This is a genomic window from Ruegeria sp. CDSC052 (assembly GCF_059610685.1).
The window spans coordinates 336,278-392,529 of sequence record NZ_JBXWOB010000002.1; the positions used below are offsets into that span (position 1 = coordinate 336,278).

At 55.7% G+C, this 56,252-nt stretch carries 57 protein-coding genes, 2 tRNA genes and 1 pseudogene (2 of these 60 running past the window's edge); 30 read left to right on the forward strand and 30 right to left on the reverse strand.

Going from position 1 to position 56,252, the window contains the following annotated elements; all coding sequences use genetic code 11:
* From AC2FIM_RS07010 to AC2FIM_RS07020, 3 genes are all read left to right on the forward strand, one after another.
* A protein-coding gene (locus tag AC2FIM_RS07010) for a MarR family winged helix-turn-helix transcriptional regulator (protein ID WP_496676356.1) crosses the window boundary here: on the forward strand, positions 1–341 show its 3' portion. 142 nt of this gene lie to the left of the window's left edge; only the last 341 of its 483 coding nucleotides appear in the window; the start codon falls outside the window, past its left edge; it ends in the stop codon at positions 339–341.
* A 162-nt stretch (positions 342–503) separates the two neighbouring features.
* Positions 504–1,643 carry an LPS export ABC transporter permease LptF gene (lptF, locus tag AC2FIM_RS07015; protein WP_142635808.1) on the forward strand — a complete coding sequence of 380 codons (1,140 nt, stop codon included), beginning with the start codon at positions 504–506 and terminating at the stop codon, positions 1,641–1,643.
* Positions 1,644–1,751: 108 nt separating this feature from the next.
* Positions 1,752–2,342 (forward strand): HD domain-containing protein, encoded by a 591-nt coding sequence (locus AC2FIM_RS07020; RefSeq protein WP_271948658.1) that lies wholly within the window; start codon positions 1,752–1,754, stop codon positions 2,340–2,342.
* Here the strand turns inward: AC2FIM_RS07020 and speB are convergent.
* The 10 genes from speB to AC2FIM_RS07070 form a co-directional block, all read right to left on the reverse strand.
* The gene (gene speB / locus AC2FIM_RS07025) at positions 2,339–3,181 is read right to left on the reverse strand and encodes an agmatinase (RefSeq protein WP_496707964.1); all 843 of its coding nucleotides are present in this window, start codon (positions 3,179–3,181) and stop codon (positions 2,339–2,341) included. The two genes, AC2FIM_RS07020 and speB, sit on opposite strands and share 4 nt — an antisense overlap.
* A complete protein-coding gene (nspC, locus tag AC2FIM_RS07030) occupies positions 3,178–4,347 on the reverse strand; it encodes a carboxynorspermidine decarboxylase (protein WP_496707963.1) in 1,170 nt (389 codons plus the stop codon). Before nspC ends, speB begins: the two co-directional genes overlap by 4 nt.
* 308 nt (positions 4,348–4,655) lie before the next feature.
* Complete coding sequence (locus AC2FIM_RS07035) at positions 4,656–5,879, reverse strand: saccharopine dehydrogenase family protein (RefSeq protein WP_496707962.1); 1,224 nt, start codon at positions 5,877–5,879, stop codon at positions 4,656–4,658.
* Positions 5,880–5,900: 21 nt separating this feature from the next.
* A complete protein-coding gene (gene speA / locus AC2FIM_RS07040) occupies positions 5,901–7,790 on the reverse strand; it encodes a biosynthetic arginine decarboxylase (protein ID WP_496696199.1) in 1,890 nt (629 codons plus the stop codon).
* Positions 7,791–7,889: 99 nt separating this feature from the next.
* The gene (locus AC2FIM_RS07045; RefSeq protein WP_496676347.1) at positions 7,890–8,972 is read right to left on the reverse strand and encodes a DUF1513 domain-containing protein; all 1,083 of its coding nucleotides are present in this window, start codon (positions 8,970–8,972) and stop codon (positions 7,890–7,892) included.
* A 3-nt stretch (positions 8,973–8,975) separates the two neighbouring features.
* Complete coding sequence (locus AC2FIM_RS07050; RefSeq protein ID WP_496707961.1) at positions 8,976–9,986, reverse strand: imelysin family protein; 1,011 nt, start codon at positions 9,984–9,986, stop codon at positions 8,976–8,978.
* Positions 9,986–11,527 carry a di-heme oxidoreductase family protein gene (locus AC2FIM_RS07055; protein WP_496707960.1) on the reverse strand — a complete coding sequence of 514 codons (1,542 nt, stop codon included), beginning with the start codon at positions 11,525–11,527 and terminating at the stop codon, positions 9,986–9,988. The genes AC2FIM_RS07050 and AC2FIM_RS07055 overlap by 1 nt, the downstream gene beginning before the upstream one ends.
* Positions 11,487–11,972 carry a bacterioferritin gene (gene bfr / locus AC2FIM_RS07060; RefSeq protein ID WP_142635826.1) on the reverse strand — a complete coding sequence of 162 codons (486 nt, stop codon included), beginning with the start codon at positions 11,970–11,972 and terminating at the stop codon, positions 11,487–11,489. The genes AC2FIM_RS07055 and bfr overlap by 41 nt, the downstream gene beginning before the upstream one ends.
* A complete protein-coding gene (locus AC2FIM_RS07065; protein ID WP_496707959.1) occupies positions 11,920–12,213 on the reverse strand; it encodes a (2Fe-2S)-binding protein in 294 nt (97 codons plus the stop codon). The genes bfr and AC2FIM_RS07065 overlap by 53 nt, the downstream gene beginning before the upstream one ends.
* Before the next feature lie 128 nt (positions 12,214–12,341).
* Positions 12,342–13,613, reverse strand: coding sequence for an imelysin family protein (locus tag AC2FIM_RS07070; protein ID WP_496676335.1), 1,272 nt, complete (start codon positions 13,611–13,613; stop codon positions 12,342–12,344).
* 237 nt (positions 13,614–13,850) lie between these two features.
* Here AC2FIM_RS07070 and AC2FIM_RS07075 point away from each other — a divergent pair, with 237 nt between their 5' ends.
* Positions 13,851–14,384, forward strand: coding sequence for a ZrgA family zinc uptake protein (locus tag AC2FIM_RS07075; protein WP_496731845.1), 534 nt, complete (start codon positions 13,851–13,853; stop codon positions 14,382–14,384).
* Positions 14,385–14,441: 57 nt separating this feature from the next.
* Here AC2FIM_RS07075 and AC2FIM_RS07080 read toward each other — a convergent pair whose 3' ends face one another.
* The 4 genes from AC2FIM_RS07080 to AC2FIM_RS07095 form a co-directional block, all read right to left on the reverse strand.
* Positions 14,442–15,014: a bacteriocin fulvocin C-related protein gene (locus AC2FIM_RS07080; protein WP_142635834.1), complete on the reverse strand. Its 573-nt coding sequence runs from the start codon at positions 15,012–15,014 to the stop codon at positions 14,442–14,444.
* Between the two features lie 249 nt (positions 15,015–15,263).
* Positions 15,264–16,325: a YeeE/YedE family protein gene (locus AC2FIM_RS07085; protein WP_496676328.1), complete on the reverse strand. Its 1,062-nt coding sequence runs from the start codon at positions 16,323–16,325 to the stop codon at positions 15,264–15,266.
* Positions 16,326–16,366: 41 nt separating this feature from the next.
* Positions 16,367–16,675, reverse strand: a complete 309-nt coding sequence (locus AC2FIM_RS07090) for an ArsR/SmtB family transcription factor (RefSeq protein ID WP_142635976.1) — start codon at positions 16,673–16,675, stop codon at positions 16,367–16,369.
* Positions 16,676–16,775: 100 nt separating this feature from the next.
* Positions 16,776–17,150 carry a hypothetical protein gene (locus tag AC2FIM_RS07095; protein WP_496676325.1) on the reverse strand — a complete coding sequence of 125 codons (375 nt, stop codon included), beginning with the start codon at positions 17,148–17,150 and terminating at the stop codon, positions 16,776–16,778.
* A gap of 80 nt (positions 17,151–17,230) precedes the next feature.
* Between AC2FIM_RS07095 and AC2FIM_RS07100 the strand changes: the two genes are divergently transcribed.
* From AC2FIM_RS07100 to AC2FIM_RS07165, 14 genes are all read left to right on the forward strand, one after another.
* The gene (locus AC2FIM_RS07100) at positions 17,231–17,971 is read left to right on the forward strand and encodes a cytochrome c biogenesis CcdA family protein (protein ID WP_496707958.1); all 741 of its coding nucleotides are present in this window, start codon (positions 17,231–17,233) and stop codon (positions 17,969–17,971) included.
* Positions 17,972–17,985: 14 nt separating this feature from the next.
* Positions 17,986–18,564 (forward strand): thioredoxin family protein, encoded by a 579-nt coding sequence (locus AC2FIM_RS07105; protein ID WP_271948175.1) that lies wholly within the window; start codon positions 17,986–17,988, stop codon positions 18,562–18,564.
* Between the two features lie 131 nt (positions 18,565–18,695).
* Positions 18,696–19,172: a sulfur oxidation c-type cytochrome SoxX gene (gene soxX / locus AC2FIM_RS07110; protein ID WP_142635844.1), complete on the forward strand. Its 477-nt coding sequence runs from the start codon at positions 18,696–18,698 to the stop codon at positions 19,170–19,172.
* 46 nt (positions 19,173–19,218) lie between these two features.
* Positions 19,219–19,635 (forward strand): thiosulfate oxidation carrier protein SoxY, encoded by a 417-nt coding sequence (gene soxY / locus AC2FIM_RS07115; protein WP_142635846.1) that lies wholly within the window; start codon positions 19,219–19,221, stop codon positions 19,633–19,635.
* Positions 19,636–19,669: 34 nt separating this feature from the next.
* Positions 19,670–19,999, forward strand: a complete 330-nt coding sequence (gene soxZ / locus AC2FIM_RS07120) for a thiosulfate oxidation carrier complex protein SoxZ (RefSeq protein WP_142635848.1) — start codon at positions 19,670–19,672, stop codon at positions 19,997–19,999.
* A gap of 70 nt (positions 20,000–20,069) precedes the next feature.
* On the forward strand, positions 20,070–20,915 hold the full coding sequence (gene soxA, locus AC2FIM_RS07125) for a sulfur oxidation c-type cytochrome SoxA (RefSeq protein ID WP_496676316.1): 846 nt from the start codon (positions 20,070–20,072) through the stop codon (positions 20,913–20,915).
* Positions 20,916–21,002: 87 nt separating this feature from the next.
* Entirely contained in the window at positions 21,003–22,700 is a 1,698-nt protein-coding gene (soxB, locus tag AC2FIM_RS07130) for a thiosulfohydrolase SoxB (protein ID WP_496676314.1), read from the forward strand.
* A 24-nt stretch (positions 22,701–22,724) separates the two neighbouring features.
* Entirely contained in the window at positions 22,725–23,987 is a 1,263-nt protein-coding gene (gene soxC / locus AC2FIM_RS07135) for a sulfite dehydrogenase (protein WP_496676312.1), read from the forward strand.
* Complete coding sequence (locus tag AC2FIM_RS07140) at positions 23,971–25,296, forward strand: c-type cytochrome (protein WP_496707957.1); 1,326 nt, start codon at positions 23,971–23,973, stop codon at positions 25,294–25,296. The genes soxC and AC2FIM_RS07140 overlap by 17 nt, the downstream gene beginning before the upstream one ends.
* Positions 25,297–25,298: 2 nt before the next feature.
* Positions 25,299–26,003, forward strand: coding sequence for a c-type cytochrome (locus AC2FIM_RS07145; protein WP_142635858.1), 705 nt, complete (start codon positions 25,299–25,301; stop codon positions 26,001–26,003).
* 27 nt (positions 26,004–26,030) lie between these two features.
* On the forward strand, positions 26,031–27,293 hold the full coding sequence (locus AC2FIM_RS07150) for an NAD(P)/FAD-dependent oxidoreductase (protein WP_271948165.1): 1,263 nt from the start codon (positions 26,031–26,033) through the stop codon (positions 27,291–27,293).
* A gap of 80 nt (positions 27,294–27,373) precedes the next feature.
* On the forward strand, positions 27,374–27,808 hold the full coding sequence (locus AC2FIM_RS07155) for a DUF302 domain-containing protein (RefSeq protein WP_496676299.1): 435 nt from the start codon (positions 27,374–27,376) through the stop codon (positions 27,806–27,808).
* 1 nt (position 27,809) lies between these two features.
* A complete protein-coding gene (gene hemA / locus AC2FIM_RS07160) occupies positions 27,810–29,033 on the forward strand; it encodes a 5-aminolevulinate synthase (protein ID WP_496676296.1) in 1,224 nt (407 codons plus the stop codon).
* 52 nt (positions 29,034–29,085) lie between these two features.
* Positions 29,086–30,144, forward strand: a complete 1,059-nt coding sequence (locus AC2FIM_RS07165; protein WP_496707956.1) for a YeeE/YedE family protein — start codon at positions 29,086–29,088, stop codon at positions 30,142–30,144.
* 1 nt (position 30,145) lies between these two features.
* Here AC2FIM_RS07165 and AC2FIM_RS07170 read toward each other — a convergent pair whose 3' ends face one another.
* Together AC2FIM_RS07170 and AC2FIM_RS07175 are read right to left on the reverse strand one after the other, a co-directional pair.
* Positions 30,146–31,090 carry an MBL fold metallo-hydrolase gene (locus tag AC2FIM_RS07170; protein ID WP_281995313.1) on the reverse strand — a complete coding sequence of 315 codons (945 nt, stop codon included), beginning with the start codon at positions 31,088–31,090 and terminating at the stop codon, positions 30,146–30,148.
* Complete coding sequence (locus AC2FIM_RS07175) at positions 31,087–31,839, reverse strand: MBL fold metallo-hydrolase (RefSeq protein ID WP_496676289.1); 753 nt, start codon at positions 31,837–31,839, stop codon at positions 31,087–31,089. Before AC2FIM_RS07175 ends, AC2FIM_RS07170 begins: the two co-directional genes overlap by 4 nt.
* Positions 31,840–32,132: 293 nt before the next feature.
* Here AC2FIM_RS07175 and AC2FIM_RS07180 point away from each other — a divergent pair.
* Positions 32,133–32,261, forward strand: a pseudogene (locus AC2FIM_RS07180) (IS5/IS1182 family transposase); the annotation flags it as partial.
* A 246-nt stretch (positions 32,262–32,507) separates the two neighbouring features.
* Here the strand turns inward: AC2FIM_RS07180 and AC2FIM_RS07185 are convergent.
* From AC2FIM_RS07185 to AC2FIM_RS07210, 6 genes are all read right to left on the reverse strand, one after another.
* Positions 32,508–32,584, reverse strand: a tRNA-Met gene (locus tag AC2FIM_RS07185).
* An 82-nt stretch (positions 32,585–32,666) separates the two neighbouring features.
* The gene (locus AC2FIM_RS07190; protein ID WP_142635870.1) at positions 32,667–33,641 is read right to left on the reverse strand and encodes an alpha/beta fold hydrolase; all 975 of its coding nucleotides are present in this window, start codon (positions 33,639–33,641) and stop codon (positions 32,667–32,669) included.
* Between the two features lie 102 nt (positions 33,642–33,743).
* On the reverse strand, positions 33,744–36,164 hold the full coding sequence (locus AC2FIM_RS07195; RefSeq protein WP_496707954.1) for a GcvT family protein: 2,421 nt from the start codon (positions 36,162–36,164) through the stop codon (positions 33,744–33,746).
* A gap of 125 nt (positions 36,165–36,289) precedes the next feature.
* Positions 36,290–36,514, reverse strand: coding sequence for a hypothetical protein (locus AC2FIM_RS07200; protein ID WP_142635874.1), 225 nt, complete (start codon positions 36,512–36,514; stop codon positions 36,290–36,292).
* Between the two features lie 47 nt (positions 36,515–36,561).
* Positions 36,562–37,716 (reverse strand): aromatic ring-hydroxylating oxygenase subunit alpha, encoded by a 1,155-nt coding sequence (locus AC2FIM_RS07205; RefSeq protein WP_142635876.1) that lies wholly within the window; start codon positions 37,714–37,716, stop codon positions 36,562–36,564.
* Between the two features lie 91 nt (positions 37,717–37,807).
* Complete coding sequence (locus AC2FIM_RS07210; RefSeq protein ID WP_271948147.1) at positions 37,808–38,713, reverse strand: LysR substrate-binding domain-containing protein; 906 nt, start codon at positions 38,711–38,713, stop codon at positions 37,808–37,810.
* Between the two features lie 149 nt (positions 38,714–38,862).
* Here AC2FIM_RS07210 and AC2FIM_RS07215 point away from each other — a divergent pair, with 149 nt between their 5' ends.
* The 4 genes from AC2FIM_RS07215 (at position 38,863) to AC2FIM_RS07230 (ending at position 42,200) form a co-directional block, all read left to right on the forward strand.
* Positions 38,863–39,009, forward strand: coding sequence for a hypothetical protein (locus AC2FIM_RS07215; RefSeq protein WP_416383911.1), 147 nt, complete (start codon positions 38,863–38,865; stop codon positions 39,007–39,009).
* 119 nt (positions 39,010–39,128) lie between these two features.
* Positions 39,129–40,670, forward strand: coding sequence for a trimethylamine methyltransferase family protein (locus tag AC2FIM_RS07220; RefSeq protein WP_496676774.1), 1,542 nt, complete (start codon positions 39,129–39,131; stop codon positions 40,668–40,670).
* A 67-nt stretch (positions 40,671–40,737) separates the two neighbouring features.
* Positions 40,738–41,469: an SDR family NAD(P)-dependent oxidoreductase gene (locus tag AC2FIM_RS07225; RefSeq protein WP_271948145.1), complete on the forward strand. Its 732-nt coding sequence runs from the start codon at positions 40,738–40,740 to the stop codon at positions 41,467–41,469.
* The gene (locus AC2FIM_RS07230) at positions 41,466–42,200 is read left to right on the forward strand and encodes an SDR family NAD(P)-dependent oxidoreductase (protein WP_271948143.1); all 735 of its coding nucleotides are present in this window, start codon (positions 41,466–41,468) and stop codon (positions 42,198–42,200) included. Before AC2FIM_RS07225 ends, AC2FIM_RS07230 begins: the two co-directional genes overlap by 4 nt.
* On the opposite strand, the gene AC2FIM_RS07235 is transcribed toward AC2FIM_RS07230, so the two are convergent.
* Genes AC2FIM_RS07235 through AC2FIM_RS07250 form a run of 4 tightly spaced genes read right to left on the reverse strand, consistent with a single transcriptional unit; the run spans position 42,201 to position 46,673 of the window.
* Positions 42,201–43,541, reverse strand: a complete 1,341-nt coding sequence (locus AC2FIM_RS07235) for an NAD(P)/FAD-dependent oxidoreductase (protein WP_282021560.1) — start codon at positions 43,539–43,541, stop codon at positions 42,201–42,203.
* Positions 43,538–45,034 (reverse strand): aldehyde dehydrogenase, encoded by a 1,497-nt coding sequence (locus tag AC2FIM_RS07240; protein WP_496676277.1) that lies wholly within the window; start codon positions 45,032–45,034, stop codon positions 43,538–43,540. Before AC2FIM_RS07240 ends, AC2FIM_RS07235 begins: the two co-directional genes overlap by 4 nt.
* 3 nt (positions 45,035–45,037) lie before the next feature.
* Positions 45,038–45,955, reverse strand: a complete 918-nt coding sequence (locus tag AC2FIM_RS07245) for a dihydrodipicolinate synthase family protein (protein WP_496676274.1) — start codon at positions 45,953–45,955, stop codon at positions 45,038–45,040.
* Between the two features lie 7 nt (positions 45,956–45,962).
* The gene (locus AC2FIM_RS07250; protein WP_142635889.1) at positions 45,963–46,673 is read right to left on the reverse strand and encodes a GntR family transcriptional regulator; all 711 of its coding nucleotides are present in this window, start codon (positions 46,671–46,673) and stop codon (positions 45,963–45,965) included.
* Between the two features lie 154 nt (positions 46,674–46,827).
* On the opposite strand from AC2FIM_RS07250, the gene AC2FIM_RS07255 reads away from it, so the two are divergent.
* From AC2FIM_RS07255 to AC2FIM_RS07265, 3 genes are all read left to right on the forward strand, one after another.
* Positions 46,828–47,778, forward strand: coding sequence for a GlxA family transcriptional regulator (locus AC2FIM_RS07255; protein WP_142635891.1), 951 nt, complete (start codon positions 46,828–46,830; stop codon positions 47,776–47,778).
* Positions 47,779–48,187: 409 nt separating this feature from the next.
* The gene (locus AC2FIM_RS07260) at positions 48,188–48,694 is read left to right on the forward strand and encodes a hypothetical protein (RefSeq protein ID WP_271948132.1); all 507 of its coding nucleotides are present in this window, start codon (positions 48,188–48,190) and stop codon (positions 48,692–48,694) included.
* Positions 48,695–48,877: 183 nt separating this feature from the next.
* Positions 48,878–49,876, forward strand: coding sequence for a formylglycine-generating enzyme family protein (locus AC2FIM_RS07265; RefSeq protein WP_271948131.1), 999 nt, complete (start codon positions 48,878–48,880; stop codon positions 49,874–49,876).
* Positions 49,877–49,905: 29 nt separating this feature from the next.
* Here the strand turns inward: AC2FIM_RS07265 and AC2FIM_RS07270 are convergent, their stop codons facing one another.
* Entirely contained in the window at positions 49,906–50,814 is a 909-nt protein-coding gene (locus AC2FIM_RS07270; protein WP_496676265.1) for a LysR family transcriptional regulator, read from the reverse strand.
* A gap of 143 nt (positions 50,815–50,957) precedes the next feature.
* Here AC2FIM_RS07270 and AC2FIM_RS07275 point away from each other — a divergent pair, with 143 nt between their 5' ends.
* Positions 50,958–52,697: an arylsulfatase gene (locus AC2FIM_RS07275; RefSeq protein ID WP_496707953.1), complete on the forward strand. Its 1,740-nt coding sequence runs from the start codon at positions 50,958–50,960 to the stop codon at positions 52,695–52,697.
* A gap of 175 nt (positions 52,698–52,872) precedes the next feature.
* Here the strand turns inward: AC2FIM_RS07275 and AC2FIM_RS07280 are convergent, their stop codons facing one another.
* The 3 genes from AC2FIM_RS07280 to AC2FIM_RS07290 form a co-directional block, all read right to left on the reverse strand.
* A complete protein-coding gene (locus AC2FIM_RS07280; protein ID WP_142635900.1) occupies positions 52,873–53,208 on the reverse strand; it encodes a hypothetical protein in 336 nt (111 codons plus the stop codon).
* A gap of 224 nt (positions 53,209–53,432) precedes the next feature.
* Positions 53,433–54,155, reverse strand: coding sequence for a hypothetical protein (locus tag AC2FIM_RS07285; protein WP_496707952.1), 723 nt, complete (start codon positions 54,153–54,155; stop codon positions 53,433–53,435).
* Positions 54,156–54,221: 66 nt separating this feature from the next.
* Positions 54,222–54,297, reverse strand: a tRNA-Val gene (locus AC2FIM_RS07290).
* 318 nt (positions 54,298–54,615) lie between these two features.
* Between AC2FIM_RS07290 and modA the strand changes: the two genes are divergently transcribed.
* The 3 genes in view from modA to modC are tightly spaced (at most 3 nt apart) and all read left to right on the forward strand, a layout consistent with a single transcriptional unit that may run on beyond the window.
* A complete protein-coding gene (gene modA / locus AC2FIM_RS07295; protein ID WP_271948123.1) occupies positions 54,616–55,395 on the forward strand; it encodes a molybdate ABC transporter substrate-binding protein in 780 nt (259 codons plus the stop codon).
* Positions 55,396–55,398: 3 nt separating this feature from the next.
* Positions 55,399–56,091, forward strand: coding sequence for a molybdate ABC transporter permease subunit (gene modB / locus AC2FIM_RS07300; RefSeq protein WP_271948121.1), 693 nt, complete (start codon positions 55,399–55,401; stop codon positions 56,089–56,091).
* On the forward strand, positions 56,088–56,252 hold the beginning of the coding sequence (gene modC, locus AC2FIM_RS07305) for a molybdenum ABC transporter ATP-binding protein (protein WP_281972417.1). The gene runs 936 nt beyond the window's last position; only the first 165 of its 1,101 coding nucleotides appear in the window; it begins with the start codon at positions 56,088–56,090; its stop codon lies beyond the right edge, outside the window. Before modB ends, modC begins: the two co-directional genes overlap by 4 nt.

Consider the following 56,252-nt stretch of genomic DNA (forward strand, 5'->3'; position numbering starts at 1 on the left):
ACATGAACGCTGCCAGCTTTGATGTCCTTGCCACGTTGCGAAGGTCTGGCAAGCCAGAGGGTCTTTCACCTGGCGAGCTTTTGGAGCTTACAATGGTGACGTCCGGCACAATGACGAATCGCGTCGATCAACTGGTTAAGGCGGGGATGGTCGAAAGAGTGCAAAACCCTGAGGATGGCCGGGGCTTCCTGATCCGTCTTACCCAAAACGGATTCAAAGCGATTGAGGCCGCCGTTTCGGATCATGTAGAGACTCAGCAGCGCCTGGTTCAGGGTTTGTCCCTGCAACAGCGCGATCAACTCAATCACCTGCTCAGATCGTTGTCTGAAACGCTGGACTGATCCGGGCAGGTAAGCATTCTGGATCGGGGTGCCAATTCCGATGTGGCATAAGCCGTTTTAGTGCGCACGGCTCAAATTCTATAATTCTTGGGCTATGCGGTTTCCTCGGTCAGGGGATTGGCATATTGTCCAAACGAATTTCAGGTAGCCGGATGAGGATACATGTCGCGCTTCGATGGATATTTCCTGCGGCAACTGCTGATTCTGTTCGGCTTTTTCACTCTGATTCTGGTGGGGGTTTTCTGGATCACCCGCTCGGTCAGCCTGTTTGACCGTGTCATCAGCGGTGGTCAATCGGCCATGGTGTTTCTTGAATTTACCGCTCTTACTTTGCCGACGCTGATCCGTACGGTGATGCCCATGGCCGTGTTCGCAGCGGCCGTCTATGCCACCAACCGCCTGAGCCGTGAAAGCGAGCTAACGGTGATGCTGGCCACAGGCTCCAGCCCGTGGCGGCTGGCTCGCGCTGTGGTTCTGTTCGGTCTTGTTGCTGGTCTGATGATGGCCTCGATCAGTGTTTTCCTGCGCCCGGCCTCGGTCGATCTACTGGAAAAACGGCAGGCCGAAGTGGCGGGTGACGTCACAGCGCAGTTATTGAATGAAGGCGAATTCCTGCATCCTGCAAGTGACGTGACCGTCTATATTGGGGGAATTGATCTGGACGGGACTTTGCGCGAAGTTTTTGTTTCGGACCGGCGGGATAAAACCAGCCCGGTCAGCTATTCCAGCCAAACAGCTTATCTGGTCAATAACGGCTCGGGCATTCATCTGGTGATGGTTGACGGAGTTGCCCTGCGTCAGGACAGGCAGGGACGTACCCTGTCGTCTACACTGTTTCAGGACGCGTCCTATGACATCTCAGAATTGACGAGTACCGACAACGCGGCCGAGCGAAGCCTCGAGGCCATTCCCACCGCAGAGCTGTTGCGCGACCGGGCTGCGATCGCGGCAGCAGAAGGGTTCACTGAGGGCGCGTTGATCGACGAGCTGCATCAGCGATTTTCGTGGATCACCATTTGTATCGCGGTCGCGATGGCGGGCTATGCAACCCTTATGTTGGGCAGCTTTTCCAGATTTGGCCTGTGGCCACAGATTTTTGGAGCATTCATAATTCTGGTCCTTTTGGAAGGTATGCGCGGCTTTGTGTCTCCGTTGGTGATCGAAGACCCGAAATTGTGGCTATTGCTCTATTTGCCTGCTGTCATGGGCATATTGATCTCGTGCCTGTTTCTTTTGATTGCAGGTCGTCCGCTTCTGCGCGTGCGCGCAAGAAAACACTCGCGGGCATTGTCCCAAGCCTGAAGCTACGGCGCATTTCGGCGCAATGTTCTTCGGCCAAGCTAATTCGTTTTTTCGCTCAGGTTTTCTGCGTTAGGCTGCGGTTGGATGATCAGTCAAAAGGACCGGACCATGCTGGACAAAACCCACAAACCCACCTGGACCAGCTTTGAAGAGGCGACCAAGGCCGATTGGGACGCCGTCATGGAATACGAAGAGGCCTATAACGCCGCGTTGCCGGACAGGATACTGGATGCGATCCGTTCGCTGGACGAGGATTGGACGCCCTATCCCGTGAACCGCTATCAGCACAGCCTGCAGGCCGCGACGCGCGCCTATGAGGATGGGGCGGAAGAAGAGCTGGTCGTCGCAGCGCTGATCCACGACACCGGCGATATCCTGTCTCCCTATAACCATGGAGAGCTGTCAGCGGCGATGATGAAGCCCTATGTCAGCCAGAAAACCCATTGGATCCTCAAACATCACTGCGTGTTCCAGGGCTATTACTACAATCACCACCTGGGCGGAGACCGCAACGCCCGAGACAAGTACCGCGACAGTCCTTATTGGGAGGACTGCCGCTATTTCTGCCATGAATACGACCAAAAGGCGTTCGATCCGGATTACCCGACCAAACCGTTGGAGTTCTTCGAGCCGATGCTGCGCCGTGTCCTAAGCCGCGGCGAGGGGCATATGGAGTTGAACGAAACCGCCGAAGGTTAGCAGGCGGCCATCAGACGGTAGACGATCTGTGCGGCGGTAAAGTCCCAAGCGGCATTGCCGTCCGGGGCGAGTTCGACCACGTCGAACCCCACGCATTTGCGCCCCCGAAGGGCATGCTCGACCAGTTGTAGCGCCTGATAATAGCCCAAGCCGCCGGGCACGGGTGTTCCTGTGGCCGGCATTTGCGAAGGGTCCAGCCCGTCGACATCGAAGCTGACATAGACCAGTTCGGGGAAATCCTTGGGCAGATCGACCGCGTTGATGTTACCGGTGACCAGCTCCTCGGCATCAATGTGGAACACGTTGTTCTTCACCCGGCTCTGCGCCTCTTCGGTCGAAAAGGCCCGGACGCCGAATTGGGCCAGTCGGACGCCTTCTTCGGCCAGTAGATGCATGACCGAAGCATGGCTGTGTTTTTCACCCTGATACGTGTCGCGCAGGTCCGCATGCGCATCAATCTGGACGATCCCGATCGGTTGGTTCAACGCGCGGGCCACGCCCATCACCGCACCGTAGCTCAGCGAATGCTCACCGCCCAGAGTGACCGGTACTTTACCAGCGCGAATGGCGGCTTCGGTGCGCAGGGCAAGGCGTTCCATCACTGCAGGCATAGGGCCGTCACAGTTCAAAGGTTCCTCAGTGAAAATACCCTTTGTGCAAGGCTCGGCAAGGCCGGTGATGCGCTCAAGCTCGTTGCTGGCCTCGATGATCGCCGCCGGGCCACCGGCAGTACCCGAGCCGTAGGATACCGTGCGCTCCAGCGGTACTGGGATTACACGAAACCGGGCGTTTTCGGTCCGTTCCGATGTGGTCAGTTCACTGTCGAGGAAAACGCTCATGAGAGCCTCTCTTTAAAGTCGTCATAGCCGAACTGTTTGATGAGTTTCAGTTCGTCCGTCGCACTGTTCCACAAGGCAATGGTCGGCAAGGGGACGCCGTTGAACGTGTTGGTCTTGACCATCGAATAATGCGCCTGATCGAGGAAGGCAAAACGCTGGCCGATCTGCAGCGGTTTGTCCCACGCATAGTCGCCGATCACATCCCCGGCCAGACAGGAGGGGCCACCCAGACGGTAGGTATGCCCTGCCTCGGCCTCGTCCATCAGGGCAGGGCGATAGGGGGCTTCGATCACATCGGGCATGTGGCATGTGGCCGAGATGTCGGTGATCGCAAGGGCCATGCCATTGGTCGGCAGGTCGAGAATTTCGCCCACCAGAATGCCCGCATCCAGTGCCACAGCCTCGCCGGGTTCAAGATAGACGTCGACGTCATGGGTTTCGCGGATCGCCTTGATGAACGCGATCAACCCATCACGATCATAGTCGTCGCGGGTGATATGGTGGCCACCGCCGAAGTTCAGCCATTTGAGATGACCCAGGAACGGGGCGAGTTTTGGTGCAACGGCTTCCCATGTGCGCATCAAGGGCTCGAACCCTTGTTCGCAAAGTGTATGCATATGAAGGCCGTCCACACCAACCATGATTTCATGGCTTAGTTGGCTGACCGGTGTGCCCAGACGCGAACAGGGCGCGCAGGGGTCGTATTTTGCAATCTCGCCCTCGGAATGTTCCGGGTTGATGCGCAAACCGACCTGCACACCTGCTGCTTGGGCTTTGGCCAGGAACCGATCCTTTTGAGCTATAGAATTAAAGATGACATGGTTGGACAGCGACAGGATTTCATCCATGTCCGCTTCCTTGTAGCCCGCGCAGAAGGTGGCGACTTCGCCGCCATATTCTTCGCGGCCTAAACGCGCCTCATAGATACCGCTGGCGCAGGTGCCGTCAAGATGTTGGCGGACCAGCGGTGCAAGCGAGAACATCGAAAACGCTTTGAGCGCACTCAGCACTTGCGCACCTGACTGACTGCCGACGTCGGACAAGATAGCCAGATTTTGCTCAACTGCTTTTTCGTCGACCACAAAGCAAGGCGTTGGCACGCGGTTGAGGTCGAAATTGCGGAAGGCTCCAGCATCCCCGGCTTGTGTGGTCATCATTTCTGCCATGATAATCCAGTCCCTTTCATTCTAACTGCGGCCCCTTAAAGTTCGACGCAGTTTCAGATGAGGCCCATCATCCAAAGTGGTATAATGAATGACAGGATATGAGTAGTGGTAGCGACAGGATTTTCTACTGCCACAAGAATGCTGGACTTTTCCAAGCGGAACATTTTGACCGTGTCTGTCCTGTACCGCTTCGATAAAATAAGAAGGAGCGCATAGGTTCCGAACATCGACCCGATCAGAATTGCCATTTGCTGATCTGACGACATTGCTTCTATTCGCTCCCTCTTTAATATGATGACGGTTAAGCTTTAGAATTCGACCGGACCATCCAGTTCGTGAACCTGCCATGGCAAGCCATGTGCGTTTAGCATGTCCATGAAATCATCCGGGTCGAGCTGTTCCATGTTCCACACTCCCGGCTGCGTCCAGTTGCCTTTCAACACCTGCGCGGCACCAATCATGGCCGGGACACCAGTGGTGTAGCTGACGGCTTGGCTACCGACTTCGGCGTAGCATTCCTCGTGGTCGCAGATATTATAGATGTAATATGTTTTCTCGCCCGAACCATCCTTGGCCTGACCTGTAGCGATGTCGCCAATGCAGGCCTTACCCTTGGTTTCCGCACCCAGATCGCCGGGATCAGGCAGCAGGGTTTTCAGGAACTGGATCGGGATGATTTCCTTGCCGTCATGCATTACCGGGTCGATGCGGGTCATGCCGACATTTTCCAGCACTTTGGCATGGGTGATATAGGCGTCGCCGAAGGTCATCCAGAAGCGGGCGCGCTCGATCTCGGGGAAATGGGTGGAGAGGCTCTCCAGCTCCTCGTGATACATCAGGTACATGTTTTTGGGGCCGATGGCGGGAAAGTCGAACTCGACCTTATGGGTCATGGCGGGGGAGTGTTTCCATTCGCCAGCTTCCCAATGGCGCACTTCGGCCAACACTTCGCGCAGGTTGATCTCGGGGTTGAAGTTGGTGGCGAATTCCTGATCGTTGCTGCCACCATTGGCGTCCAGCACGTCGATCTGGCGGATCGTATCCAACTTGTGTTTCTTTAACCACGTCGCAAAGACAGACGTCACGCCCGGATCAAAGCCCGAACCGAGGATGGCGGTCAGTCCTGCCTGTTTGAACCGATCCTGATAGGCCCATTGCCAGTGATACTCGAACTTGGCTTCGTCCTCGGGCTCGTAATTCGCGGTGTCGATGTAGTGGATGCCCGCCTCAAGGCACGCGTCCATCAACACGAGGTCCTGATAGGGCAGGGCCAGGTTCACGAGGACCTCGGCACCGGTGTCCTTGATCAGTTTGACCGTGTCCGCGACCTTATAAGCGTCCAGCTCTGCAGTAGCGATATCAACGCCCACACGCTCTTTCACGGCCTTGGCAATGGCGTCGCATTTCGACTTGGTGCGGCTGGCCAGCGTGATTTCAGTGAAGATGTCCGAATTCATCGCCATCTTGTGCACCGCAGCGTGAGAGACGCCGCCCGCGCCGACAACCAGCGTTTTGCCACTCAAAGTTCCCATGGGGTCATCTCCTCTCGGGGGTTATTCGTAATAGGTGTAGCCATTGATCGAGTCGCGATATGCGCTCATCAGGGTTTTGCGGTCTTTGGCCAGCAGAGTACCGGTCGAGATCGCCTCGTCCACCATTTTGCGGAAGGCGGCGACACAGTCGGCCGGATCAAACTCGACATAGGACAGGACCTGACCAATGGTGTCGCCCTCTTGCTCGTGCAGCAGATCGAAACCGCCATCGGAGCGCAGGTCGATGGTAACCACGTTGGTGTCGCCGAACAGGTTGTGCAGATCGCCTAGCGTTTCCTGATAAGCACCAACAAAGAAGACGCCCATGAAGTATTCGTCATTCTCGGGCAGGGAATGTACCGGCAGGCTGGGCGAGACACCGTCGGCCAGAATAAACCGGTCGATCTTGCCGTCGCTGTCGCAAGTGATATCGGACAGCACCGCGCGGCGGTCGGGCGTTTCGTTCAGACCCTGCAGCGGCACGATCGGGTGTAGCTGGTCAATGGCCCAGACGTCGGGCAGCGATTGGAACAGTGAGAAGTTGCAGTGATAGATATCAGCCACTTTTTCCAACTGTTCGTCGACATCCGTGTCGAGCTCATCACTGGCAGCCAACGCCTTGAGGCGGGCCATCAATGACAGATAAATGCGTTCGGCGCGCGCCATCTGGCGCAGGTCGATATATCCGCGGCGGAACAGTGCGCGCAGCTCGTTGCGATAAAAAGTGGCGTCGTTCCAGCATTCCTGAAGACGGTCGCTGGAGAGGTATCCGTGCACGGCGGCAAGGTCCGAGACTAGGTGATGATCATCCGCCTCGACCTCAGGGCCGTCTGGCGCGTCATAAAGCGTGCTTTCCAGCACGTTGAACACCAGCATGGATGAGGTCGCAACGATTGCGCGCCCACTTTCAGTGACCAATGTGGGGTGCTCGACCTCGGCTTCATCCATGGCATAGGCCACGGTTTCGACCACGTTGGCGCAGTATTCTTCGACCGTGTAGTTGATCGAGTTTTCGGCGGCTTTCTTTTCGCCCGTGTAGTCCACGCCCATGCCGCCACCCAAGTCCAGATGGGTCAGCGGTACGCCTTCGCGGGTCAGTTCGGTATAGTATCGGCAGGCCTCACCCACGGCGCGGCGCACGTCATTGACGTCCTGCACCTGCGATCCAAGATGCGAGTGCTGCAGCTTCAGGCAGTGCAGCAATCCGGCGGCCTTCAGCTTGTCCACCGTGGCGACCAGTTGATCGGTGTTCATGCCAAAGGCGGAACGGTCGCCCGAGCTTTCTTCCCATTTTCCGCTGATCTGGTTGGTCAGTTTAACCCGTACGCCGATCAGCGGTTCGATGCCGAGTTGGTTATAGACTTCGATCACCGTGTCGGCCTCTTTCGGGCTTTCCAGCACGATCACCGTATTGAACCCGATTTTGCGGCTGAGGATGGCCAGCTGGATAAACTCGGCATCCTTGACGCCGTTGCAGACGATCAGCGCCTCATTGGCCAGACGATGGGCAAGCGCGACCACAAGTTCCGGTTTCGAGCCAGCCTCAAGGCCATAATTGTACTTCTTCCCAAACTCGACGATCCGGTCGACCACCTGAGCCTGTTGGTTGACCTTGATCGGAAAGACACCGCGATAGCTGCTTTTGTACCCAACCCGGGCAATCGCCTCTGCAAAGCTTTCGTTAATATGGACAATCTCGTGCTCCAGATAGGAGCTGACGCGCAGGATCATCGGAGCTTTGATGCCGCGATCGTCCAGATCACGCAGAATACCGGGCAGGCTGATTGCAGCAGTCTCTGGTGCAAGGGGATTGCGCAGACCGATTTCGCCGTCTTCCGTCACCTCGATGAGGTCTTTGCCCCATTTCTCAACCCCGTAGATGGAATGCGGTGCGTCGGGCGTCTGTTTCAATCAAGTCTGTCCTTAACTTAGGGTGCCTGCTTCGCGCCCGCCAATACGGCAGCAATTCGATTCGTCCAAGTGTAATCTATGTGACGGGTATTTCCGAATTTATACAGGCAGACCAACGGGAACCAGATGGTTATCCCACTGACAATCCGGCCGGGCGGAAATGCGGGCCTTGGCAGTAAGCGCTCCGACCAGCCCGGTGCCTGTGGTGAAAACAAAACCGGAAGGCCCGGCACCCAGGCCGCAAACATCCTCAAGCGGGGTCGTGTCGTTAAGTTGACCGGTCAAGCTGTCGAACCGAAGCAAACTGTTGCCGCGAGGGCAAGTGATGGCGATGGTTTTGCCGTCCCCGGCAAAAGCAATGCTGCCAGCGTAACCCTGCAAGGCACTTTGCACCGATTCCGGGGCTGCAAGCAGGCGCGGAGCCTCGCCTCTTTTGTGCAGTCCCAGCAAAGGCGGGTGGTTTGACTTGTTGCCCTGCCATTGCATTGCAAACCCGACCAGACCGTCGGATCGAACGGCAAGGTGTCGGATCGAATTTTTATGCAGTGTCCGGGGCAACTCTATCTGTTCCAGGACCGAGCCTGACAGACTCAGATAACTTAGGCGCGGTTGCATGATGGGCAGATTCAGCTTGGTTCGGCCCATTTCAGGATGTGTTTCAATGCCGCCATTTGCGATGATCAGAGTTTCCCCATCCGGCATGATCCGCATATCATGCGGCCCGACCCCGCCCGAAGAAAACTCGCCCAACCGCGTGTAGTCCTCCGAGTCCCAAACGCCAATCACACCCTCACCGGCCTCATAGTCGTTTTCGGTGGTGAACAGATGGGTTCCATCCCGGGAAAACACGCCATGGCCATAGAAATGGCGGCCTTTGGGAGCATCCATCCGTGCGGTTTGGGTTCCGCTCTTGCAATCGATCGCCACGCCAAAGGTGCCAGGGCGGCGGGCGAAAGCCACGGCTTGCGCGCGCAAGGGATGCGCCGCAGCGGCATGGCCGCGCGCCGGCAGGGGGAGAGAGAATAAGATACCGCCTTCAGAACTCAGGCCCGCCAGCCGATAGGTGCCGTCCGGAAACAGCGCCGCCGCCAGGAAATCTGGCGCGCCGACAGTCGACCAACCTTGTGTTGGGGCAAGGCTAGCTGCAGCCAGGCCCGCAAGGAATTGACGGCGGCTTGTCATGGCTTAGTCCCCGTCCAGCGAATTGAATCCGGCACTGATACCCAAGGTCGGGCCCAGCTCGGTTGCTGCAATCGTGAGGATGTCGTTGATCATCTGCTGCAAGGCTTCGACCCGTATCCGACCCGAAGGTGTCGAGACACCGGCCAGTGTAGGGTCGTCTAACTCACGCGTGCGGATGATAGCCTTGTCGAACGCATTATCCAAATCAGCGGCAATCTGCGGATGATCTGCGGACAGCCCGGTGGCCAGATCGCGCAGCGTGATCAATGACAGTTCGACCTGGCGTAGTGACCGTTCAGACCTGCGCGCTTCGGCCCGATTGGGACGGGGGCGCTCTAGGGTGCCCATGGGGCGTCCAAGGCGTGTTTCGGCAGTGAATTCCAATCCGGTGATCAGAGCTTTGTAAAGTTCCTGCATGGCCTCATCAGCAGACCGGTAAGGACTATCTCCGCCGGGCATGGTCAGGTTGGCAGAGAAAGGTTGCCAGTCGTGGTCCATCGCCTTCGCATTGCGGTTTAAATCTGCAGCAATCGCCCGGATCAAAGCGCATCGATAGGCCCTGTCACCCTGATCCGCGAGGGCTGGGTCGAATAGCATCAATTCAAGTGCAAGAAACCCGCGTCCCGCGATCGAAGCCTCGGCATAAGCCTCGGGGGTGTCAACCACCGCGTCTTGGGTGGCAATCAGGCCGGATAGGGTTTTGGGTGTAAACCCTTTTGTGTCTGGCCAGAATGCCATCGCAAATGCGCGGTCATCGACCTCGGAGGGGCCAAAGCGCAAGTGGCTTACCGTGACCCAGCGGTCGAATGCCAGGTGATAGGCTGCACGAAGGTTCGGTGAAGCGGCTATGCAATCCGCCTGCGCTGCCGCATCCAGCGCAGCTGTTGCGTCAGATAGCTGTGCGTATCCGGGGAGAATGTGCCCTTCAACAACATCTGTCAGGATCTGGCTGGGATTTTGCGCCAAGGCTGACAGGGGCAGAATAAGGGCAATGGCCAGGCCGAGGGCACGCATCAGAGGCTCTCCAGAAAGCGGATCAAAGCGTCGCGGTCGGGTTTGGGCATCGAGACAACGGTGTCGCGCGCCGTCTGCGCCTCTCCGCCGTGCCACAGAACGGCCTCCAGCAGCGATTGCGCCCGCCCGTCATGCAGGAATTGGGTATGACCCGAGACCTGCTCGGTCAGGCCGACACCCCAAAGAGGTGGCGTGCGCCATTCCCGGCCTGTTGCCCGCGCTTCGGGGCGGTTGTCGGCCAGACCATCGCCCATGTCGTGCAACAGCAGATCGGTATAGGGCCAGATCAGCTGAAAACTGTGCTCGGGCCGGTCGTCCATCCGGTGGGTGACATAAGACGGCGTGTGGCACGAGGTGCAGCCGGTATCGAAGAACACCTGCTTGCCGTGCAGGACCTGCGGGTCACCGATATCGCGCCGCGCGGGTACGCCCAGATTGCGGCTGTAAAACGCAACGAGGTCCATGCCCAGTTGGTCGATTTCAAACACGCGGTCATCGTTGTCCCCATGGGGCGCGCCAACGCAATCCACCTGCAATTCCGTACACTCCCCATGGCCAGCAGGGTAAAGCGGGCTTGAGATGCCGATATCCCCTGCAAAAGCTGCAGCAGACTGCTCCATTATCGTAGGCATCCCGGCTTTGTGGCCGAACCGGCCCATCATCGGTTCACCGTATTCGGTTGACCAAACGATGTTGGGGCGGCCGGAAATACCATCGCCATCCGCGTCGTCCGGGTCGGCCTTTGCCAGCAGGTCCGCGACCGGAATCGCTTCAAGCAATCCCAGACCGATCATCTGTGGGGCCACGCGCGGGCTCAGCATCGCCTCGGGGTGCAGCGGGCCATATCCAAGATCCGCCGCGGTATAGGTCGGGCTGCGGAGAATGACCGTTTCGCCGTCTGATAGCGCGACAGGAAGGTTTTCATAGGTGATGTCCAGCCGGTACTCGGCGGGGTGGCCCGCGAGGGCCAGATCCTGCATCTGCCCGCCGTAATTGGGTTCGGGCTGAGTGGCGATGTAGTCCGCGATTTCATCGATTGTGCCGCCACCGGGGATTGAGACCCGAAGGAACATCGAAACAGCCCCGTCATAGGGCCCATTTGGTGTGTGGCCGCGCCCGTCCTTGATGTGACACCGTTGGCAAGAGCGCGCGTTGTACAATGGCCCCAAGCCGTCCGAGGCCAGGGTCGAGGAAGGCGAAGACACCCAGATTTTCTTGAACAGCCCGTTGCCGACCTTGAAATCCAGTTCCTGTTCGAATTTCAGATTGCCCGAAGGTTGCGAAAATGCATCTGCGTCCTGACGTGCCCTTACGGTTGCGGCACCGGCGGGCAGGTCCTCGAACCGTTGCGCGGCGTCGAAATCCGTGGGCGCGGCGATCACATCCGCGATCCGGGCCTTTTCATCTTCGGTTCTGGGTTGGAAGTTGAGATGCAGATCCTGCAGTTCAGCGGACAGGATCGGGGTGGCTGCAATCGCAGCCACCGCTACAAGCGAGAGCTTACTCGCCTTCGTCCATTTTCGATGCGTTAAGTTGCGCATAATTGGCTTCGCCAATCCTTTCGTACAAATCAAGCTGTGTTTCGAGGAAGTCGATATGGCCTTCTTCGTCACTGATCAGGTTCTCGAACAGAGACATAGTGACGTAGTCGCCCGCCTCTCGACAATATTCACGGGCCTCAACGTACAGGGCACGCGCATCATTCTCGGCAGCCAAATCACATTCCAGAGTTTCCTTCGGGGTCTGTCCAATCCGAAGCGGGTCCAGTTTCTGCAGGTTGGGGTGACCTTCCAGAAAGATTATGCGCTCGATCAGCTTGTCGGCATGACCCATCTCTTCGATGCTTTCCTCACGGCTTTTCTTTGCCATGTGGGTCAGGCCCCAATCCTCTTGCAGACGGTAATGCAGCCAATACTGGCTGACTGCCGTCAATTCATGCCGCAGAGATTTGTTGAGGTATTCTATGACTTTGGGATCGCCCTTCATCTACACTCTCCTGTGATGCCTTGGTGCGTAATACACAAAGCTGCATGGGGACTTCCAGATTATCGCTGGCGCGCATGGTGTCTAGGAAAAGCGGCATGCATCCTCCACAATCCGCTGATTTTCCAAGGGCATGATAGATCTTGCCAGGGGTTATGACTGCCCTAGGGTCGGAAACGCGCATCCAGTCGATGGCGGCATGAATCTCGGTGTCTGTGATCTTGGTGCAATGGCAGACGATCATGGAGGTGGCGCTCTGGTTTGTATTCTGACTATATTAGTCAGTTATTAAGTGCGTGTCCTGCGGCATACTGTCAATTAGCCGAAAATAAGTTGGGGGCGGGATAGTCCTCCGCCCCCGAACCGCTAGGTTTACTGGAAAACAGCCGTCGGGTTGTCCAGGCTTTCAGAACCTTCGAACTCAATCTGATCGACGTCCAGAATGGTGACGATCCGCTCGATTGTCTTGGTCTGGTCCACCAGCCCGTTCACACCGCCCATGATCAAAACTTCGCCACCTTCATTGCCGCGTTCCAGCATCTGGTCATAGGCGAACCCGGCCTCGGCTGTGGATTTGATCCGACCCAGCGCCTGCATTGTGTTGGCCAGCTTCAGCTTCATCTCGGCGTCCAGAGATGGGTCGGAGGCAATCACCAAGTCCGAAAGCGATGCGCCGCTGACAGGAGTTCCGTCGATGCGGGTATAGTTGCCCAAATAGACGTTCTGAATGCCAAGACCATCATAGTAGTGGCTGTTATGCGTGTTGTCCGAGAAGCAGTCATGCTCTTCCTCGGGATCGTTCAACATCAAGCCAAGACGCATCCGCTCACCGGCCTGCTCACCATAGGACAGCGAGCCCATTCCGGTGAGGATCGCGCTTATTCCTGCGCTCTCATTTTCGGTCAGGGCGGTTCGTGCCGCACCTCCGTCCTGCCACTGGGTCGCCATCCATTCCAATTCGGTGACCAGCAGTTCAGTCACGGCCTCAAGGTACTGGGCGCGACGGTCACAGTTGCCGCCGGTGCAGGCATCACCTTGGGCATAGTCCGTCCATGGGCGGCTACCCGCGCCTTCACCGTGGCCGTTCAGGTCCTGGCCCCACAACAGGAACTCAATCGCGTGGTAACCAGTGGCGACGTTGGCCTCGATCCCGTCTGCCTCGTGCAAAGTGCCCGACAGCAGTTCCGGGGTGATGTCGTTGGCATCGATTGGTTCGCCTGAAAGTTCAAAGCTTGGGTTGGCGATGACGTTCAATGCGGCGAACTCATTCTCGTCGCTCGGGCCGCCGTAGGTTGTTTCTACATAGTCGATCAAGCCCTCATCCAGGGGCCATGCGTTCACTTTACCTTCCCAATCATCAACGATCGCATTTCCGAACCGATAAACCTCGGTCTGCTGATAAGGGACGCGGGCCGCAATCCAAGCGGAACGGGCGGCATTCAGTGTTGCGTCGTTTGGTTCGGAAATCAGCTCGGTCACGGCGCGCTGCAGCGATTTGGCTGCAATCAGGCTGTCATCGTACTTCGCCTCGGCGATATTGGCGTAGGTATTCAGAACATCTGCTTTCGAGGGGGTCTCGGTTGCAAAAGCAGATGTGGCGGTCATCAGAGCCACGGCGCTTGTCAGGATCAGGGGGGTATTCATTGGGGGGTAGTCTTTCTTGTCAGATAACAATGGGTTCGCGCGATGCGACGCTCGACCAAATAACTGATAGAAATAGTCAACTAAGTCAACCTGAGTTTTATAGTCAGGTAAATTGTGAGCGAAAATAGCTCATTCCTACCCAATTCTAGTGGGCTTTGGTGTATCGTGACGCGATTGCTCGAATGTTTTTTCAGTTTAGAGTCGCTTAGTTGATTCTTTTCAGATGGTTCCATGGTCATGAAGTTCTTAGTGTTTGTATTAACGCTTTTCCCGGTAAACGCGTTGCCTCAGTCCCAGGTTGCAAATCAGCACGAGCATGGGCAGGGACGATTGGCGGTTTCCTTTTCGGAAGCCGGGATTTCAATTTCCCTTGTGGTTCCTGGTCTTGACGTCCTGGGGTTCGAAGGCCCAGCGGAAACCGAAGGCGATCAGGCCTCGGTCGCCGGAGCCATTTCCGAATTGTCCAACCCCCTTGATCTGTTCAGTTTGCCTGAAGAGGCGGGGTGTTTCACTGTCTCGGCCAATGTCACGCTGTCTGGTGAAGGGTTGGGACCGGTCGTAGACAACGGATCAAATGTGCATACCGAATTCAGGGCAGACTATCAGATGCAGTGCCAGGACATGACGCATCTGGACCACGTCAACTTTCCTTATTTTGACCGCTTTCAACGTGCTGAGTCTCTGATTGTTCAGATCAACAAATCCGGGAAGGTTGATCGTCACACCGTGACGCGCGACGCGCCTGATTTAGACCTCAACACAGGCCTGTAATTCGGCAAAGAAAGCAATAGCTTTGCTGTCAGAATAGGTAGAGCTTTCCTGCGTTCTTCAGCACCAGTTCCCAGTGCAAAGGCCATCGCATGTCTGAAGCCACAGGACCCCGCATCCAACGTTAGTCTTCTTGCACCCACCGGCAAGACATTCCTGCATTGCCCCACAATCATTGTGCCACCACATACAGGATCTCGAAGACGAACATGTGCAGGTAGGCGGCGCGCCTTTGGCAATTTCGATAATCGGGCTTTCGCAAGCATTGTCGCCGAGTTGCTGCGTATATTTATGAAACACCGAGTGATCTGGAAAAACCTTCTCGATCACGGGCGACAACTCCTCAAGACGAGAAGTGGCCGTATGGTTCGCTTTGTCTTCGGAGTAGCAGTCAGGATTGAGTAAATCCTGTAGCTCGGAAAGTAACCGGCACTGAGACCTGTCAGACAGTGCCGCAATGCCTTCACTAAGCCGGTCTTGCCACACTGCCGCCTGAACAGTGGCGGGAAGGCAGTCAAAAATTGACTTCTGTTCGGCGATGTTCAAAGCCGACAAGCCGATCCGAAATTTTGAGATAGATGATACGGGATTGTACATAGTAGCCCCCTTTTCTAAGGGGCCATCATAACACATTTTTCGTTTGCGCGTTTGTCACGACCTTCTGAGGGCGCAGAGAACAGGCTGAAGCAAGGGCTCGATAAGCCTTGGTATGTCCTTAGAAGCGAGATCGAGGACAAAGTCGGAAAGAGAGCGTTTTGGCTTGCTTTTGTGATGGCAGAGTCGCCAGCACCATCACAAATTAACCGGGTTTCTTTAGGTCTTGGTGCAGCGCATCAGCTGCACCGGTGCAAACCCGGATTCCCGCTGATTTGAACTGTGAACTCAACGCTCAGTTATGAAGGACAATCCAGACACGAGCTGTCTCAATCCAAGTGCTGCGCCTGCAAAGATTGCAGCGAATGTTACGGGCGCGCTGTAGGCCAGAAGTGAGAATGCAGATATGCCTTGACCGACGCTGCAACCAACCGCGATGATCGCACCTGGACCCATAATCGCAGCGCCCAGCATTTGCCGCTTGAGTTCACGTGGATCTTCGCATGCTTCCCATCGGAAATGGCCCTTAGACCACGACCCCAGAAACGCGCCAATGAGAACGCCGGAGACTGATCCGACCGCAAAGGACAAAGTGTTTCCGGACGCAGTCATAAGGTAGAAAATAGTGTCACCCAGGGGTGCCGCGAAGGTATGGGTTTGCACCGGCTCACCATCGAAACCATGTGTCGCAACCCAATTCGTGCCAAGCCAGCCCGAAACGATTGCCAGTCCAACTACAGACCCCCAAAACACCTGTGCCGGAGTGCGGCGGAAGCGATGGCTTGCCAAAGCAAAAAACACCAAAGCCACACCGATAACAGAGCCAACGCGCCAAGCTGGAATAGAGGTCAACCGTTCGGCAAGAAAGCTAATGCTCTGGGGGCCATTGAGATCCATTTCCTCTGGAAAGATCCATACCCGCAGATAGGCGAGGGGTCCGGACATTACGACGTAAGCGGAAAGACCCATGATCAAAACAATTACGAATGATCGAAGGTCACCACCTCCCAGCCTTGCCAGCGCGCCATAGCCGCAGTTACCGCAGATGGCCATTCCGTACCCGAACATGAGGCCCCCCACGATCGAACCGAGGGGGTTCCAGGTCTGTGCAAGATACCTTGTTCCGACAGGGTCAAGTCCCCCCAATGCCATAGCTGTGTGGCTGCCGACAATCGCAACACCGATTGCCATTGCCCACATGCGCAGCCGCCGGTCATCATCTGCGTAAAGGTAGTCTTCGATTGCACCCAACGTGCAAAAACGGCCGATGCGTGCGGCCAATCCCAATACGATGCCACCAATCAAACCGATCAGAGCAACGGTATTTGTGTCTCCCAATGCTTCGAGCATTGCCAGTCTCCTCCCAAAGCTGGCGGCTTTCTGACCGGCTTCTACTTCTCCCTGCAGAAAAGGTCGTAAACGACTTCCAGGATTTGGGTCGAACGATCATCAGCCAATCTGTAGTAGATCGTTTTCCCCTCGCGTCGTGTCTTCACCAAGCCCTCGAAGCGTAAGCGGGAGAGTTGTTGAGATACCGCGGCTTGACGCGCTGAGAGCATTTCCTCCATCTGCGTGACCGATTTTTCCCCTGACGACAGATAACACAAAATCATCAGGCGCCCCTCATGGCTGATTGCCTTGAGGAAATTTGACGCGGTCTGAGCATTCTCCATCATTCTGTCCATGTCTTCGGCGCACATGTCCTTGGAGAACACAGGCAGGTTCGAAGATTTGTCCAACAAGATCGCCTCGCTTTCATGGCTTCACGCATTCAAAACAGTTTATGTAATATACCGCAGTTTATCCAGAGGTCTCAATTAGTATCCCAGCGTCACGCAGTAAAACGCCCAACACACCCCAGAAAAAATCTTCACCGGGATAGCCTTCGATTCGTCCGACCTCTCGGCCATTGTCCAACAGAACAAAGGTTGGTGTGTAGTAGAGAGGCCGTTCCAATGTGATGTCGTCAGGCATGGCTGCGTGGATATCGACACGCCGAAGCGGTGCGGCATTTCCTTCAGGTGTCTTAGTGTAGATTTCTGAAATTTCGGAGTCCCAGCGGGCGCACCACATGCACCCATCTTCTTCTGCCATCAGAAGTGTCATTTCGGCCCGTAAAGCCACGGGAAAAACAAGCAACGTGATCGCAAGCAAACGTGGGATTAGGTGGCGCATCCAAAGCTCCGATTGACCGCAGTGACATATCTTTATAATTTTGAATGTGTGAATGATAGCGCGCCAGGACAGGTTTGACCATGCTCGACATTACATTTGCAGGAGCTTTGGTCGCCGGACTTTTGTCCTTTCTGTCGCCCTGCATCCTGCCAATTGTGCCGTTTTACCTCGGTTATCTGGCGGGTGTCGGGATGGAGCAGATTACAGCGACATCCGCCATTTCCAGCGAGGTTCGCCGCCGGGCAACGCTTGCTGCAATCGCATTTGCGGCTGGAATCATAACCATCTTTATGGCTCTCGGGGCCACGGCTTCGATATTTGGTCAGCTGGTACGAGAATACTTCGATATTCTGCGTTGGATTGCTGCAGCCATCATCATAGCGATGGGCCTGCATTTCCTGGGGTTAATTCGCATCGGGTTCCTGTATTGGCAGTTACGTGCAGATATTGGCGAGACATCAAACGTGAGCCTCACTGGGGCATATGTACTTGGATTGGCATTTGCTTTTGGCTGGACGCCCTGTGTTGGGCCGGTGCTCGCTGCAATCCTGTTTACAGCGGCCGGAACCGAAACGGCTTGGCGGGGCGCGGGGCTTCTGTTCGTTTATGGGGTTGGAATGACTGCACCGTTTGTTCTGGCGGCCTTTTTGGTTCGCCCCTTCATGCAATGGATGGTGCGGTTCAGGAAGCACTTGCCGCAGATCGAAATGGCAATGGGGGGGCTGTTGATCCTGTTCGGGGTCCTGATCGCAACCAACTCGATCAATCACATCGCACAATGGATGCTAGACTATATGCCCTGGCTTGCGGCCATAGGTTAATCCGGGAGGAAGACATGAAACGCACTTTGTCAGTTTTGATCGCATGCATGATAGGGGCTGCAGTCTCTGCTGCTGATCTGGGCGACGATGGATTGCATAAAACACCGTGGATGCGTGACACGTTCAAAGATCTTCGCGAGGATCTTGAAGAAGCGTCAGGTGAAGGTAAGCGGTTGGTTTTGTTCATTGAACAACGGGGCTGCATCTACTGTAAAAAGATGCACGAAGAGGTTTTCCCACAGCCCGACATGGCGGCGTTTATCGAAGAGAACTTTTTTGTCGTCCAGCTGGATTTGCATGGAAGCACCACGGCCACTGATTTTGACGGAGAAGAGAATGAGCAGAGAGCGCTGATGCGCAAATGGGGGATTCTGTTTACCCCAACGCTTGTATTTCTGCCGGAAGAGGTGCCCGAGGATGCCTCAGCCATCGATGCTGCCGTTGCTGTAATGCCGGGAGCATTCTCCAAGGGAACAACCTTAGACCTTTTCACCTGGGTCGATCAGAAGCGATATGAACTTGATAATGGCGAAGATTTCCAAAGGTATCACGCGCGGCGCATTCAGGAGCGAAACAATATTTCGCAGGAGTGAGATTGGGCGTTACAGATAAAAAAATTCATTATGATGAATTTGATGTTGCGATAAACCATGTTCGTCGACTACGGTGCACAAAGTCTTTGGGTCGCAAAGCGCCACAGGCGCGGTAGCAAATGGGAGGGATCATGAAGCTGAGACTCTTAACACTGGCATCCGCTATGATGGGCGTTGCCGCATTTGCCGAAGAGACAAGTCCGAAAGACGTACCCTATGACGACTATGGTGCAATCGAGGTCTCTCTGACCGATGTTAATGGGGACGCGGCAAATGGCGCACTCATCGTTGGCGACAAGTCCAAAGGTAATTGCGTGGCCTGCCACGCGGTCTCAGCTTTGGCGGACATTCCGTTCCATGGTGAGGTTGGCCCGATGCTGGATGGCGCCGGTGATCGTTGGACCGAAGCAGAGCTTCGCGGTTTAGTCGCAAACGCGAAAATGACGTTCGAAGGCACGGTAATGCCGGCGTTCTACAAGGATGACGGATATATCCGTCCAGGCGATGCCTATACGGGCAAAGCGCCAACGGCGCCTTTAACGACGATCCTGACTGCACAGGAAATCGAGGACGTGGTCGCGTTTCTAGCGACACTGAAAGAGGAATAATCTCGCCTTCTGGCGTGACTTTTCGAAGATTCAAAGGAGATTGAAAATGGAACTCTCTCGCCGCGAGACTCTGGCCCTTGGGCTGGGCGCCGCGTTCCTGACAATTATGCCGCTACGAGCGAATGCAGCTGCTGAAGATGCGATCTCCGCATTTTCAGGCGGGGCAGATGTGGCTGATGGCGGTGTTACACTGACGGCACCGGAAATCGCGGAAAACGGAAACACCGTACCAATCGAAGTCAGTGCTCCGGGCGCAGCTGCAATTCTGATCGTGGCCGCAGGCAACCCCGAACCGGGCGTGGCAACGTTCAATTTCGGCCCGCTGGCTGCTGAACAAGCCGCTTCAACCCGCATCCGTCTTGCCGGAACGCAGGATGTCATTGCCGTGGCGAAGATGGCAGATGGCAGTTTTGCCAAAGCGTCCGCGACCGTAAAAGTGACAATCGGAGGGTGCGGCGGTTAATCGCCACGCGCCCTGAAGAACAGGAGATTAACCAATGGCATCCGGTGTAAAGCCCCGCGTCAAGGTTCCAAAGACAGCCGCTGCTGGCGAAGCTGTTACGATCAAGACACTGATCAGCCACAAGATGGAAAGCGGCCAGCGCAAGGATAAAGAAGGCAACGTCATCCCGCGTTCGATCATCAACCGTTTCACCTGCGAGTTTAACGGAGAAATGGTGATTGATGTGACTATGGAGCCTGCGATTTCGACAAATCCGTACTTCCAGTTCGAAGCAACCGTGCCCGAGGCCGGTGAGTTTGTCTTCACCTGGTACGATGATGATGGCTCAGTTTACGACGAGAAGAAAACGATCGAGATCGCCTGACGGCTCGACCACTAAGGAAGGCTAGCGCTGGTTGTGATTTCTGGCGCTGGCCCACCAAGGGAGGAACGTAATGAATACCAAGGCACTTACGGCGATCGCGGCTGTTCTGGCTTTCCCAGTGGCAGCAATGGCTGGACCGGACGAAGATAATCTTGTGATCAATGACGAGCTGAATATGACCTCGGTCACCGAGGCCTCGGCGCATCTGGAGAATTTGGACACGATCTATTCGGGTTGGCATTTCCGCACAGATGAAACTCAGGCACTGCAGATTGATGATTTTGACAATCCGGCAATGATCTTCGTCGATCAGGCAGCCGACCTCTATGAGGCAGTTGATGGTGCTGCAGGTGAAAGTTGTGCCTCGTGCCATGATGGAGTGGAAAGCTTCAAAGGACTGCAGGCGTCCATGCCCAAGGTCGATGCTGAAAGCGGCGAGCTGGTGGTTATGGAAGATCTGATCAACAAGTGCCGTACCGATCGCATGGAGGCCGATGCCTGGAAATGGTCTGGTGGTGACATGCAGGGTATGGTCGCATTGATCGGTCTGCAGTCACGCGGGATGCCCATGAACGTTGCTATTGATGGTAATGCCGCGCCATTCTGGCAAGAGGGCAAGGAAATCTATTATACCCGCTACGGTCAGTTGGAACTGAGCTGCGCCAACTGTCATGAAGAAAACTGGGGCAATATGATCCGAGCGGATCACCTGAGCCAGGGGATGATAAATGGATTCCCTACCTATCGTTTGAAGCAGGCCAAACTGATCTCGCGCCACAATCGGTTCCGCGGTTGTATTCGCGATACGCGTGCGGAAACCTTTGCCGAAGGGTCGGACGAGTTCCGGGCACTGGAGCTCTATGTCGCTTCGCGTGGCAACGGGCTTTCAGTCGAAACCCCAGCTGTACGTCAATAACGAATGACCCGCCTGGGCAATGCCCGGAGCGGGTTTTTCACTTATATAACATTCACACATATATATGTGTAAAAGGAAAGCTGATAGATGATTTCTCGACGTGACTTCTTGCAGGTTTCAATGGCGGCCTCGGCTCTGTTCGGAGCGTCCGGGTTTGGCAACTGGGCCAAGCTTGCTGCGCAGCAAAGTCTAACGCAGGATCAACTGCTAGAGTTCGAGACCTTTGGCAATATCAGCCTGATTCATGTCACCGACATTCACGCGCAACTCAAACCAATTTATTTCCGTGAACCCGAAGTCAATCTTGGTATTGGCGATGCAAGAGGACAGATGCCGCATGTTACTGGCGCCGCGTTCCGCAAGGCATACGGGATAGAAGATGGAAGCCCGTCGGCCTATGCGCTGACCTACACCGATTTTGAGTCACTGGCCAAGACCTACGGTCGGGTGGGTGGCTTGGATCGGGTCTCAACTGTCATCAACGCCATTCGAGCGGACCGTCCTGATGCGTTGCTTCTTGACGGGGGTGATACTTGGCACGGTTCTTACACCTGCTATCAGACGGCCGGTCAGGACATGGTCAACGTCATGAATGCGCTGAAACCCGATGCGATGACTTTCCATTGGGAGTTCACGTTGGGCAGTGATCGGGTCAATGAGATTGTCGAAGGTTTGCCTTTTGCCGCCTTGGGGCAGAACATTTTTGATGCGGAATGGGATGAACCCGCAGAGATGTTCAAACCCTACAAGTTCTTTGATCGGGGCGGTTCCAAGATTGCGGTGATCGGACAGGCCTTCCCTTACATGCCGATTGCAAATCCGGGATGGATGTTCCCCGAATACTCGTTCGGGATCCGGGATGAGAACATGCAGGAAATGGTGGACGAAGTTCGCGATGCCGGCGCCGATGTCGTTGTTGTCCTAAGCCATAACGGCTTTGATGTGGATAAGAAGATGGCGGGTCGTGTTCAGGGGATAGACGTTATCCTCAGTGGCCACACCCATGACGCGCTGCCCGAGCCGGTTCTGGTGGGTGAAACGCATATCATCGCCTCTGGATCGAACGGCAAATTCGTCAGCCGTGTAGATCTCGACGTGCGCGATGGGCAGATGATGGGGCTAAAGCACAAGCTTATCCCGATTTTCTCTGATGTTATTGCACCAGATCCTGCGATCACTGCTCTGATAAATGATCAGCGCGCGCCTTATGAGGCGGCGCTGAGTGAGGTGATCGGCAAAACGGACTCGTTGCTGTACCGCCGCGGCAACTTCAACGGCACTTGGGATGACCTGATCTGCGATGCTCTGATCAATGAGCGTGAGGCAGATATCGCAATGTCGCCCGGCGTCCGTTGGGGGCCGTCAATCCTGCCGGGGCAAGAAATAACGCGAGAGGATATTTGGAACGTCACCTCGATGTCCTATCCGAACGCCTATCGCACAGAAATGACCGGGGAGTTCATCCATGTCATCCTGGAAGATGTCGGCGACAATCTGTTCAATCCCGACCCCTATTACCAGCAGGGTGGCGACATGGTCCGCGTTGGCGGGTTGGGTTATCGGATCGACGTAACCAAGCCGCAGGGGCAGAGGATCAGCGACATGACGCTGTTGAAAACCGGTGAGGCGATCGACCCGGCCAAGTCCTATGTCGTGGCCGGTTGGGCCAGCGTCAACGAAGGCACCGAGGGCCCGCCGATTTGGGATGTCGTCGAAAACCATGTTCGCAACCTTGGCACCGTAACGGTGCAAGAGAACACCAGTGTCGAAGTAATCGGCGCTTAAGAAACCGATGGAGACCTAAGAGATATGGATGACGCGTTCAAACCGTCCCGCCGGGCCTTCCTGAAAGGCAGTGCCGCGGTCGCCGCAGGATCCGTTGCAGGTGCGGCAGCGGCAGAAACACCCGACCCACTGATAACAGAGCTTCAGGATTGGGCATCTTATACGGGGGCAGGTGTTGATGAGACGCCTTATGGCATGCCGATCAGCTTTGAATCCCATGTCGTGCGCCGCAATGTGGAATGGCTGACCGCCTCTCCGATTTCGTCGATCAACTTCACGCCGATCCACGCGCTCGATGGCACGATCACTCCGCAGGGATGCGCCTTTGAGCGTCACCATTCAGGTGCGATCGAGCTGCGCAAGGAGGACTACCGCCTGATGATCAACGGGCTGGTTGATCGCCCGCTTGTCTTTACATACGAAGACATTGAGCGGTTCCCGCGCGAAAACCACGTGTATTTCTGCGAATGTGCGGCGAACACGGGTATGGAGTGGGCTGGTGCGCAACTCAACGGCGTCCAATTTACTCATGGCATGATTCACAACATGGAATACACCGGTGTTCCGCTGCGCACGCTGTTGCAGGAAGCAGGTGCCGACATCTCACCTGACAAATGGGTCTATGTTGAGGGCGCAGATGCGTCGTCCAATGGCCGCTCTATCCCGATGGAAAAAGCGCTGGATGACGTGTTGGTTGCATTCAAGGCGAATGGCGAAGCGCTGCGGATGGAGCATGGGTACCCTGTGCGTCTCGTGGTGCCGGGTTGGGAAGGCAACATGTGGGTCAAGTGGCTGCGCCGGATCGAGGTTGTCGATATGGCGGTCGAAAGCCGCGAAGAAACATCAAAATACACTGATGTTTACGTCGATGGCACGGCCCAGAAATGGACTTGGGTGATGGATGCTAAGTCTGTCATCACCTCACCCAGCCCGCAAATGCCGATCAAACACGGACCGGGTCCGCTGGTCATTTCCGGGCTTGCCTGGTCAGGCCACGGACAAATTACACGGGTCGATGTGTCAAAGGACGGTGGGATCACATGGGAGACAGCGCGTCTTGGTAAGCAGGGCGACACCAAGGCTCTTACACGTTTCTATCTCGATACGAACTGGGACGGGGCGCCAATGCTCTTGCAGGCCCGGGCGATAGACGAGACCGGTTATGTGCAGCCAACCAAAGACCAGTTGCGTGAAAAACGCGGAGAAAACTCGGTCTACCACAACAACTGTATCCAGACTTGGTACGTGAGCGCAGAAGGGATCGCCGAGAATGTTGAAGTCTCTTAGTCATGTTTTCCTGCCCGTATTTGGCGGTACGGCGTTGGTGCTTGCGGTAGCTGTGTCTTTCGCGAACCGGAACTACGGCCACTCGAAGATTGAGACATTGGAGACCCGGATAGGGCAGGTTGAGGCGCATGCAGCAGTTGCCCAGGAGAATGCGGAAGCAGAATCCAAACGAGCAGCCGAACTGGAGATCAAAGTCGAAGAAATCCAGGCTGCGGCGGCAGAACGGGTCGCCAATGGTGCGAACTTGACCGCATCCGCGCCCATCCGCGAGAGTAGCCTTGGGCTTGGGCGGTCGGCACTGAAGGAAGAGATCGCGGCCTGGGACGTTGACGTCTTGCCTGATGGGCGTGGCCTACCCGTAGGTTCAGGCGACGTCTGGACCGGAGAAGAGGTGTTTGTGGCCCGCTGTGCGTCGTGCCACGGTGAATTTGCCGAAGGTGCCGATAACTGGCCTGTTCTGGCCGGTGGGTTTGACACGCTTGCAGACGAAGATCCTGTAAAAACCGTTGGGTCATATTGGCCACATTTGTCGACTGCCTGGGATTACATTTCCCGCTCAATGCCCTTTGGTGAAGCGGGCACGCTGGCAGCGGATGAGACCTACGCAATTGTCGCATACATCCTCTACTCCAATGATTTGGTGGATGACGATTTCGAGCTAAACAACGAAAACTTCGCCGAGTTCAAAATGTACAATATGGACGGTTTCGTAGTCGATGTACGACCCGAGACCGAATACACTGAATGGCGCAAAGAGCCTTGCATGGAGAACTGCAAGGCAGAGACCGCCGTCACGATGCGTTCTGTTTTTCTGGTTGAGACTCCCGCGGAGGGTGGTTCGAACTCGGTCATGAATAATGCCAGCCCGGATGAGTTGCCGACGTTTTCGGCAGAAGGCCCCTCGTTCATTCCAACTGCAGCGCCAAAGCCTGATGAAGAGGCCGCAGCCATACCGGCCGCTCAAGAAACCGAAGTGACAGACGAGGTTACAGAACTGGCTGCTGCCGGAGAGAAAGTCTTTAAGAAATGTAAATCCTGCCATCAAATTGGTGAAGGTGCAAAGCACAGCACTGGGCCTGCTCTGAACGGGGTAATCGGAGCTAATGCTGGATCGGTCGAGGGCTTCAAATACTCCAAAGCGATGCAGGCGTCTGCGGAGGCAGGACTAGTCTGGACCGATGAAGAAATGGCTGCCTTTCTTGCGAAGCCCAAGGAATACATGAAAGGCACAAGGATGTCTTTTGCAGGTCTCAGAAAACAGGACGATATCGAAGCTTTGATCATCTATCTAAAGACGTTTGGAAGTTGACGATGCGTTGGTCGAACGCGCTTGTCTGTGCCGCGTTCTTTGGGGCTACTGCTTCATCGACATACGCTGCAGAAGACCTTGGCGATGCTGAGGCAGGGAAAGCCGTGTTTGCCAAATGCAAAGGCTGTCATCAGGTTGGAAAAGGGGCCGAAAACAAAATCGGTCCGCATCTGAATGGGATTTTTGGGCGCAGGGCAGCTGGTCTGGATGGCTTTAGCTATTCCAAAAGCCTTGCGCGCGCGGGTAGCTCGGGTCTGGAGTGGCACGCTGACACACTGTCTGCGTACATCGAAAACCCACGTGCATTCGCGTCAGGCACAAGGATGAGTTTTGGTGGCCTGAAAGACCCGGAAGACCGCGCCAACGTGATCGCCTATTTGCGGGATTTTTCCGACAATCCTCAGGACATCCCAGAAGCGGACCCGACGGCGAAGGGCACGGATCATTCTATCGACCCCGCGATCTTGGCGATTCAAGGAGATCCTGAGTACGGCGCATATCTCAGCAGCGAATGTACAACGTGCCATCAGATCGACGGAGGTGATGAGGGCATTCCCTCGATCGTGTACTGGCCTGACGAAGACTTCGTGGTCGCCATGCACGCATATAAAGACAAACAGCGGCCACACCCGGTCATGCGAATGATTGCCGGACGGCTGAGCAATGACGAGATCGCGGCATTGGCTGCCTACTTCAATAATCCATAGTGACTGTGTCCAAGAGGAGGAAACGCGATGACGCTAAATAGACGAGTATTTCTTGGAGCCGCCGGGGTGGTAGCAGCCGGGTTATCGGCACCGATGGTGTTGGCGCAAGGCAAACCACGCGTGGTAGTTGTCGGCGGCGGTGCGGGCGGTGCAACTGCTGCGCGCTACATCGCAAAAGACAGCAGGGGTGAGATCGACGTAACGTTGATCGAGCCGTCGCGGACCTATTACACCTGTTTCTTCTCAAACCTGTATCTGGGAGGGTTTCAGGAGCTTTCGGACATTGCCCACAGCTATGGCACGCTTGCCGCGAACTACGGCATCAACGTGGTGCATGATTGGGCCACAGGGGTGGATCGCGATGCCAAGACGGTGTCCTTGGCAGGTGGCGGATCCGTTCCATATGACAAGCTGATCCTGAGCCCGGGTATCGACTTTGTTGATGGTGCGGTCGAGGGCTGGGACGTCTCGGCGCAAAATAAAATGCCGCATGCCTACAAGGCTGGATCTCAGACCGAGCTTCTCAAGGCGCAGATCATGGCAATGCCCGAAGGCGGTACATTTGCAATGGTCGCGCCACCGAATCCGTACCGTTGCCCACCCGGACCGTATGAGCGGGTTTCAATGGTTGCGCATGTTCTGAAGGCGAACAACCCGACAGCAAAGATCATCGTTGCCGACCCGAAACCGAAGTTTTCCAAGATGTCATTGTTCCAAGAGGGTTGGGCCAACCACTACGAAGGAATGGTTGACTGGATTGGCGAAGATTTCGGCGGCGGCAATGTCGCCGTAAACCCGGATGCAATGACCGTTACTATCGACGGCGAAGAAACCAAGGTCGATGTCTGCAACGTGATCCCAGCGATGAAAGCCGGGCGCATTGCGGAAATGGCAGGGGTGACCGATGGCAACTGGGCACCCGTGAACGCCGCGGATATGTCCTCCAAAGCCGACCTGGATATCTACGTTCTTGGTGACGCCAGCCAACAGGGTGACATGCCCAAATCCGGCTTCTCGGCCAACAGTCAGGCGAAAGTCTGTGCGAATGCCGTGCGAGGTGCGTTGACCGGGTCCAAAGTGTTTCCGGCCAAGTTCTCCAACACGTGCTGGTCGCTCATCGACACCGATGATGGCGTCAAGGTTGGCGCAACTTACGAAGCGACTCCCGAAAAGATTGCCAAAGTGGACGGCTTTATCAGCCAGACCGGCGAAGATGCGGACTTGAGAAAAGCAACTTATGAAGAGTCGCTGGGTTGGTACGCTGGTATCACTTCAGACATGTTCGGTTAAGGTATTCAGGGGTTTTGACTGGTGTCAAAGACCTTGATGAGCAATCTGAGAAGATGCGGCTCAAGAGGAGGATTAAAATCATGAAACACTTTATCGCTGTAGCCGCGTTTTTCACTGTTCTGGTGAGCCATGCGTTTGCGGAAGAGATCATCACTGCCCCATTTGACGGCAGTTTTGATGATGCAACCTTCGCCGTCGAGTCCGCGATTGTCGGACAGGGACTGGTCATCGACCATGTAAGCCACGTAGGCGACATGTTGAATCGCACGGGCGCTGATGTCGGCAGTGACAAGCAGATATTTGCGGCCGCAGATATCTTCATTTTCTGCTCGGCAAAAATCTCGCGCGAGGTGATGGAAGCCGACCCTATGAATATCGGATTCTGCCCCTACGGGATTTTTGTAGCCGAAGACGACAGTGGCGTGATGGTGGGATATCGAGGCTACCCTGACGGGCCAATGCAAAAGGTTCAGACCCTGTTATCCGAGATCGTCGAAGAGGCCGTAGGGAATTGAAATGAACTATCAGCAGTTTTTTCGTGATCAACTGGACCAGCTTCAAGAGGAAGGGAACTATAGGGTCTTTGCGGATCTCGGAAGGCAGTGCGGTGCATTCCCGACCGCGCGCAATTACGCAGAAGACGGTCCCGAAAAAGTCACTGTCTGGTGCTCAAATGATTATCTTGGCATGGGTCAACACTCCTGCATTCTTGCAGCAATGCACCAAGCGATTGATGAGTGTGGTGCCGGGGCGGGTGGTACGCGGAATATCTCTGGAACCACTCATGAGCACGTTTTGCTGGAACAGGAACTTGCCGACTTGCACTGCAAAGAGGCGGCATTGCTATTTACGTCCGGCTACGTTTCAAACTGGGCGGCTCTCGGAACTTTGGCCTCCCGCATTCCTGGTATCACCGTACTGTCAGACGAGTTGAACCATGCCTCGATGATTGAGGGAATTCGCCACAGCCGTTGTCAAAAGCGGATCTGGAAGCACAATGATATTGCAGACCTTGAAAGGCAGCTTGCTGACATACCAGCCAACGCACCAAAGCTCATTGCGTTCGAAAGCGTCTATTCCATGGATGGTGATATAGCGCCAGTTGCCGAGATCTGTGATCTGGCGGATCGCTATGACGCGATGACCTATTTGGATGAGGTTCACGCCGTAGGGCTTTATGGACCGCGCGGCGGTGGCATCGCCGAACGTGAAGGCCTGATGGATCGCCTAACCGTTATCGAGGGGACATTAGGCAAAGCCTTCGGTGTCGTCGGTGGATACATCGCGGCGTCGAAAGAGCTTGTGGACTTCGTCCGGTCCTTTGCCAGCGGGTTTATCTTTACCACTGCATTGCCTCCGGCCGTAGCCGCAGGTGCGGCAGCCTCGGTTCGGCACCTGAAGCAAAGCAATGCGGAACGATATCTGCACCAGCAGCGAGTGCGCGAAGTTCGAGACAGGCTGGACGAACTGAGTATTCCCCATACTCCGAACCCAAGTCACATCATTCCGGTCATGGTCGGCGATCCGGTTAAGTGTCGCTTCATCTCTGATGTACTGATGCGTGACTATGGAATTTACATCCAGCCGATCAACTATCCAACCGTTCCCAAGGGAACGGAGCGTCTACGGATTACTCCGTCGCCGGTGCATTCTGCTGAAGACGTGGATCGACTGGTATCTGCATTGGGTGAGTTGTGGACGCAATGCCAGTTGGCGCGCAGGCCAATGGTCGCGCAATGACAACTTGACCGAAGACAAGGATGCACACGCTACGAAGTGAGAGTTTCTGTTGATGGAGAGACTCATCGATCTGTTGGGAGACTCTGGCGCCTTGGCATTTGCCGGAGTGCTCGTCGGTATCTTGTTTGGCGTGACGGCTCAGAAGTCTCACTTTTGTTTAAGAGCGTCGGCAGTCGAAGTCGCCGAAGGCGAGCTAGGTCCCCGCTTGGCGGTTTGGCTGATCGCCTTCACCACTGCGCTCGCCTTGGTACAGGCGCTTATCGCGTTTGACTGGCTAGACCTTTCCGAGACACGTGCAATCGCGTCGACAGGTAGCCTGAGCGGCGCGGTAATCGGTGGAGCGATGTTCGGCGCAGGCATGGTTCTGGCGTGTGGATGTGCATCTCGCCTTTTGGTATTAGCCTCCTGCGGTAATCTGCGCGCCCTGGTTACGGGATTGGTTTTGACCTTAGTGGCTCAAGCCGCCTATACCGGTGTTCTTAGTCCCGCCCGCGAGTTGCTGTCTGGTATCTGGGCTGTCCCAGGAGGCGCGCCGCGTGATCTTTCAGAAATACTTGGGCTCTCGCCAACGGTTTATACAGCAGTTGCAGCGTTGGGACTGGTGTCGGCCATTGTCTTTGCGTCCCACCGGAAAGTCGCGCCTATAAGGATCATAGCGGCCGCAGGAGTTGGCCTGGCTGTGGCGCTCGGCTGGTTGATAACATTTGCCATCGCGCAAGCATCTTTTGAAGTCGTGCCTGTGTCTTCAGTCACGTTTACCGGACCGGCCACGGACACACTAATGGCGTTGGTTGCAAGTCGAAACGTTGTGTTGTCCTTCGGTATCGGCCTTGTCCCAGGCGTAGTAATTGGCGCGGCAGGCTCAGCCTTGACTGCAGGGGAGTGGAGGATCGAACGATTTGGCTCGGAAACTCCGATGGAACGCTACCTCGTAGGGGCTGTTCTCATGGGGTTTGGGGCCATGCTGGCGGGAGGTTGCGCGGTGGGTGCCGGGCTTTCAGGAGGGTCCGCCCTGTCATTGACCGCATGGGTTGCCGTATTTTTCATGTGGGTCGGGGCGATCAGCACGCATAGATTATTGATGCTAATCCCTGTTCCGCAACATTCCTGAGCTACTCGAATTCCATCTGTTCGAAAACGCGCCCTGCATTTTTCGTGGCCAGTTCTTCAAACGTGTCCAGGTTGGCGTAAGGTGACTGATCGACGTAGTAAGCCTCAGCCAGATCACCTCCTGCATCCATATGCTCTTGAATCTTGCCGCGCAGATATATCAGGTAGTCGCGTGTATAGCGGCGCACCTGATCCATGTTCGTAGGATGGCCGTGTCCCGGTATCACATAAGTAGCATCTAAAGCCTCGAATTCGGTGTCCCAAGTTTCAAGCCAATCCGCTGTATAGGTGTCTTGAAAGATTGGCAGCATGCGTTCGTGAAACGCCATGTCTCCCGCAATGACAAGGCTTTGGTTCGGCAACCAGATCGAGATATCGCCGGGACTATGGGCGGGGCCGAGGTACTTTGCCTCAATCCGGAATTCACCCATCTCAACCACGTATTCATCATCGAATGTCTCGGTTGGGCCGGCCAGGAATGTTCCGTCTGCCTTGTCCTGATTGTATCGCTGCATTCCTTGCAGAATTTGCAGGCCATATTCCTCGAATTCAGCCGCTGCTTCTGAATGTGCGATGATCGGAATGCCGAGTTCTGACCAGTAAGCGTTGCCAAGCATCGCGTGCCCCTGGCCATTCTCGTTGAAGACAAGTCTGACCGGCTGATCCGTGATGGCCTGAATTTCCTTGTGAAGCGCTTCGGCAAGGACATAGGCTGCACCGCCGTTTATGACGACCACACCTTCACCGGTTACAATGAAACTGAGATTGTTGTTGTGACCAGAGTTTTCATAGGTCGGTGGGGCGGTTGCGCCAATGGCGGAATAGACGCCAGGGAAATACTCGACCGGTTTGGAATACAGCACGCTTTGCGGATATTGGTCTGCAATTTCCTCGCTTGCCCAAGCTGGTGCGGCCAAGGCCAAGGCAATCGCAAGCGTTCGTATCATGTTGGTTCTCCAATGAACTTATACGCAGAGCCAGTTTTTTCGACCCGGCCGATTCCACCATTCGGCAGGTGGAAGCCAATTATCTTCATTTGCTCGCGAGAAATCTGATCTAGCAGCAAACTACGAGTTGCTGCAGCTGTCTGTGGATCCTGATCCGTACCACTGTGCCAATCAGGCCGTTCAAAAGCCACGTGTGGATTTCCCAACGCGTCGCCGACAATCATCACGGATTCACTGCCGCTGCGGATTTCAAACGCCATGTGGCCGGGTGTGTGCCCAAAGCTTGCACGGGCGGCAATGCCTGGAAGGATCTCTTGTCCGTCGTCAAAGAACGCCACCTGATCCTCAATTTCTGCCATCCGGCGCTTCGCGCCTACAGCGAACGCAGCGCGATCTTCTCCTATCGAATCCACCGTTGAAGGGTTCCACCAATAATCCCACTCTTTACGGCCAAAGTGATGCGTCGCGTTGGGGAAAAGCAGGTCGTCGAAGTCATCCAAAATGCCCCAGATGTGATCCGGGTGCGCATGGGTGAAAACCACGTGTGAAACGTCTTCGGGCGACAGGCCGATTGTTTCAACAGTTTCCAAAAGTTTGCCAGACGTGGGCATGAAATCCGGCCCAGCTCCGACATCGAATAGCACCGTGTTTTTACCATCACGATAGAGCGCCACGTTGCACTCTGGCTCGTACTTGGTCGCGTCCACTCGATTGCGATTCAGAAGCTGCTCGAGTTCTTCTTTCGGCATGGACCCAAAGACCATTTCCGGTGGCAATGACAGGTACCCGTCTGATACGGTTGAAATCCGAGCTGAAGAGCCGAGTTGCAACTCGGCCCTTACGATCCTGGATTGAGTACCAAGCATCCCAAGGCAAGCGGCGCTGTACAAGAAAGTGCGGCGAGAAAATGTATTTCCATCCATACACAATCAATAAAATGAATGTTATTATTTGTAAATGGAGAAAGAAAGGCTGTGTGTGCAAGGCTGCTTTCGTCCTGATACTAAGAAGTCTACTCAACTTCTTCGGTACCGGCGGGTAAGTCAGCGATTACACCGGTGCCTGGGCTCTGCTCAAAAGCATACCGAATGTGGGCTGGCTACTTGGTGATCGCGGCTATGATTCTGATTGGTTCCGAGACGCGTTAAAAGGCATGGGGATGCGCGCCTGTAAATGTTTGCATTCCGGAAATCAGCGGAGCGACGGAGGAGGAGCCCCTGAGAGCCTGCATCTCAACTCATGGAGCGAAATAGGACTGGCTGTGGTGTGTGGCGGCTTCCCGCTTTTTCGTGACGATTCCCAGTTCTTTTCGACCACAAAATTCGTCTGCTGTTACCTAAAATGCCACCCAAACCATCTTTGCGGTACGTGAGAGCAACGCTGAGTTCACGTTTCTAACTGATATGTTATGGGAATTTGGTAGCGGAGGAGGGACTTGAACCCCCGACACGCGGATTATGATTCCGCTGCTCTAACCAACTGAGCTACTCCGCCATGAGTGAATGGCGATTTAAGGGAGGGGTTGGGGAGGGTCAAGAGGGAAATGGCGCCTTTGTTGGGAATATTTTAGCTGGGACTAATCCGAATTCGGCACAACCGTCGCCCTGGGTTCTGTATTTTGTACCACGCCGCGAATGAAGTTGTTGCAGATGTCCGGGACTGTCAGGGGGATCATATGGCCCAGCCCTTCGATCTGTTCAAAACTCAGACCAAACGCCTGCATTGATTCACCGTGTTGCGTGGCTGACAAGAGCGCATCCTGTGCTCCAAACAATATGGAGCCAGGCACTTTCAGGTCGCCATAACGGGCGACTTGCGCCGGCATGCTCTGTTCAATCCCGATCACATCCTGTGAGGCGCTGATAAACGCGGATGGACGCATCCCCAAAGCGCCGCCGGCGCGGTCCAGAAAGTCTTGGGGCGCGGGTTCTGGCGCAAAAGCCGCGCTAAGGGTGTGCGGTGCGGTTTTTGCGGCCAGCGGGACGGCAATCGTGTTGCCGATCAGACTGCGCAGCCATTCTGTCCGGATTTCAAGCGGTTTGAACACGGCGGGCGGCCCGGGCATCGCCTGAGTAAGCGGAGCTAGCAGGGCCAGCGCTTTGATCTTGTCCGGGTAATCCAGCGCCATCGCCAGAGAAACCGCGCCACCCAGCGAATGGCCGACCAGAATTGGGTTGCTAACCCCCTTTGCCTCTAGAAATTCATGTATCATGCGGCCCTGTTCGGGCAACCGCCCAAGCTCTGCCGTCTCACGAGTTGAGTATCCGCAACCGGGGCGATCCACGGCAATGACGTGAAAATCCTCGGCCAGTTTATCCATCAAGGCGTAGGTGAAATGTTGCAACTGCCCGGCCAGCCCATGAATGAGCACAACCGTCTGATTGGAAGGGTCGCCCTTTTCCACATAGTGGATATTGCCGCCGCGCACGGGAATGATAACCCCCGGTTGTGGGACACGCATCCGGCCGTCACGGGTCAGCTTGCGTGTCCAAAGATTCATCGCAACAAGAAACAGCGCAATGAACAGCGCAATAGTCAGGAAGATTGTCATCAGCCTATCCTCTGGATGGAGCAGATCAGATTACTGACCGGATAGCGCCACAACCCGAAGGCAATGTCCACAGCTCGCTTAAAGGATCTAATGCGGACTGGGTTAGCCGCGCAAGATCGTCCCAGTTGGATCAAAGGGCGGTTCTTTCAGGATCGTTGCCCTATGCGGGCGCCCTAATACCATGACCTCGACCCTATCGCCGGCCTCGGCACCCGAAACATAGCCCAAGGCCAGCGACATACCCACGGAATAGCCATAAGCGCCCGATGTCACCCGACCGATTCCGCGCCCGTCCATGAAAATGGGTTCGCCTCCGGTCGCGTCAGCGTTCGAAGCTGCGGTGTCGGCTTCGTCCAGATGCAGCAGGACAAGCTGCTCTCTGGCCGGAGAGGTCATGGCAGAATTGGCGGCATCTTTGTTTAGGAACGATTTGTCGAATTTGCACAACCGGTCCAAACCGACCTCGTGTGGCCAGTATTCGGGGCTGTATTCGCGCCCCCAAGACCCATAGCCCTTTTCGATCCTCAGCGACATCAGTGCGCGGCTGCCAACTGGGCCTGCGCCGAACTCTTTTCCGGTCTCGATCAGCGCCTCATACAGGCGGAGCTGATCTTTCGCGGCGCAATGCACCTCCCAGCCCAGATCGCCGGTGAAGGAGACACGCAGCGCCAGGACCGCAATTCCGGCGATTTCGATCTGTTGCGAGCGCATGAAGGGGAAATCCTCGGGGCTGAGCGAGGTATTCGTAAGCCGTTGCAGGATTTCCCGCGATTTCGGGCCAGCCACGTTAAAGCCGCAAGTCTCTTCGGTGCGGCTTTCGAAACGGGTGCCATCGGGCAGAGGAACCTGTTTGAAGAACCGTTTGTGATAGCGCTCGGCCATGCCCGAGCCGATGATCCAGAATTCGTCGTCGGCCACGCGGGTCACGGTGAAATCGCCGGCAATACCTCCCCGTTTTGAGATCAGCGGGGTCAGGCAGGATCGACCAACCGATCTCGGCATGGAATTTGCGAATACGGCATTAAGCCAACCCTCGGCTCCCGGACCTTTGCAAACATATTTGGCAAAGTTTGAGATGTCGATGATCCCGGCCCGATCGCGCAGCATCCGGCATTCCGCGCCCACCGGTTCCCACCAGTTCTGGCGTATGAATCCGTTGGTGTCCGTGGCGCCGGGCGCCTCTGCGAACCACAGCGGGTGTTCCCATCCGACATTCAGGCCAAAGACGGCACCCATGTCCTTTTGCCTGTCATAAATCGGGCGGGTCCGGGCAGGGCGTCCTGCGCTGCGTTCTTCATTTGGGAAGTGGATGGCAAAGCGGTGTGCGTACTGATCCTGCACGCGGGCCTTGGTGAAATCTTTGGTAGCCCATGTGTCGAACCGCGCCACGTCCCAGGCGAACATGTCGTATTGGGTTTCGCCTTCGATGATCCACTGCGCCGCCATCAGGCCCATGCCACCCGATTGCGAGAATCCCGGGATGATGCCGTTGCAGCAGAAATAGCCGTCGACCTCGGGCACTGGTCCCATCAGAACGTTGGCATCCGGTGACCAGATCATCGGTCCGTTGATGACCCGTTTGATCCCGGCGTCGCCCACGGCAGGTACGCGTTCGATGGCGTTCATCATATTCTCTTCGATCCGCTCCAGATCGTCGGGAAACAGATCATGGGCAAAATCCAGGGGTGTGCCGTCCTCGGCCCAGAATTTCATATCCTTTTCATAAGCCCCCACCAAAAGGCCCTGACCTTCCTGCCGCAAATAGTACTCGCCATCGCGGTCACTGACCGAGGGCAGGCGGGTATCATGCGCCGCGACGTCAGCCATGGTTTCGGTGACGAAATACTGATGCTCGGTCGGTTGCAGGGGTAGCTCGATCCCGGCCAACATGGCAACTTCGCGGCCCCAAAGACCGGCGGCATTCACAACCCACGGCGTTTGGATGTCCCCCTTAGGGGTGCGTACGATCCAGGTGCCGTCTTCTTGCTGATCTGTCGCAGTGACCGGCGTAAAGCGGTGGATTTCGGCCCCACGCTGGCGCGCGCCGACAGCGTAGGCGTTGGTGACCCCCGAGGGATCAACATTACCGCCATCAGGTTCGTACATGACACATCGGATGCCATCGTAATTGACCAGCGGGTTCAGACGCTGCGCCTCTTCGATGCTGATCTCATAGAAATTCATCCCGTACAGCTTGGCCTTGGCGGCCTGCAGCCTCAGCTGGTGCTCGCGCTCTTCGGTTTGGGCCAGATATAACGAGCCGGGCTGGAACACGCCGCAGCTTTGGCCGGTTTCAGCCTCAAGCTCTTTGTACAGCGTCATCGTATAGTGTTGGATGCGGCTGATATTGGTGCTGTCATGCAGTCCGTGGATGTTCGCCGCCGCGTGCCAGGTCGAGCCGGATGTCAGTTCATCCCGTTCCAACAGCACCACGTCTGACCACCCCGATTTGGTCAGGTGATACAGGATCGAGCACCCAATCACACCACCGCCGATTACCACTGCCTGTGCATTTGTCTTCATGAGTCTGTCATCCAAAATTTTGGTCTTGTCGTCATGTGTTACCAGTACTGAACCCAAGACAACGGGTTTAAATTTCACGTGGGATTGAACAGATATAAACCAAGGTTAGTCTCCGATGCCCACCACTATGCACGTCCATACTCGACCAGTCTGTGGTTCAATTCATCTGTTTCAGAGGCCCCGGCTTCCAGGGCGAATATAAAGGCGTGGGTCAGGTAAAAACAGGCCGCGTCGATATCTTGCACCGCTTCGCATTCATCTGCTGCAATAGTGTAATAGCGGACCAACGCGGCAGGATCATCATGATCATGCGCCTCAAGTAGCAAGCGATCCAGTTCTGTTCTGTCCATCGGGTCTCCGTCGCGTCTGGCCAGTCGTGCGTGGCCAGACAGCTGGTTCAGTCGGCGCGACCGCTTTCAATCTGTGTCGCAACCCAGTGATGGAAATTATGGGTCGGACCATCCATCACCGGAGAGAATCGACCGCCGTCGAACAACATTCCGTGCCGACCCTTTTGCATCCCTTCAACAACGAACACATCCTCTTCAAACACAGTTTTCCATTGCTGGGCGTTTGCCGCCCTCAGGCCATCATGTTCAGGTGTGTCTTCGATGCTTTTGGCATAATAAAGCTCGATATGCTCAACGGTATTTTCGTGATCAACCGGTTCCAGGACAATGGCAAACGCATGGTCACGCTGCACACCCAAAAGAACATTCGGATACACGGCCACATACTCTGCACCCTCATTCCATCGATCGCTGAGCCCGTCGAAATCGGCGAATGTGGTGCCGTCATGGTCAGTGAGTTGTCGATAGACAAGCGTGCCTTGACCGGAATAGTGCCCGCGCACTTCGATGTTATAGTGATCCTCAAGTCGCGAATAGCTGTTCAGGCCGGGATGCACCCAGGGCAGGTGATAGCTTTCGCAATAGTTCTCAACCGCCAGCTTCCAGTTGGTCTTGACCTCCAACTTGAACGAAGAGGCCTCACCGCCGTGATGTACTGGTTGATCAAACTCTTTCCAGCGTTCCAATAGGGCGGCGTGCGCCTCTTCGAATTCGGGTGCATTGCCGTCCACATTCACAAAGACCACGTCCCGCCAGACATAAGAGCGAATACGGATCAGGCCCAGAGATTTGCGATCCACGTCCTCATGGGTGTTGTGACCGGCGCCGCCAACATGTGGCGTCGCACGCAGCTCTCCCTTCAGGCTGTAGCACCAGCTGTGATAGGGGCAACGGATCGCGCCACTTATCTTGCGAGGGGTATCGACAAGGATCATCCCGCGGTGACGGCAGGTATTTTGAAATACGCCAACCTCACCATCCCGATCCCGCACGATTAGTAAAGGCATGCCTAGGAAATCGACCGGCATGGCATCGCCTTCCTCGGGCACGTCTTTGCCAAAGCCGATCCCGGACCAGTTGGCGTACAAAACCGATCTACGCTCTTCGGCGAAAAGTGCCGGGTCGATATAGTGTTCGTTTGGCAGGCCGTTTGCGACATTCACATCGACCAGAACGGAAGACAACGCAGTATGCTTGTTCATCGGGCTCTCCTGCAGGTGTTGTTTGGTCTCTATTGGCGGATACGCTGGCATCCACTCAATATCAGAAAACCTCATCACAGGGTGATTTCACCTAAACCGAACCGTCCTGAACCTCTTGAATGATCCAATCTTTCAGCGCCCGGGCACTTTCGGACAAGTCTTCATCCGAGCGGCCAACCAGATAAAACTGGTTTGGAGCGATCTGGAGGTGGGGCCCGATTGCCACCAGCTTTCCCGATTGCAGCATGGGTTGGATCAAGCGTTGCCATCCAAGAACCAGCCCGGCCCCCTTACGCGCCCGCTGGAGGGCTACCGAATAGCTGTTCACACGAGAATCGATCGGAATGGTTCCCGTGTACCCGAGTTGTTGAAACCATTCGGGCCAAGTGGTCCAGCTGCGGTCTTCAGAGTCCAGATGTATCAGTCGTTCAGCGGCGAGATCTTCAAGGCTTGCACCGGCCAACCGATCCGCCACCTCTGGGCAGGCGACGGGGACCAGACAATCCCGAAACAGAGGAGTGTGCGAAAGGTCACCGTTGCCGTCCCGGCCGTAGCGAATAAAGAAATCGATATCCGGCCGATCCCGAAATGGTCGATCCTGTGAAAGCTGGTCAACATTTACTTCAGGCATTTCGCGCCAGAACCGGATTACCGATGGCGACAACCAAAGAGCAGCCACTGCAGTGGTTGATCCTACGGTTACCTTTTCGACGGTGGCACGGTCGCGGATTGTTGCCAGTGTTTTTGAGATGCGGGTAAACGAAGAAGCCAGCACGTCATACAGCGCTTTGCCGTCTTCCGTCAGTTCGACCCCTCGGTGTTTGCGCTGGAACAAGGCGGTGCCAAGATCACCTTCCAACGCTTTGATCTGATGACTGACCGCGCCCGGCGTTACCGACAGTTCTTCAGCCGCATTCTTAAAGCTTAGATGGCGCGCAGCGGCTTCGAAGGCCGACAGCGTGGTGAGTGGCGGCAGATTATAGTGGCGTCTGGACATGACAGGTGTAGCCGTTGGTGGTCTTCAGGTTAATTCTTCTCACTCAAATATTGGACTTTTTAAGATTGTGCGCCAGAAGAAATTTTCCAAAACGATGATGTTGAGTGCCGTGTTTCCGATACGTGCGGTAAAGATCAGGCAATGTTTCTGTGACGACCGGGTTTGGTGTCAGCCAGTTCATTGACGGTTCTTATGCCATCACCGACATGGAGTGGATCATGGATATGGGCGGAGATGATCCCGCGCTAAGCATGGCAGAACTGATAGCAGGTCTGGTCGTCATCATGGGTCTGTAGATCATTTCGGCGGTTTCGGGTGCGGGTCGCTTCCTGCAAACATGTATCGCAATTAGTGAGGCTTGCTTTGACCAAATACCGCAATCTTTTGGGGAGGATTGGAGGATCGCCCTGTGAATATGCGTACCATGACCCGAACCGGTGGCCGTGCGGCCCGGCGCGCGCTGCGCTCTGCTCCGAATTTCGAGATGTTGCCCGGCCTGACCCGAGGCATCCCCCTATGCGAGGTGATGGATGGCAGCCAGATCGACCGGATCGACAGCGCCTCAATGGATATTCTCGAGAATGTCGGTGTTCAGTTTCGCGATGCAATCGCACTGGAGGATTGGAAAAAAGCTGGTGCAACAGTCGAGGGCGAACTGGTCTATCTGGACCGGGGCCTGGTCCGAGAGCTGATCGCCACCATTCCCAGCACCTTCACTTATCATGCTCGCGATCCGAACAAGAACGTGCGACTGGGCGGACGGCACTCGATCTTTGTGCCGATGACCGGCGCGCCCTTTCTGCGCGATCTCGATGACGTGAGGCGCAATCCGACGCTCGATGATCTAGCAATGTTCCACAAACTAAGCCACATGCTGCCGGCGATGCATTCCTCGGCGCATCACATTGTCGAACCTTACGACCACCCGATCAGTCAGCGACATCTGCGGATTACCTATTCGTCGATGAAACATTCGGACAAGACGTTTATGGGAATGACCACCTCGCCCAGAAACGCCGAAGACGTCATTGAGATGTGTGCGATCCTGTTCGGGGAAGATTTCATTGAAGATCATCCGGTCACCACGGGCAACTGCAACGGAAACTCTCCGCTGGTCTGGGACGAAACGATGCTGGGCGCGATGCGGGCCTTTTCTCGCCGCAATCAGCCTGTGTTGTGCTCGCCCTTTGTTTTGGGCGGGGCCAATACGCCCGCATCGGTTCCCGCCACCGTGGCGCAATTGAACGCCGAAGCACTGAGCGCGCTGGCCTATACCCAAGTCATTCGCAAAGGTGCTCCGGCGATTTACGGGCACTACCTGTCGACGGTGTCGATGAAATCAGGTGCCCCGATGGCCGGCACGCCCGAGATCAGCCTGATGAACTTTATGATCGGGCAGATGGCCCGGTTCTACGACGTTCCATGGCGCACCTCGAACACGCTGGGTGGGGCCAAGACATTTGATGCGCAGGCCGGGTACGAATCCGCCACGACGCTGCAGGCGGTTCTTCATTCCGGTGCGAACTATATTTGGCATTCGGCTGGCTGGAATGAGGCTGGGATGCATTGTTCCACCGCCAAGTTCATTGTCGATGCTGAACAATGTGCGATGGCTTATCGCATGGCAGAAGGCCCGCAATGGGATGATTTCGACCAAGCTCTTGCCGCCATTCCAGAGGTCGGTCCAGGCGGGCACTATCTGGGTCATCCGCACACGCAGGACAATTTTCAAACGGCGTTTTTCATGCCCGAGATGTTCGACAATAACTCGATTGAACAATGGGTGGCAGAAGGCGGGGTTGAGATCACTGAGCGCGCGTTGAAGCACGCGCGCAAGCTGCTGGCCGAATACCAGGAACCGACACTGGACGTGGCCAAAAACGAGGCCCTGCTGGACTATATTGCCCGGCGAGAACGGGAAATTCCCGCCGCTGACGAGCTGAACCAAACCTATTAAAGATTTCGCCTTGGACCTATCCCGACTGCATTGTCGGGTGGGTTTCTATTTAGCACTCGGAGGGAAAATGGAGCTGACGGGCAAAACAGCGCTCATCACAGGGGCTGCGGGTGGCATCGGATCTGCCATTGCACAGCGGATGCGGCAGGCAGGGGCACGAGTTGCGGTTGCGGACGTTTCGGTTGAGGGTATCGAAGCCGACGCCCATTTGCCCGGCGATTTGCGCGAGAGTGCTTATGCAGATGCATTGCCGCAACATGCGGCGGATGCGCTGGGCGGGCTGGATATCGTCGTCAACAATGCGGGGGTCATCACCCGCGGAGCGGTGACCGAGACTTCGGATACCGACTGGGCATTGTCGCTGGGCGTAAATGTCGAGGCGCCCTTTCGCATCTGTCGCGCCGCAATCCCGATCATGGCGGCGCGTGGTGGTGGCGCGATCGTGAACACCGCGTCATGCTGGGGGCTGCGCCCTGGGCCGAACCACGCGGTCTATTGCATGACCAAGGCAGCTATTGCGTCGTTGACACAATGCATGGGTATGGACCACGCGCATCAGGGCATCCGCATTAACGCCGTCTGCCCGAATGAAGTAAACACGCCGATGCTGCGGTCGGGGTTTGAAAAACGCGGCTTCGATCCGGATACTGCCGTGGCCGAGCTGGGCCGGACGGTGCCCTTGGGGCGTATCGCCGAGCCCGAGGATATTGCTGATGTGGTGATGTTTCTTGCCTCGGACGCCGCACGCTATGTGTGCGGGGCATTGCTGGAAGTGAACGGAGGAAAACCGGTTTCATGACGCGATTTACCGGCAAAACCGCGCTGGTCACGGGCGGGCGCAGCGGTATCGGACGCGCCATCGCGGAACGTTTGCAACACGAAGGTGCACGGGTCTTTACCGCGCAACGTGGGAGCGATCCGGAATTCGAAGGGTTCGAGGCGGATTTCAGAGATCCCCTCAGCCCGCAAACGGTGGTCAATCAGGTCGTTGATCTGTCCGGGCGATTGGACATTCTGGTCAATAATGCAGGCATGATGCAGGAAGCCGGCGTCGAGCAGATGAGCCTTGCAGACTGGCAGCGCACGCTGACAGTCAACCTCACGGCCCCGTTCCTGCTGATCAAGGCGGCGCTGCCCCATCTACGGCGGGCGGGCGGGGCGATTGTCAATATCGGCTCGATTGAGGGGCTGGGCAGCAATCCCGGCCATGCTGCCTATTGCGCATCCAAAGCCGGGTTGCATGGCCTGACACGAGCGGTGGCCGTGGATCATGGAGCAGAGGGCATTCGTTGCAACGCCGTGGCCCCTGGCTGGATCGACACCGAGTTGAACGTGGATTTCATCGCCTCAATGCCGGACCCGGAGACATTTCACGAGGATATCAAGCGCATACACCCCGTTGCCCGAACCGGAAGCCCGCAAGAGGTTGCGGCGCTGGTCGCCTTCCTGGCGTCGGATGATGCCAGCTTTATCACCGGGCAGGTCTACACAGTCGACGGAGGCCGCATGGCCAAGCTGAGCCTGCCCTGATCACTCGTCCCGCGCGCGCCATTCTTTCCAGCGCAGCACTGCATTGGCACCGATCTCTCGGAATGGCTTTGGGGGCAGGCGTTTGGGTTGATCCTGGGCGTCGAAATACCGGGTGATATTCGAGCTGTGGCCGCAGGTGCGTTCTGCTGCCGCGATACCGGTCAGGGTGCCGCGCGCCGTGCCCAGCCCGTTCTGGACACAGCCGGAAATCACGCCCTGTTCGACCTCTCGCGCGACGGAAACGCCGTTCAGGCTGAGGCAGAGATGACCGGCCCAGTGATATTGCATGTCCAGCCCCGCCAACTGCGGAAATCGCTGGTCGAATTTGCGCTGCATCACCCGCGAGGCGCGCGCCAGATCACCAGCAGTTGAGGTCATGCCCGGGCGCAGGGCCGCGCAGGTACGGGTTATGATCCGATTGCCGCCCTGCGCCGTATCAATGCGCCGCATCGTTGTACCCAACGGATCAGATGGTGTGACACTCCAGCGGGGTTGCCCCCCAAGCCGCGACAGCACTTCGGCGTCCAGCTCAGGGGTCATTGCCGCAAAAAGGAACAGTTGCATCAGCCGGTCGCGCTCGATCCCAAAGCTTTCCAGATGCCCGTTCACCGTCAGGATGACTGTACCAGTGCTGACGGTACCGCGCGCGGTTTTTACCAGCCACGCACCGCCTTGCTTCTCAAACCCGGTCACGCCAGAGCTCTCGTACAATGCAATGCCATCCTTGATCAGTCCCGCAGCCAGACCGCGAATATAGCCTGCTGGTTGCAACATAACCGTGCCGGGTGTGTATAGCCCCGACCGATAGTGGCGCGACCCTGTCAGGGCGTGCATCTGCTGTTGGTCGAGCATTTCACTGGTCTCACCCAAAGTGCTGAGATGATGCGCATAGCTGATATTATGTGCATGTCCCGCCGCGCTCACCGCTCCGTTAACCTTGCCAGCCGGATCAAAGAAATTCGGGTCGATCTGATATTGCTCGACCGCCGATCGGGCAAAATCAATTGCAAGTCGGTTTAATGTGATCATGGTGCGATCATCCCCCGGCCCGGAATAATTGTCCGAGGCCAGGTCATGTGGCAGATCGATCATAAAACCCGTATTGCGCCCCGCAGCCCCTTCGGCCACGCGGCCAGCCTCAAGCACGATGATCTTTGCGTCGCTTTGCAGCTGCCTCAAACGCTGTGCCGCTGACAGGCCTGCGAAACCGGCACCAACAATCACGACATCCGCCGTCAGATCACCATCCAGTTCTTGGGCTGGGGGTGGATCGCCTAATATGACGCTCCAGGCCGCAGGTCCGCGATGGACAGGCAGGGTTCGGGCGGCATAGCTGCTCAATCCACGGCCTCATCCGCATCGTCGGACAGGTCGACCCAGATGGTTTTTAGCTGGGTATACTGGTCATGCGCATGGATCGAGTTGTCGCGCCCACCAAAGCCAGACTGTTTATAACCGCCAAAGGGCGTGGTGATATCGCCCTCTCCAAAACTGTTTACAGTCACCGTTCCCGCCCGGATCATCCGCGCCCCGCGGATGGCGCGTTTCGCATTGGCTGTGAAGATCGACGCACACAAACCATACTCGGTATCGTTGGCGATCTTGATGGCCTCATCGAAGCTGGAAACCGTGATCACCGAAAGAATAGGACCAAAGATTTCGTCACGTGCCAGGATGGCGTCATTGCCAGGGAGTTCGACTACGGTGGCCTCGACAAAGCCATTGTCCGCTTTGCCTCCGATCACCACGTTTTCGGCCTGATCCAGATATCCGCAGATCTTATCGAAATGAGCTTCGCTGACCATTGCGCCCAATCGTGTTTCCGGGTTCAGAGGCTCGCCGACATTCCATTGCTTTACATGATGGGCGATGCGGTCGAGCAACTCGGCCTTTACGGCCTTGTGGACAATCAGGCGGGACGTGGCCGAGCAGTTCTCACCCATGTTCCAGAACGCACCATTGACGATATGTGCCGCCACGCGGTCCAGATTTTCTGCATCTTCCATCACAATGGCCGGATTCTTGCCGCCCATTTCAAGCACCACCTCTTTGGCGTTGCTTTCCGCCGAATAGCTCAGAAACCGTTTGCCAGTCACGGTTGAACCGGTGAAGGACACCATATCGATATCCATGTGCCGTCCGATAGGTTCGCCCACCTCGGCACCTGCGCCGGGGACGATGTTTAGGACGCCGCGTGGCAGACCGGCCTCCATCGCCAGTTCGGCCAGCCGCAATGCCGTCAGTGAAGTTTCCTCGGCCGGTTTCACAACCACCGAGCAGCCCGCAGCCAGAGCGGGCCCGATTTTCCATGCCAGCATCAGCAATGGGAAATTCCAGGGCAGGACTAGCCCGACAACGCCAATCGGCTCGCGCACGACCAAAGCGATGTGGTCGTCACTGGCGGGCGAGACCTGATCATAGATCTTGTCGATCGCCTCAGCATGCCATTTCAGGCAATGAATGGTCTCGGGCAGGTCGACGGTCTCGCAGTCAAAGATGGTCTTGCCACTGTCGATACTTTCCATCACCGCCAGTTCACGTGCATTGCGTGTGATCAGTTTGGTCAACCGGATCAGCACATTTTTGCGCTCGGATGGGTGCAGCCTCGACCAGCGGCCATCTTCGAACGCTTCGCGCGCCTTCTCGACGGCGAAATCCACGTCCGCTACACTGCAGGCGGCAATGTTGGCCAATTTCTTATTGGTCGCCGGGTTAACCGTTGTGAAGGACTGCCCGGAAATCGCCGGGCGATACGCGCCATCAATAAAGGCGCCGGTTGGCAAGGTCAGACCCGCGGCGATGGAGTCGTATTCGTCCTGCGTCAGCAATGTCATACCTTACTCCTCTGCCATGATGTCAGCGATTTTCTGTTTCAGCACGCGCGTCACTTGCTCTAGCGCGCGTTTGTCATCTTTGTTCAAAGATTTCAGCGGCGGCCGAACGATGCCCGCGTCAATCCCATTCATTGTGACACCATGCTTGATGGTCTGGATGAATTTGCCACCCTGTTCTAATACCCGCATCAAGGGCATCAGCGCCGACATGATCCGACGGCCCTTGGCAAAATCGCCCTCGATTACACAGGCCTGGTATAGCGCCACATGCTCGGCAGGCAGAAAGTTCGAGCCGCCACAGACCCAGAACGGCGCGCCCCAGGCAAAGAACTCCAGCGCCTGATCGTCCATACCGCATCCCAGTTGGATATGCGGATAGTCCCGCGCCAGAAGATGAACCCGGTTGATATCGCCCGAACTTTCCTTGATGCCGCAGAAATTCCTGCTGCGTCCGACGCGGTCCAGGAATTCCTCGCCCATCATCGTGCCTGTGCGGTGAGGATAATTGTACAGCATTACCGGCAGGTCGGCGGCCTTGTCGATGGCCAGCGCATTCAGCGCATTTTCGCGGTCGGTGGGCACCGAATAGGGCGGGCTGGCCAACAGGATCGCATCTGCCCCGATTTCCTTTGCACCCGACGCCAGCGCAACCGAGTCCGACGTCAACATCGCGCCCGTGCCAACAACCAGAGGCAAACGGCCTTTCAGACGCACATGGGTGAACCGCGCCAATTCCAGCCGTTCCTCCACGGTCTGCGCATAATTCTCACCGGTCGACCCGCCCGAGATCAGACCATGCACGCCATTCTTGATCAGAAGCTCGATCACCTGCGCCAGCGCGTCCCAGTTGACGCTGTCATCGGCCTGATAGGGCGTGACCACCGGGGTATAGACCCCCTCAAATCGGAAAATTGGATTCATTCCGTCCTCATGCAGGTTTCGAAAGCGGTGGGAGGCCCATTGGGACATCCAGCGCATCGGGCATCACGAACAGTTCGATCTGATCGCGTGACAGGTTCCAGTGATCTTCGGCCAGCTGCGCAGCAGCCGTTTCATCGCGTGTCTCTATGGCGTCGATGATGGCGTCGTGTTGCTGGCTTGCCTCGGACAGGTTTTCGACCATCCTGCCCGACTGTGGCCGGTAGAAGGTCATGCCGATACGGGCATGGTCTATCAGCAAACGGTTGAAAGAGGGCAATAGATAGACATTGCCCGACATTTCGCCGGTCACTTCGTGAAAGCGGTTATTGGCCAGGGCGCGCTCTTCGGCTGCCCCATCCCGCAGCGCGGCCTTGAATGCCTGCTGTGCGGTTTTCAGGGCTTCAATCTGCACAGGCTTTGCATTCGCCGCTGCCAGTCGCAGGATTGCACCATAGATCATCGGAGCGGCCAGAAAGAAATCGCGCAAGGTGGTATACGACATTTCGGACACGCGCGCGCTGCGGTTTGTTCGCAGGTCCAGATATCCTTCTCCGGCGAGTTGTCGGAACACTTCGCGTAAAGGCGTTCTCGACAGGCCAAACGCATCGGACAGATGCACCTCGTCCAGATCGGTGCCAGGTTGCAGGCGCAAAGTCAGGATCGAGACCTTCAAGTGCTCGGCCAGCTGCGTTTTGCGGGTTTTTGCGACGTCCTTCATCCGGATCCTCCAGCCCAGCCAGCAAGAATCGATTGGGTTCGATTGCCTCCTTTTTGTATCCGAATAAAATACATATTGTATACATGGAAATTTCGTGCAGCATAATCCAACGACAAAGACTCAGCCAATCCGGCCGAACAAAGTGGAAAACCCTATGCCTCAGATGCGGCACATCACCATTGTTCTGATCGAGGAGTTCTCGCATCTCGCCTTTTCCTGTGCCGTCGAACCACTGCGGATCGCCAATCTGGTCAGTGAGAAAACGCTATATGATTGGACGCTGATATCGGAGGACGCAGAGCGTGCAGTATGTTCCAATAAGGTGGTGACACTTGTGCATGGCGGGTTGGGCGATATTCCAAAGACTGATCAGCTGTTTGTCTTGTCGGGCATCCACATGCGCAACCATGTCTCACGCGACCTTCTGGCGACGTTGCGACGCGAACGTGCGCGGGGCACGCCGATCGGGGCATTGTGTTCTGGTGCTTGGCTTCTAGCAGAGGCTGGATTTCTGGATGGCTCTCAGGCTGCGATCCACTGGGAATATCACGATGCGTTTATGGAAGCGTTCCCAGAGGTGAACCTTGTGCGCAGTGTCTTCGTGGCAGACGCGAAACACATCACGGCATCGGGTGGGACGGCAACTGCCGATCTTATGCTGCATCTGATCGGACGCGACCACGGCGAGGAGCTGGCGATCGCGGTTGCAGACCAGATGGTGTATAATGCTGCCCGCAACGCAACGGCCAAACAAAGGGTATCATTGCAATCGCGCAACGGGATGCGTAACGCACATCTGGCTCGGGCTATCCATACCATGCGCGAATGCCTTGAAGCACCGGTTTCTCCGTCAAAGATCGCGGATGATCTTGGCATATCCACGCGCCAGTTAGAGCGGTTATTTGGTAAGTATCTCAACACTTCGCCCAAAAAATACTTTATGGAATTGCGCCTGGAACGCGCGCAAAAGCTTTTGCTTCAGACCGAAGCATCCGTCACCGAGGTCGCCTTGGCTTGTGGCTTTGAAAATCCCGGTCATTTCTCGCGGGTTTATCGATCCAGTTTTGGTGTCACACCGCATTCGCAAAAAAGCAAAATCGACTGACGGAAGGCGGCGGGGGGAGCTGCTCTGCCCTAGGGCGAGCCCGGCCCGGCAGGCGCTCACCCCCTAGTCCCGCTTGTACCCCCTCGTTAAATTCAAACTCGTAAACTGATCAGCAGGATTGACTGTTTGTATTTGGTAAAAAGGGCACAAATTCTGCAAGATCGTGTCAGATGTAAGGGAGTTTAGGGCGACATAAAGGCCCAGATTTCAGCAAAAAATGCGGCCCAAATCCCACACAATTAATAACTCAATTAGCCAAGTTTGTCCTTGAGTTTGCGTTACATATGAAAAATGACTTTTAAGTTTAGCCAAAATACCGGGTATACTTACAAACTATGGCAGAGATTCACATCGGGATGCATTTTCGAACCCCCATGTTCCCTTCAGCAACCAAAGCCGGAGGCCATGCATGAATTTCGAAACTTACCAGCCGGTCGTGACACCAGTCCCGCCAGTCATACCCGTAGACGTGCGCGAGGTTCAGATTATTCAGGCCTCTCAGGCGGCCAGTGCAGCATTTGAAAAGTTATCCGCCACGGCATTATTTGAGGTGGATACAGTCACTGATACCCAGAAGCGCATACTTGCGATCTTTCGCTGGTATTTTCTGGCGGCCTATTGCACGCGGATGTTGTCTGGGGCAACGCATCGGCTGGATCATTTGACGATGCAAGTAGGCATGGATGTATACAGTGCGGTTGGTATGATTTTGTCCCGCGATGAGATCGAGTATTCGAGAAACCTGATTGAAAAAATGCCGGATTCTGCGGCTGATGCACGGATGAAGGCGATCGGTGCGCGGGGGCACAAGGCAGGTTGGATCGCGGCCAATCAATATAAACAGGGCAGAGGCATGCCCTTAGAGATCAAGGTCGCTCTGTCGGGTGCTTTGGCGGCTGTGGATCGTTTGAATTGAACAGCGGTCCCAATTTGACATGAATTTACAAGTGTAGGTGAATTTGCCTCACAGCAGGCAGGCGCGCTCCTTTCGTTGAAGCTCAGGTCGAAGGGTGGAAATGCTGCCCATTCACAGTAGGGGATTGAAAACCGTACCAAATCACTACATTCACCCCTGATAGATCCAACAGGTTAATTCTACATGCCCCTTTCAAAAAGATTGCTAGCCTATGGCTCGGTTCCCGTGGTTGCGATTGTATGCTTTGCCGTTTGGTATACCAGTATCGGTTCCAAACCAGGTCCTGAGTTTGTCCGGCTGGATGGTGGAGAATTCCTGATGGGTTCGCAAAACTTTCAAGCGGAAGAGACTCCGGTCCATCCAGTGAATGTCAGGTCCTTTGACATTACGCGGACAGAAATTACCAACGACCAATTTGCGAAATTTGTCGAAGAAACCGGGTATCAGACAACGGCAGAGCGTGGCTTGTCGGCGGAGGATTTCCCGGGTCTGCCTGCAGATTTGCTTGAGCCTGGGTCGATGGTCTTCGCCCAGCCTAAGGAAGCGGTGTCGCTGAATAATCCCAACGCATGGTGGCGCTATGTCAAAGGTGCAAGCTGGCAACACCCGGCAGGACCGGGCAGTTCGATTGCGGAACTGGGCGACCATCCGGTGGTGCATGTGTCACCCGAGGATGCCGCAGAATTTGCAGAGTGGATCGGAGGTCGTCTGCCGACCGAGGCCGAATGGGAATTTGCAGCTCGCGGCGGGATCGAAGGCGCCGACTACACCTGGGGTGACAGCTATGATCCCAGCAATGGGTGGAAGGCAAACACCTGGCAAGGACAGTTCCCAAGCGAAAACCTGGCTGACGATGGCCATGTCGGAACCGCACCCGTAGCTTCATATGTGGCCAATGGCTACGGCCTGTATGACATGGCGGGCAATGTCTGGGAGCACGTGGCCGACTGGTGGGTGCCGGGGCACATTCCTGGCGACCAAATTGATCCTACCGGCCCGGAAAAGGCCTTTGCCGCCCAGTTCGGTAGCGCATCGATGGGTGCAATGCGGTTGGTCAAAGGGGGCTCATGGCTTTGCGCGCCGAATTTCTGTCTGCGTTACCGACCTGCAGCGCGGCAGCCGGTTGAGATGTCGTTGGGCAGCAATCATGTCGGATTTCGCGTTGTCCGCGATGTAGACTAACCGCCGGGCATTCCGGTCATGCGGCGGGCTTATTCCGCCCCGTACCGGTGGCACAATCGATTCCAGAACATATCAAGCGCGGCAAATTTAACGCCCTTGCGACGGGCAGCGCATATGTTCCAGGTCAGAGGTTGCGTGGTTCGTATCTCTTTCAACATCCCCAATTTCAGGTGCTGATCAAAATCTTCCTTCATTCCTCCGGCAATCAGGTCTGCTCTGCAGGCCATATCGGCAACTAAAGAGAAATCGTCACTTTCGATCTGGGGCAATCGGTCAACAATATGCCAGGCTTTCTCGTCATTCCCCAGAGTGGCGGCAATGGCAGAGCGCCAGTGGCGATGCATATGCGCGGTTATAAACGGATGCCGAAACACCTCAGCGATTGAGACCGGAGTTGCCTGATGAATGGGATGGTCGGGGCGAGCGCAGAAGAAAACGGGTTCCTTTCGAACGACCTGAATGTCCAGATCGCTTAGGTTGGGCGTGTGCGTCAGATCGCAAACCGCCACGTCCAGGCGCCCTATCCGCAATGCTTCGAGGGGTTCCATGGTGGCCCGCACATCAACGCGGACACGAAGATCTGGCCAGTTATCAAGCAGCTCTGCCAGAAGCGGCGTGATGATCGTCCGGGTCGTCAGGGGTCCGCAGCCGATATTCAGCACCTCCGGGCCGACCGAACGCAACCGTTTGACTCCTGCTTCAAACTGGCTGGTCGCATCGTGCAGCGCGTCCAGAAGTTGCAGAAAGCGTTTCCCCGCCGGTCTGATGGTTGCGCCGCGGCCTGTCCGTTCAAATAGCGCCTGACCGGCATAAGTTTCTGCCTGGCCGATATAGCGTGAGAAACTTGCAGGAGAGGTTCCGATTGCATCCGCTGCCACACGAAAGTTGCCGTGTCTGGCCAATGAGCGCACCGCATCTATGGCTTTGGAATCAATCATTTGCACCCTCGTTCCAATATTCAGAACGCTCATACCAATTGATGGAATGGTCGTCTCTTTCTGTAGTCGGAATTGTCGTTTCCTGCGACATTATTGTCGACCGTGGCACGACGCCCCGGACTTCCCACATAACGGAGGATTCAATGGTTCCTTTAAGGAATATATTAGCTGTGCTTGGCGCTTCGGCGTTATCAACGACTGCAGCACTTGCCGATTCTGAGGATACACGCCCAAACGTTCTTATTCTAATCGCAGATGACATGGGGTTTTCCGATGTTGGCGCATTTGGCAGTGAAATCGAAACGCCCTCGATCGACCAACTGGCAGATGACGGTATGCTGTTCACCAATTTCCACGTCGGAGCGTCTTGCTCGCCCACTCGGACTATGCTGATCAGCGGTGTCGACAACCATCTCGCAGGCCTCGGCAATATGTTAGAGATTCAGGCCGATAACCAATTCGGCAAGCCTGGCTATGAAGGTCATTTGAACGACAAAGTTGTTGCGTTGCCGCGTCTGTTGCGCGACGCAGGATACCACACCTATATGACCGGCAAATGGCACCTAGGTCATGAGCCTGGCACGATCGCTTATGACCGCGGATTTGAGAAATCCTTTATGCTGGGCGAAAGCGGTGCGGATAACTGGGTCGAGCAGCCCTATGCCCCGTTCTATACGCGGGTGCACTATTACGAGGACGACAAGCTTGTCAGCCTGCCAACGGACGACTACTTCTCGTCGGATTTTTATACCCAAACGATGATCGATTACATCGACAGCAACCTGGATGACGGTAAACCATTTTTGGCCTGGGTCGGGTATCAGGCCGTCCATTACCCTCATCAGGCGCCAAAAGAATTCATCGACAAATATGACGGCGTTTATGACGAAGGGTTCGAGGCCCTGCGGGTTTCGCGTGTGGAAAAGCAGAAGGAACTTGGGCTTATCTCTCCGGATGTGGAATTGGACCCGGAATTTGCGAAAACCTCTTATGAACCGTGGCAGATGCCGGATTGGGAAAAGCTTAACGACGAAGAAAAAGCATTCAACGCGCGACGGATGCAGACCTATGCCGGAATGCTGGACAATATGGATGTCAATATCGGCAGGATTCTGAGCTATCTGGATGAAAAAGGTATTGCGGACAACACCATCGTCATTTTCCTTGCGGATAACGGCCCGGATCCGAACCAGTTGCCGCTGTCTGAAGCCTATCGTGATTGGTACAAAGCCCATTACGACAAGGTCTATATCGAGGATTTTGACGGCGATTATTCGGATATGGGGCAGCAGGGTGTCTATGCTGATTACGGCCCTGGCTGGGCGGCAGCCGCAGCGGTTCCGGGCAGCTACTTTAAGACATTCTCGACCGAGGGTGGTTTGCGTGTCCCTTTGATCGTGAAATTCCCGGGTGTTGTCGAGCCCGGATCGCAAGTCGATAAATTTGCCTTTGTTCGCGATATCGTTCCAACACTTCTTGACGTTGCCGGCGTAGACGTTCCCGGACCGGTCTATGACGGTCGCGAAATTTATACGCCAGACGGTATCAGTATGATGCCGGTCCTGAAGGGTGAGACGGAAACCGTGCGCGACGATAACAACCCGGTCGGATATGAGCTTGCAGGGTCTTCGGCAGTATTCCAGGGCAAATATAAACTGATGCAGAATCTGGCCCCTAAAGGCACAGGCGAATGGGAGCTGTTTGATATCGAAGCTGATCCGTCGGAATTACACAATCTGGCGGACCAGATGCCCGAGCGTGTCGCAGCGATGCAGGCCTATTTTGAGGACTATGCAAAAAGGGTAAATCTTGTGCCTGTTCCCGAAGGCTATAACCCTCTGGAGCAGACGGTCGTCAACGCCAAGCGCAGTGGCGCGCATTAACTGAAATGTCATCGCGCCGTTTCGGGACGGAAACGGCGCGATGCGTATATTTGAAAAAGGCACAGTGCTGGTTGGTCCGCCGATAGATATGTGGCGCTGCTGCGGGTGCAGCCACTGTTTGCCGCAAGCACACGCCCATGGAACAGGCCGGCGCATTGTTAGGAGGAGATGCGGGTTATTGCCCTGTGATTTCCGTGCAAGTTCCTTTGCCCCAACCGGTTCTACTACCAGAGGCAGAGAAATCGAACGTGCCTTTCTGGGGGTGGACGTTATAACTCAACGTGTGATCCTCGCCGATATACAGGTAGGTCAAGGTATCGAGCCCCGGGAAAACATCGACCTCTTTGTCGATGTCACCGATCTTGATACGACCTTTGTTTTGATCTTCATATTTGATCAGTTTCGCAGCCATTTCGGGATGCTGTTCGTCTGGTGACTGACATTCAAACACCCGCTCTTCTGCAAGCGCCGTGAAGGGCATAAATATAAGAAGAATGGCCAACTTTTTCATTTGATCTCACCTAGAGCAGATTCGTTTCGAACGCCGCAGCTAGGTGTGATTTCTGTCATAAATTTGCTGAAATTTTGGCCAGAGTGTGCCTTGGGCACAACCAAAGAAAATATGGGTGTTGGACCGTCTGCAAAATCAAAATTCTAGTGTCTCGGCAAGAAGCCTGTGGCAAAGATCGCATCCCAGAACAGAATGCAGGTCGGCTCCGCTGAGCATTGCATTCACTACCAATCAAATCTCTCATAAGTATCTGTTTCAATACAAGTAATATTTGCATCTCCGAGGGTTGAGATCGGCTCGTCCAGAACATCCACCTCTGGGGCATTGTCGGTCGAATGGATTGCATCCCAAGGCAGGGTTCCAGGAGTACTCGAGTACAGCGCTTCGTAAGCCAGTTCTTCGTCCAAAGAATTCCCTGCGCTGACAGGGTCGTCACCGACGGTCAGGGCAAATGGGTTTTCCGAAGTGATGAGAGTGCCGGCGCTGTCTATGTCTGACACAACGATCTGACCATGAATTACGCCCTCGAAACCTATTGGCGGGGGAAGCTCCAGGTGGTTCAGATTACAACCCGACAAATCCACCGGATCACCTTTGGTGATCACCGAATGCTCACCACTGATTATCAGGGTATTTGCCGGCAACCCCTCCAGTGTAACATTCGCCTGATCAGACGCATGCGACACTTGGATGCCAACTTGGATCGCGTCGTCCTTGGGAACCGACAAACCGGGATCGGCCTGCATCACCTCACGGCCATCGGTATCCGGACCGTCCCATTCCAGCTTCAGCCCCGCATGGCCGTGGTTCTCGACATATCGGACTTCGATGCCATAAGTCCCAGGCTCAAGGTTGACCTCTTCTGAATACGTGCGAAACCCATGTGGCTTATCTCCTGTGTTGGAGACATCATCTCCGTTTAAGTGCAGCGGAGGCGCAGCGGACACAGTTTCATGCGCAGCACAGCAAAAGGTGCTAGCCGCGTAAGACCTTGATACATTGTAGGGAAAGAATGGTGGGTGATGAGAGACTCGAACTCCCGACATCTTCGGTGTAAACGAAGCGCTCTACCAACTGAGCTAATCACCCGTGAGGCTGCATTTAGCCAAGCCGGCGCGCGGGCGCAAGAGGGTCCGGCACAATTTCTTTCACTGAATTTAGACAAGGCGGGGATCTGGGGTGATTTAACCGCCAACCGGGCTCTGATTTATCAGACTTTTTGAGGGATCACGAAATCTGAACCGGTCGTTTCGGACCAGGCACCTTCAAAATATCTTGGGTGTTGTAGCGGCTATGGATTGCCCGTTTCAAAGGTTCTTATTCACGATGCGTCCTATCGATGCTTGCGCGCCCCCCGCCGCCTCAGATATCCCCTGATGGAACCTTAACCTACGAGACGGGAACAATATGACCCTGTCATCCGCAAGCCGTTTTCTGGCTGCTGCTATTGTTTTGGGTAGTTTGATATCGACTCCGCAGCGTGCAGAGGCCGACGATGTTTTGGTTTTTGCTGCTGCCAGTCTGAAAAATGCTCTGGATTCACTTGTACCGGGTTTTGAACGGCAAAGCGGTCAGGAGGTTGTCATATCGTATGCGGCGTCTTCTATACTGGCACGTCAAATTCAACAGGGCGCCCCGGCGGATGTGTATATTTCAGCCAACAGTGACTGGATGGATGTCCTTCAGGAGAATCGGCTGATTGATGCTGGATCGCGGGTTAACCTTTTGGGAAATGGGCTTGTCCTGATCGGTGGGCCGACGGCCGTTGAAATTGAGGGGTTTTCCCCGCAGACGGACATCTCAGCCGCTTTGTCAGGTGGGCATCTTGCGATGGCCCTGGTCGATGCCGTGCCTGCGGGAATTTACGGCAAAGCGGCGCTGCAAAACCTAGGTCTTTGGGATAGTGTTCAGCAGCAGGTGGCGCAGACCGACAATGTACGCGCGGCTCTGGCATTGGTTGCCGCGGGGGCTGCCCCCTTGGGTGTTGTCTACCGATCGGATGCCCAGGCCGAGGATCGGGTGCGGGTGGTGGCCTCTTTCCCTGCAAATCTTCACCCGGAAATTGTCTACCCGGCCGCTGTAACAACGCAAGCCTCAGCCGAGGCATATGCATTCCTAAGCTACCTACAGACGGACGCAGCGATGGCTGTCTTTGCAGAGCAGGGATTTGCCCTGCCGGGCGACTAGCCGATGGGTTGGTTGGGACCGGAAGAACTTGAGGCGCTGAAATTGTCGCTGCGTGTCTCTTTCTGGGCAACGCTGGTTACTTTGCCCTTTGGTATATTCGTTGCCTATGCACTGGCGCGCTGGCGCTTTCCCGGACGACAAGTGTTGAATGGGTTGGTGCATTTGCCATTGATCCTGCCGCCGGTTGTTACGGGATATCTGCTGCTATTGACCTTTGGTATTCAGGGCCCGATTGGTGGACCTCTGGCGGGGCTTGGAATTGTCTTTGCGTTTCGCTGGACCGGCGCGGCGCTGGCCGCTGGAATCATGGCGTTTCCGCTGATGGTCCGTGCTATTCGCCTTTCGATCGAAGCCGTCGACCCTAAGCTGGAACAGGCTGGAGCCACGCTGGGTGCCTCGCGTCTGTGGGTTTTTGTCACCGTGACCTTGCCGATGATTCTGCCGGGGGTGATCGCCGGGACCATCCTTGCCTTTGCAAAAGCCATGGGTGAGTTCGGCGCGACGATCACCTTTGTTTCGAACATACCTGGACAGACACAGACATTGCCATCGGCCGTTTATGCGTTTCTGCAGGTTCCGGGTGGAGAGGCGGCGGCGATGCGGCTAGTGGTGATATCGGTCATCATCGCGATGGGGGCGCTCCTGTTGTCAGAGTTTGTCGGTCGTCGCGCCGCGGCAAGGGTGTCGGGGACATGAGCCTTTCGGTCAATCTGCAACATGATCTGCCAGGTATTCAGTTGGATGCCAAATTTGATGCGCCTGCCGGGGTGACAGTTCTGTATGGAAGGTCCGGCGCCGGTAAGACGACAATCGTTAACGCTGTTGCGGGATTGCTGGAGCCCAAAGCTGGTCGCGTA

Bases quoted from the DNA above. Each gene is read 5' to 3' on its own strand.
- AC2FIM_RS07055 (WP_496707960.1), bottom strand. From the start codon at position 11,527: ATGCGCAACTTAACGCATCGAAAATGGACGAAGGCGAGTAAGCTCTCG.
- AC2FIM_RS07270 (WP_496676265.1), bottom strand. From the start codon at position 50,814: ATGATTGATTCCAAAGCCATAGATGCGGTGCGCTCATTGGCCAGACAC.
- AC2FIM_RS07145 (WP_142635858.1), top strand. From the start codon at position 25,299: ATGCGTTGGTCGAACGCGCTTGTCTGTGCCGCGTTCTTTGGGGCTACT.
- AC2FIM_RS07150 (WP_271948165.1), top strand. From the start codon at position 26,031: ATGACGCTAAATAGACGAGTATTTCTTGGAGCCGCCGGGGTGGTAGCA.
- soxC (WP_496676312.1), top strand. From the start codon at position 22,725: ATGGATGACGCGTTCAAACCGTCCCGCCGGGCCTTCCTGAAAGGCAGT.
- AC2FIM_RS07045 (WP_496676347.1), bottom strand. From the start codon at position 8,972: ATGACAAGCCGCCGTCAATTCCTTGCGGGCCTGGCTGCAGCTAGCCTT.
- hemA (WP_496676296.1), top strand. From the start codon at position 27,810: ATGAACTATCAGCAGTTTTTTCGTGATCAACTGGACCAGCTTCAAGAG.
- AC2FIM_RS07200 (WP_142635874.1), bottom strand. From the start codon at position 36,514: ATGGACAGAACAGAACTGGATCGCTTGCTACTTGAGGCGCATGATCAT.
- AC2FIM_RS07240 (WP_496676277.1), bottom strand. From the start codon at position 45,034: ATGACATTGCTGACGCAGGACGAATACGACTCCATCGCCGCGGGTCTG.
- AC2FIM_RS07230 (WP_271948143.1), top strand. From the start codon at position 41,466: ATGACGCGATTTACCGGCAAAACCGCGCTGGTCACGGGCGGGCGCAGC.
- AC2FIM_RS07090 (WP_142635976.1), bottom strand. From the start codon at position 16,675: ATGTGCGCCGAAGACATGGACAGAATGATGGAGAATGCTCAGACCGCG.
- AC2FIM_RS07280 (WP_142635900.1), bottom strand. From the start codon at position 53,208: ATGAAAAAGTTGGCCATTCTTCTTATATTTATGCCCTTCACGGCGCTT.
- AC2FIM_RS07250 (WP_142635889.1), bottom strand. From the start codon at position 46,673: ATGAAGGACGTCGCAAAAACCCGCAAAACGCAGCTGGCCGAGCACTTG.
- AC2FIM_RS07275 (WP_496707953.1), top strand. From the start codon at position 50,958: ATGGTTCCTTTAAGGAATATATTAGCTGTGCTTGGCGCTTCGGCGTTA.
- AC2FIM_RS07255 (WP_142635891.1), top strand. From the start codon at position 46,828: ATGCCTCAGATGCGGCACATCACCATTGTTCTGATCGAGGAGTTCTCG.
- bfr (WP_142635826.1), bottom strand. From the start codon at position 11,972: ATGAAGGGCGATCCCAAAGTCATAGAATACCTCAACAAATCTCTGCGG.
- soxZ (WP_142635848.1), top strand. From the start codon at position 19,670: ATGGCATCCGGTGTAAAGCCCCGCGTCAAGGTTCCAAAGACAGCCGCT.
- AC2FIM_RS07175 (WP_496676289.1), bottom strand. From the start codon at position 31,839: ATGCCGAAAGAAGAACTCGAGCAGCTTCTGAATCGCAATCGAGTGGAC.
- AC2FIM_RS07260 (WP_271948132.1), top strand. From the start codon at position 48,188: ATGAATTTCGAAACTTACCAGCCGGTCGTGACACCAGTCCCGCCAGTC.
- AC2FIM_RS07100 (WP_496707958.1), top strand. From the start codon at position 17,231: ATGCTCGACATTACATTTGCAGGAGCTTTGGTCGCCGGACTTTTGTCC.
- AC2FIM_RS07170 (WP_281995313.1), bottom strand. From the start codon at position 31,090: ATGATACGAACGCTTGCGATTGCCTTGGCCTTGGCCGCACCAGCTTGG.
- AC2FIM_RS07075 (WP_496731845.1), top strand. From the start codon at position 13,851: ATGAAGTTCTTAGTGTTTGTATTAACGCTTTTCCCGGTAAACGCGTTG.
- soxB (WP_496676314.1), top strand. From the start codon at position 21,003: ATGATTTCTCGACGTGACTTCTTGCAGGTTTCAATGGCGGCCTCGGCT.
- AC2FIM_RS07080 (WP_142635834.1), bottom strand. From the start codon at position 15,014: ATGTGTTATGATGGCCCCTTAGAAAAGGGGGCTACTATGTACAATCCC.
- AC2FIM_RS07035 (WP_496707962.1), bottom strand. From the start codon at position 5,879: ATGGGAACTTTGAGTGGCAAAACGCTGGTTGTCGGCGCGGGCGGCGTC.
- modA (WP_271948123.1), top strand. From the start codon at position 54,616: ATGACCCTGTCATCCGCAAGCCGTTTTCTGGCTGCTGCTATTGTTTTG.
- AC2FIM_RS07050 (WP_496707961.1), bottom strand. From the start codon at position 9,986: ATGCGTGCCCTCGGCCTGGCCATTGCCCTTATTCTGCCCCTGTCAGCC.
- AC2FIM_RS07190 (WP_142635870.1), bottom strand. From the start codon at position 33,641: ATGACAATCTTCCTGACTATTGCGCTGTTCATTGCGCTGTTTCTTGTT.
- AC2FIM_RS07095 (WP_496676325.1), bottom strand. From the start codon at position 17,150: ATGCGCCACCTAATCCCACGTTTGCTTGCGATCACGTTGCTTGTTTTT.
- AC2FIM_RS07220 (WP_496676774.1), top strand. From the start codon at position 39,129: ATGCGTACCATGACCCGAACCGGTGGCCGTGCGGCCCGGCGCGCGCTG.
- AC2FIM_RS07020 (WP_271948658.1), top strand. From the start codon at position 1,752: ATGCTGGACAAAACCCACAAACCCACCTGGACCAGCTTTGAAGAGGCG.
- AC2FIM_RS07065 (WP_496707959.1), bottom strand. From the start codon at position 12,213: ATGATCGTCTGCCATTGCACCAAGATCACAGACACCGAGATTCATGCC.
- soxX (WP_142635844.1), top strand. From the start codon at position 18,696: ATGAAGCTGAGACTCTTAACACTGGCATCCGCTATGATGGGCGTTGCC.
- soxY (WP_142635846.1), top strand. From the start codon at position 19,219: ATGGAACTCTCTCGCCGCGAGACTCTGGCCCTTGGGCTGGGCGCCGCG.
- AC2FIM_RS07085 (WP_496676328.1), bottom strand. From the start codon at position 16,325: ATGCTCGAAGCATTGGGAGACACAAATACCGTTGCTCTGATCGGTTTG.
- AC2FIM_RS07210 (WP_271948147.1), bottom strand. From the start codon at position 38,713: ATGTCCAGACGCCACTATAATCTGCCGCCACTCACCACGCTGTCGGCC.
- AC2FIM_RS07245 (WP_496676274.1), bottom strand. From the start codon at position 45,955: ATGAATCCAATTTTCCGATTTGAGGGGGTCTATACCCCGGTGGTCACG.
- AC2FIM_RS07165 (WP_496707956.1), top strand. From the start codon at position 29,086: ATGGAGAGACTCATCGATCTGTTGGGAGACTCTGGCGCCTTGGCATTT.
- speB (WP_496707964.1), bottom strand. From the start codon at position 3,181: ATGAGCGTTTTCCTCGACAGTGAACTGACCACATCGGAACGGACCGAA.
- AC2FIM_RS07070 (WP_496676335.1), bottom strand. From the start codon at position 13,613: ATGAATACCCCCCTGATCCTGACAAGCGCCGTGGCTCTGATGACCGCC.
- AC2FIM_RS07205 (WP_142635876.1), bottom strand. From the start codon at position 37,716: ATGAACAAGCATACTGCGTTGTCTTCCGTTCTGGTCGATGTGAATGTC.
- modB (WP_271948121.1), top strand. From the start codon at position 55,399: ATGGGTTGGTTGGGACCGGAAGAACTTGAGGCGCTGAAATTGTCGCTG.
- AC2FIM_RS07265 (WP_271948131.1), top strand. From the start codon at position 48,878: ATGCCCCTTTCAAAAAGATTGCTAGCCTATGGCTCGGTTCCCGTGGTT.
- AC2FIM_RS07155 (WP_496676299.1), top strand. From the start codon at position 27,374: ATGAAACACTTTATCGCTGTAGCCGCGTTTTTCACTGTTCTGGTGAGC.
- AC2FIM_RS07225 (WP_271948145.1), top strand. From the start codon at position 40,738: ATGGAGCTGACGGGCAAAACAGCGCTCATCACAGGGGCTGCGGGTGGC.
- nspC (WP_496707963.1), bottom strand. From the start codon at position 4,347: ATGGCAGAAATGATGACCACACAAGCCGGGGATGCTGGAGCCTTCCGC.
- AC2FIM_RS07140 (WP_496707957.1), top strand. From the start codon at position 23,971: ATGTTGAAGTCTCTTAGTCATGTTTTCCTGCCCGTATTTGGCGGTACG.
- AC2FIM_RS07105 (WP_271948175.1), top strand. From the start codon at position 17,986: ATGAAACGCACTTTGTCAGTTTTGATCGCATGCATGATAGGGGCTGCA.
- lptF (WP_142635808.1), top strand. From the start codon at position 504: ATGTCGCGCTTCGATGGATATTTCCTGCGGCAACTGCTGATTCTGTTC.
- soxA (WP_496676316.1), top strand. From the start codon at position 20,070: ATGAATACCAAGGCACTTACGGCGATCGCGGCTGTTCTGGCTTTCCCA.
- AC2FIM_RS07195 (WP_496707954.1), bottom strand. From the start codon at position 36,164: ATGAAGACAAATGCACAGGCAGTGGTAATCGGCGGTGGTGTGATTGGG.